The 56,390-nt window shown below is 66.5% G+C and carries 47 protein-coding genes and 4 tRNA genes; 14 read left to right on the forward strand and 37 right to left on the reverse strand.

All coding sequences use genetic code 11. The features are described from left to right. Nucleotides 1-167: 167 nt before the first annotated feature. The 4 genes from PSEWESI4_RS18935 to PSEWESI4_RS18950 all read right to left on the reverse strand — a co-directional run bounded on the left by PSEWESI4_RS18935 (nt 168) and on the right by PSEWESI4_RS18950 (nt 534). Nucleotides 168-243: transfer RNA gene (locus PSEWESI4_RS18935), tRNA-Gly, on the reverse strand. A gap of 15 nt (nt 244-258) precedes the next feature. Further along, nucleotides 259-334, reverse strand: a tRNA-Glu gene (locus tag PSEWESI4_RS18940). A 32-nt stretch (nt 335-366) separates the two neighbouring features. Next, nucleotides 367-442, reverse strand: a tRNA-Gly gene (locus tag PSEWESI4_RS18945). Nucleotides 443-458: 16 nt separating this feature from the next. Then, nucleotides 459-534: transfer RNA gene (locus PSEWESI4_RS18950), tRNA-Glu, on the reverse strand. A 280-nt stretch (nt 535-814) separates the two neighbouring features. Here PSEWESI4_RS18950 and PSEWESI4_RS18955 point away from each other — a divergent pair. The 9 genes from PSEWESI4_RS18955 (at nt 815) to PSEWESI4_RS18995 (ending at nt 11,086) form a co-directional block, all read left to right on the forward strand. After that, nucleotides 815-1,579 (forward strand): hypothetical protein, encoded by a 765-nt coding sequence (locus tag PSEWESI4_RS18955; protein ID WP_187672780.1) that lies wholly within the window; start codon nt 815-817, stop codon nt 1,577-1,579. A 16-nt stretch (nt 1,580-1,595) separates the two neighbouring features. Further along, nucleotides 1,596-2,258 carry a glutathione S-transferase family protein gene (locus PSEWESI4_RS18960; protein WP_187672781.1) on the forward strand — a complete coding sequence of 221 codons (663 nt, stop codon included), beginning with the start codon at nt 1,596-1,598 and terminating at the stop codon, nt 2,256-2,258. 173 nt (nt 2,259-2,431) lie between these two features. Then, nucleotides 2,432-3,409 carry a dipeptidase gene (locus tag PSEWESI4_RS18965; protein WP_187672782.1) on the forward strand — a complete coding sequence of 326 codons (978 nt, stop codon included), beginning with the start codon at nt 2,432-2,434 and terminating at the stop codon, nt 3,407-3,409. 167 nt (nt 3,410-3,576) lie between these two features. Continuing rightward, complete coding sequence (locus PSEWESI4_RS18970) at nt 3,577-4,107, forward strand: DUF5943 domain-containing protein (RefSeq protein WP_187672783.1); 531 nt, start codon at nt 3,577-3,579, stop codon at nt 4,105-4,107. 221 nt (nt 4,108-4,328) lie between these two features. Next, nucleotides 4,329-6,389 (forward strand): dimethylglycine demethylation protein DgcA, encoded by a 2,061-nt coding sequence (gene dgcA, locus PSEWESI4_RS18975; protein ID WP_187672784.1) that lies wholly within the window; start codon nt 4,329-4,331, stop codon nt 6,387-6,389. Between the two features lie 166 nt (nt 6,390-6,555). After that, nucleotides 6,556-8,520, forward strand: a complete 1,965-nt coding sequence (gene dgcB, locus PSEWESI4_RS18980; RefSeq protein ID WP_187672785.1) for a dimethylglycine demethylation protein DgcB — start codon at nt 6,556-6,558, stop codon at nt 8,518-8,520. A 211-nt stretch (nt 8,521-8,731) separates the two neighbouring features. Continuing rightward, the gene (gene etfA, locus PSEWESI4_RS18985) at nt 8,732-9,958 is read left to right on the forward strand and encodes an electron transfer flavoprotein subunit alpha (RefSeq protein ID WP_187672786.1); all 1,227 of its coding nucleotides are present in this window, start codon (nt 8,732-8,734) and stop codon (nt 9,956-9,958) included. A 78-nt stretch (nt 9,959-10,036) separates the two neighbouring features. After that, nucleotides 10,037-10,810: an electron transfer flavoprotein subunit beta gene (etfB, locus tag PSEWESI4_RS18990; protein WP_187672787.1), complete on the forward strand. Its 774-nt coding sequence runs from the start codon at nt 10,037-10,039 to the stop codon at nt 10,808-10,810. Between the two features lie 30 nt (nt 10,811-10,840). Then, nucleotides 10,841-11,086 carry a hypothetical protein gene (locus tag PSEWESI4_RS18995; protein WP_187672788.1) on the forward strand — a complete coding sequence of 82 codons (246 nt, stop codon included), beginning with the start codon at nt 10,841-10,843 and terminating at the stop codon, nt 11,084-11,086. Between the two features lie 391 nt (nt 11,087-11,477). Here the strand turns inward: PSEWESI4_RS18995 and gbcB are convergent, their stop codons facing one another. Beyond that, the gene (gbcB, locus tag PSEWESI4_RS19000) at nt 11,478-12,581 is read right to left on the reverse strand and encodes a glycine-betaine demethylase subunit GbcB (protein ID WP_187672789.1); all 1,104 of its coding nucleotides are present in this window, start codon (nt 12,579-12,581) and stop codon (nt 11,478-11,480) included. Nucleotides 12,582-12,886: 305 nt separating this feature from the next. Here gbcB and gbcA point away from each other — a divergent pair, with 305 nt between their 5' ends. After that, nucleotides 12,887-14,179, forward strand: coding sequence for a glycine-betaine demethylase subunit GbcA (gene gbcA / locus PSEWESI4_RS19005; RefSeq protein WP_187672790.1), 1,293 nt, complete (start codon nt 12,887-12,889; stop codon nt 14,177-14,179). Between the two features lie 100 nt (nt 14,180-14,279). Here the strand turns inward: gbcA and PSEWESI4_RS19010 are convergent, their stop codons facing one another. From PSEWESI4_RS19010 to PSEWESI4_RS19020, 3 genes are all read right to left on the reverse strand, one after another. After that, complete coding sequence (locus PSEWESI4_RS19010; RefSeq protein WP_187672791.1) at nt 14,280-17,426, reverse strand: CusA/CzcA family heavy metal efflux RND transporter; 3,147 nt, start codon at nt 17,424-17,426, stop codon at nt 14,280-14,282. Between the two features lie 22 nt (nt 17,427-17,448). Then, on the reverse strand, nt 17,449-18,651 hold the full coding sequence (locus PSEWESI4_RS19015) for an efflux RND transporter periplasmic adaptor subunit (RefSeq protein WP_187672792.1): 1,203 nt from the start codon (nt 18,649-18,651) through the stop codon (nt 17,449-17,451). Between the two features lie 118 nt (nt 18,652-18,769). After that, the gene (locus PSEWESI4_RS19020; protein WP_187672793.1) at nt 18,770-19,927 is read right to left on the reverse strand and encodes a TolC family protein; all 1,158 of its coding nucleotides are present in this window, start codon (nt 19,925-19,927) and stop codon (nt 18,770-18,772) included. Nucleotides 19,928-20,622: 695 nt separating this feature from the next. On the opposite strand from PSEWESI4_RS19020, the gene PSEWESI4_RS19025 reads away from it, so the two are divergent. Both PSEWESI4_RS19025 and PSEWESI4_RS19030 read left to right on the forward strand, forming a co-directional pair. Next, a complete protein-coding gene (locus PSEWESI4_RS19025; protein WP_187672794.1) occupies nt 20,623-21,297 on the forward strand; it encodes a heavy metal response regulator transcription factor in 675 nt (224 codons plus the stop codon). Then, entirely contained in the window at nt 21,294-22,739 is a 1,446-nt protein-coding gene (locus tag PSEWESI4_RS19030; protein ID WP_187672795.1) for a heavy metal sensor histidine kinase, read from the forward strand. The genes PSEWESI4_RS19025 and PSEWESI4_RS19030 overlap by 4 nt, the downstream gene beginning before the upstream one ends. Here PSEWESI4_RS19030 and PSEWESI4_RS19035 read toward each other — a convergent pair. From PSEWESI4_RS19035 to PSEWESI4_RS19160, 26 genes are all read right to left on the reverse strand, one after another. Continuing rightward, complete coding sequence (locus PSEWESI4_RS19035; protein WP_187672796.1) at nt 22,711-22,992, reverse strand: DUF2790 domain-containing protein; 282 nt, start codon at nt 22,990-22,992, stop codon at nt 22,711-22,713. The genes PSEWESI4_RS19030 and PSEWESI4_RS19035 overlap by 29 nt on opposite strands. A gap of 140 nt (nt 22,993-23,132) precedes the next feature. After that, nucleotides 23,133-24,026, reverse strand: a complete 894-nt coding sequence (locus tag PSEWESI4_RS19040) for a transporter substrate-binding domain-containing protein (protein ID WP_187672797.1) — start codon at nt 24,024-24,026, stop codon at nt 23,133-23,135. Next, nucleotides 24,023-24,784: an amino acid ABC transporter ATP-binding protein gene (locus PSEWESI4_RS19045; RefSeq protein WP_187672798.1), complete on the reverse strand. Its 762-nt coding sequence runs from the start codon at nt 24,782-24,784 to the stop codon at nt 24,023-24,025. Before PSEWESI4_RS19045 ends, PSEWESI4_RS19040 begins: the two co-directional genes overlap by 4 nt. After that, nucleotides 24,781-25,440: an amino acid ABC transporter permease gene (locus PSEWESI4_RS19050; protein ID WP_187672799.1), complete on the reverse strand. Its 660-nt coding sequence runs from the start codon at nt 25,438-25,440 to the stop codon at nt 24,781-24,783. Before PSEWESI4_RS19050 ends, PSEWESI4_RS19045 begins: the two co-directional genes overlap by 4 nt. After that, nucleotides 25,421-26,086 carry an amino acid ABC transporter permease gene (locus PSEWESI4_RS19055; RefSeq protein WP_187672800.1) on the reverse strand — a complete coding sequence of 222 codons (666 nt, stop codon included), beginning with the start codon at nt 26,084-26,086 and terminating at the stop codon, nt 25,421-25,423. The genes PSEWESI4_RS19050 and PSEWESI4_RS19055 overlap by 20 nt, the downstream gene beginning before the upstream one ends. Next, entirely contained in the window at nt 26,083-27,300 is a 1,218-nt protein-coding gene (locus tag PSEWESI4_RS19060) for a threonine synthase (protein WP_187672801.1), read from the reverse strand. The genes PSEWESI4_RS19055 and PSEWESI4_RS19060 overlap by 4 nt, the downstream gene beginning before the upstream one ends. An 89-nt stretch (nt 27,301-27,389) precedes the next feature. Further along, nucleotides 27,390-28,256 (reverse strand): ABC transporter permease, encoded by an 867-nt coding sequence (locus PSEWESI4_RS19065; RefSeq protein WP_187672802.1) that lies wholly within the window; start codon nt 28,254-28,256, stop codon nt 27,390-27,392. Between the two features lie 14 nt (nt 28,257-28,270). Next, a complete protein-coding gene (locus PSEWESI4_RS19070; protein ID WP_187672803.1) occupies nt 28,271-29,128 on the reverse strand; it encodes an ABC transporter ATP-binding protein in 858 nt (285 codons plus the stop codon). Between the two features lie 4 nt (nt 29,129-29,132). After that, nucleotides 29,133-30,179 (reverse strand): ABC transporter substrate-binding protein, encoded by a 1,047-nt coding sequence (locus PSEWESI4_RS19075; RefSeq protein WP_187672804.1) that lies wholly within the window; start codon nt 30,177-30,179, stop codon nt 29,133-29,135. A 41-nt stretch (nt 30,180-30,220) separates the two neighbouring features. Continuing rightward, nucleotides 30,221-31,117, reverse strand: a complete 897-nt coding sequence (locus PSEWESI4_RS19080) for a TauD/TfdA dioxygenase family protein (protein WP_187672805.1) — start codon at nt 31,115-31,117, stop codon at nt 30,221-30,223. A 229-nt stretch (nt 31,118-31,346) separates the two neighbouring features. Further along, entirely contained in the window at nt 31,347-33,197 is a 1,851-nt protein-coding gene (locus tag PSEWESI4_RS19085; protein ID WP_187672806.1) for a family 2A encapsulin nanocompartment cargo protein cysteine desulfurase, read from the reverse strand. Then, entirely contained in the window at nt 33,172-34,104 is a 933-nt protein-coding gene (locus PSEWESI4_RS19090; protein ID WP_187672807.1) for a family 2A encapsulin nanocompartment shell protein, read from the reverse strand. The genes PSEWESI4_RS19085 and PSEWESI4_RS19090 overlap by 26 nt, the downstream gene beginning before the upstream one ends. A 170-nt stretch (nt 34,105-34,274) precedes the next feature. Next, nucleotides 34,275-35,219 carry a serine O-acetyltransferase EpsC gene (gene epsC, locus PSEWESI4_RS19095; protein ID WP_187672808.1) on the reverse strand — a complete coding sequence of 315 codons (945 nt, stop codon included), beginning with the start codon at nt 35,217-35,219 and terminating at the stop codon, nt 34,275-34,277. Between the two features lie 208 nt (nt 35,220-35,427). Next, nucleotides 35,428-35,949 carry a rhodanese-like domain-containing protein gene (locus PSEWESI4_RS19100; protein ID WP_187672809.1) on the reverse strand — a complete coding sequence of 174 codons (522 nt, stop codon included), beginning with the start codon at nt 35,947-35,949 and terminating at the stop codon, nt 35,428-35,430. 421 nt (nt 35,950-36,370) lie between these two features. Then, entirely contained in the window at nt 36,371-36,649 is a 279-nt protein-coding gene (locus tag PSEWESI4_RS19105) for a gamma-butyrobetaine hydroxylase-like domain-containing protein (RefSeq protein WP_187672810.1), read from the reverse strand. Beyond that, complete coding sequence (locus PSEWESI4_RS19110) at nt 36,646-37,614, reverse strand: HEAT repeat domain-containing protein (RefSeq protein WP_187672811.1); 969 nt, start codon at nt 37,612-37,614, stop codon at nt 36,646-36,648. Before PSEWESI4_RS19110 ends, PSEWESI4_RS19105 begins: the two co-directional genes overlap by 4 nt. Continuing rightward, complete coding sequence (locus tag PSEWESI4_RS19115; protein WP_187672812.1) at nt 37,611-38,468, reverse strand: ABC transporter ATP-binding protein; 858 nt, start codon at nt 38,466-38,468, stop codon at nt 37,611-37,613. Before PSEWESI4_RS19115 ends, PSEWESI4_RS19110 begins: the two co-directional genes overlap by 4 nt. After that, nucleotides 38,468-39,253, reverse strand: a complete 786-nt coding sequence (locus tag PSEWESI4_RS19120) for an ABC transporter permease (RefSeq protein WP_187672813.1) — start codon at nt 39,251-39,253, stop codon at nt 38,468-38,470. Before PSEWESI4_RS19120 ends, PSEWESI4_RS19115 begins: the two co-directional genes overlap by 1 nt. A gap of 149 nt (nt 39,254-39,402) precedes the next feature. Continuing rightward, on the reverse strand, nt 39,403-40,809 hold the full coding sequence (locus PSEWESI4_RS19125) for an ABC transporter substrate-binding protein (protein WP_187672814.1): 1,407 nt from the start codon (nt 40,807-40,809) through the stop codon (nt 39,403-39,405). 207 nt (nt 40,810-41,016) lie between these two features. Then, the gene (locus PSEWESI4_RS19130) at nt 41,017-41,262 is read right to left on the reverse strand and encodes a 4Fe-4S dicluster domain-containing protein (protein WP_187672815.1); all 246 of its coding nucleotides are present in this window, start codon (nt 41,260-41,262) and stop codon (nt 41,017-41,019) included. A gap of 63 nt (nt 41,263-41,325) precedes the next feature. Then, a complete protein-coding gene (locus PSEWESI4_RS19135) occupies nt 41,326-43,053 on the reverse strand; it encodes a fumarate reductase/succinate dehydrogenase flavoprotein subunit (RefSeq protein WP_187672816.1) in 1,728 nt (575 codons plus the stop codon). Beyond that, a complete protein-coding gene (locus PSEWESI4_RS19140; protein ID WP_187672817.1) occupies nt 43,050-43,799 on the reverse strand; it encodes a GntR family transcriptional regulator in 750 nt (249 codons plus the stop codon). Before PSEWESI4_RS19140 ends, PSEWESI4_RS19135 begins: the two co-directional genes overlap by 4 nt. A gap of 441 nt (nt 43,800-44,240) precedes the next feature. Continuing rightward, nucleotides 44,241-45,164: an aliphatic sulfonate ABC transporter substrate-binding protein gene (locus PSEWESI4_RS19145; RefSeq protein ID WP_187672818.1), complete on the reverse strand. Its 924-nt coding sequence runs from the start codon at nt 45,162-45,164 to the stop codon at nt 44,241-44,243. A 2-nt stretch (nt 45,165-45,166) separates the two neighbouring features. Beyond that, nucleotides 45,167-46,210 carry an L-glyceraldehyde 3-phosphate reductase gene (mgrA, locus tag PSEWESI4_RS19150; protein WP_187672819.1) on the reverse strand — a complete coding sequence of 348 codons (1,044 nt, stop codon included), beginning with the start codon at nt 46,208-46,210 and terminating at the stop codon, nt 45,167-45,169. 315 nt (nt 46,211-46,525) lie between these two features. Then, the gene (locus PSEWESI4_RS19155) at nt 46,526-47,851 is read right to left on the reverse strand and encodes an LLM class flavin-dependent oxidoreductase (protein WP_187672820.1); all 1,326 of its coding nucleotides are present in this window, start codon (nt 47,849-47,851) and stop codon (nt 46,526-46,528) included. Nucleotides 47,852-48,002: 151 nt separating this feature from the next. Next, on the reverse strand, nt 48,003-50,246 hold the full coding sequence (locus PSEWESI4_RS19160; RefSeq protein WP_187672821.1) for a TonB-dependent receptor: 2,244 nt from the start codon (nt 50,244-50,246) through the stop codon (nt 48,003-48,005). Nucleotides 50,247-50,518: 272 nt separating this feature from the next. Here PSEWESI4_RS19160 and PSEWESI4_RS19165 point away from each other — a divergent pair, with 272 nt between their 5' ends. Together PSEWESI4_RS19165 and PSEWESI4_RS19170 are read left to right on the forward strand one after the other, a co-directional pair. After that, nucleotides 50,519-51,565, forward strand: a complete 1,047-nt coding sequence (locus PSEWESI4_RS19165) for a LacI family DNA-binding transcriptional regulator (protein ID WP_187672822.1) — start codon at nt 50,519-50,521, stop codon at nt 51,563-51,565. A gap of 242 nt (nt 51,566-51,807) precedes the next feature. Then, on the forward strand, nt 51,808-53,142 hold the full coding sequence (locus tag PSEWESI4_RS19170) for a hemolysin family protein (protein ID WP_187672823.1): 1,335 nt from the start codon (nt 51,808-51,810) through the stop codon (nt 53,140-53,142). A 225-nt stretch (nt 53,143-53,367) separates the two neighbouring features. Here the strand turns inward: PSEWESI4_RS19170 and PSEWESI4_RS19175 are convergent, their stop codons facing one another. The 3 genes from PSEWESI4_RS19175 to PSEWESI4_RS19185 form a co-directional block, all read right to left on the reverse strand. Next, complete coding sequence (locus tag PSEWESI4_RS19175; RefSeq protein ID WP_187672824.1) at nt 53,368-54,150, reverse strand: MetQ/NlpA family ABC transporter substrate-binding protein; 783 nt, start codon at nt 54,148-54,150, stop codon at nt 53,368-53,370. Nucleotides 54,151-54,382: 232 nt separating this feature from the next. Continuing rightward, nucleotides 54,383-55,366 carry a Bug family tripartite tricarboxylate transporter substrate binding protein gene (locus PSEWESI4_RS19180; protein ID WP_187672825.1) on the reverse strand — a complete coding sequence of 328 codons (984 nt, stop codon included), beginning with the start codon at nt 55,364-55,366 and terminating at the stop codon, nt 54,383-54,385. Nucleotides 55,367-55,382: 16 nt separating this feature from the next. Beyond that, nucleotides 55,383-56,357 carry a Bug family tripartite tricarboxylate transporter substrate binding protein gene (locus PSEWESI4_RS19185; RefSeq protein WP_187672826.1) on the reverse strand — a complete coding sequence of 325 codons (975 nt, stop codon included), beginning with the start codon at nt 56,355-56,357 and terminating at the stop codon, nt 55,383-55,385. Nucleotides 56,358-56,390: the final 33 nt, after the last annotated feature.

Raw genomic sequence — 56,390 nt, forward strand, 5'->3', positions numbered from 1 at the left:
CGGATCAAGGTGATCAAACGCATGGCCTATGGCTTCCGGGACTCGGACTACTTCTTCCTGAAAATCAAGGCCGCCTTCCCCGGGAAAGCGCGATGAACCGAAAAAAGGGCCTTTCGGCCCTTTTTCAACGACCTGCAGACTTTGGTGGACGTCTGTAGGTCAATATTTGGAGCGGGAAACGAGACTCGAACTCGCGACCCCGACCTTGGCAAGGTCGTGCTCTACCAACTGAGCTATTCCCGCATGTACAGCTTGAAATGGCGTCCCCTAGGGGACTCGAACCCCTGTTACCGCCGTGAAAGGGCGGTGTCCTAGGCCACTAGACGAAGGGGACAAACAATGCTCATCGCATTGCCTGGTAAAACCTGGAGCGGGAAACGAGACTCGAACTCGCGACCCCGACCTTGGCAAGGTCGTGCTCTACCAACTGAGCTATTCCCGCATATACAGCTTGAAACTGGCGTCCCCTAGGGGACTCGAACCCCTGTTACCGCCGTGAAAGGGCGGTGTCCTAGGCCACTAGACGAAGGGGACGCGGCCCGGAGCTTACAACAGCTAAACGCCTTGTTCCGGCTTCCAGGCCTTGCCGTTTGGCTTAGCGCTGAAAGTGGCGCGCATTCTATGGAGCCTTTGACAGGCCGTCAACCCTCAAACAAATATTTTTTAAAATCAAAGGGTTCTGATCGAAAATCGAACTTCCCACGGGCCGCCCCGACCTCCCGCCACGGAGGCGACGAAAGGCCCCGGGCCCTCTAGGAGCATGCGGTTCAAGGCACTACACTCCGGAACACCGACTATTTCGAGAGGTGTCCTGATGTCTCCGCTCGTTATCACCCTGCTGGTCATAGGTGGCATCGCCATCCTTATCGCCATCGGCTATATCAACCATGTGGTCGAGAACCGCAATCTGGAGCGCGCGCGCCTCAAGGCGGAGCTCAGCGACCAGATCCGCCGCTGCGGGAAGCTCTCCGACGCCCTTCCCGGGCAGTTCATGTCGCCGTCCCTGAAGCTCACCCTCGCCCGCCTGCAGTTGCAGGATTGCGAGCGGCTGCTGCCACTGGACAAACAGAACGCGGGGCTCAAGTCGCAGATCGAGGAACTGCGCGGCCAGGTTGCCCGGGGCGAGGCAATCGCCGTGAACAACCCGCCACAGAAGGTCCTCAGCGAAGCCAGGGCCAAGGATATCCGCTACCTGCTCGAAGACCTGCACGGCCAGATCGGCCGGGCCGCCAAGGAAGGCCTGCTGCCGCCCCAGGATGCCAAGCGCTGGGTCCAGGAAATCCGCAAGATGCTGATCACCACCAACATCGAGCTGTTCAACAACCTCGGCCACCTGGCGCTGCAGCAGAATCATCCGGGCCAGGCCCGCCTGGCCTTCGAGCGCGGCGTGCAGTACCTGCGCAAGCTGCCCGACCCAACGCCCTACGAGGCCGAGCTGAAGCGTCTCGAAATGCAGCTCGCCCGCGCCAATGCGCTGGTGCTGGACACCAAGCCGAGCGAAGACGACCCGAGCGAGCTGACCGACGGCCTAAAGTCGCTGGAAGACGACGACTGGAAGAAAAAGCAGATCTACGACTGACAAGGATGATTCCCGCATGAGCCTGGTCGTCTACGGTGTTCCGCTGTCGCCCTTCGTCCGCAAGCTGCGCCTCTGCCTCGCCGAGAAGGGCCTCGAATACCAGCTCGAGATAGTCATGCCCGGCGAGCGCTCGGAGGAATTCCTGGCGCTCAGCCCGCTGGGACGCATCCCCGCGTTTCGCGACGGCGACCTGTGCCTCGCCGACTCCAGCGTCATCTGCCAGTACCTGGAGGACAAGCACCCCGGACTCCCCGCCCTGTACGGCCGGGATGCCAGCCAGCGCGCCAAGGTGCGCTGGCTGGAGAAGTACGCCGACTACGAACTCGCTCCGCTGGCCACCTTCACCGTGTTCCGCAACCGCATCGTCAAGGCGACCCTGGGCCAAGCGTGCGACGAGCCCGCCGTCCAGGCCGCCCTGCAGGACAAGCTGCCGCACCACCTCGACTACCTGGAAAGGACTCTCGGCCAGGCCGAATACTTCGTCGGCGACGACCTGAGCATGGCCGACCTGTCCATCGCCACCCAGTTGATCAACCTGGAGCACGGCGGCGAGCGACTGGATGCCCGGCGCTGGCCGGCACTCGCCGCGCACTACGAGCGGATCAAGGCGCGCGACTCGGTGCAAGCGGTACTACCGGGCGAACTGAAAGTGCTGGCCAGGATGGCCAGCAAGGCCTGATCCCCTCCTCCCCCTCGGCGCGGGCTGCCCAGGCCCGCTCGCTTGCGTCCCGGGCTTGACGCTTTCGGCAATACCCCGGTCGTTTTTGCGCGATAGCGTCACAGGTTCCGACGATATGCTCCCCTCCAAGCGCCGGCAGAAGATTCGGCGCACAGAGCAAAGGGGACTGCCTGATGAGCCCAGCCGAACTCCACGCCGACAGCATCGTCATCGACGGTCTGATCATCGCCAAGTGGAACCGTGAACTCTTCGAGGACATGCGCAAGGGCGGCCTGACCGCCGCCAACTGCACGGTCTCCGTGTGGGAGGGCTTCCAGGCCACGGTGAACAACATCGTCGCCAGCAACAAGCTGATCCGCGACAACGCCGACCTGGTCATCCCGGTGCGCAGCACCGCCGACATCCGCAAGGCCAAGGAACTGGGCAAGACCGGCATCCTCTACGGCTTCCAGAACGCCCACGCGTTCGAGGACCAGATCGGCTACGTCGAGGTGTTCAAGCAGCTCGGCGTGGGCATCGTGCAGATGTGCTACAACACCCAGAACCTGGTCGGCACCGGCTGCTACGAGCGCGACGGCGGGCTCTCCGGCTTCGGCCGCGAGATCGTCGCCGAGATGAACCGCGTCGGCGTGATGTGCGACCTGTCCCACGTCGGCAGCAAGACCAGCGAGGAAGTCATCCTCGAATCGAAGAAGCCGGTCTGCTACTCCCACTGCCTGCCCTCGGGCCTGAAAGAGCACCCGCGCAACAAGTCCGACGAGGAGCTGAAGTTCATCGCCGACCACGGCGGCTTCGTCGGCGTGACCATGTTCGCGCCCTTCCTCGCCAAGGGCATCGACTCGACCATCGACGACTACGCCGAGGCCATCGAGTACGTGATGAACATCGTCGGCGAGGACGCCATCGGCATCGGTACCGACTTCACCCAGGGCCATGGCCAGGACTTCTTCGAGTGGCTGACCCACGACAAGGGTTACGCCCGCCGCCTGACCAACTTCGGCAAGATCGTCAACCCGCTGGGCATCCGCACCGTGGGCGAGTTCCCCAACCTCACCGAGACCCTGCTGGGGCGCGGCATGCCCGAGCGCGTGGTGCGCAAGGTCATGGGCGAGAACTGGGTGAGGGTGCTGGCCGACGTCTGGGGCGAGTAAGTCTCTTCAACACACCCTCTCCCCCAGCCCCTCTCCCATGAATGGGAGAGGGGAGCAGAGCGACCGGCATGCACCTGACATTACGCATGCACGGGCAGCCCCCTCTCCCGCTTGCGGGAGAGGGCTGGGGAGAGGGCAAAACCAACTGAACTCCGGAGCCTGCACACATGGCCAAACACGCCCCCGAACTGCCCATCGAAGTCGACAGCGAAACCGGCGTCTGGACCACCGACGCCCTGCCGATGCTCTACGTGCCACGGCACTTCTTCGTCAACAACCACATCGGCATCGAGGAAGAGCTGGGCGCCGAGCGCTACGCCGAGATCCTCTACAAGGCCGGCTACAAGTCCGCCTGGCACTGGTGCGAGAAGGAAGCCGAATGCCACGGGCTGGTCGGCGTCGAGGTGTTCGAGCACTACATGAAGCGCCTGTCGCAGCGCGGCTGGGGCCTGTTCCAGATCGAGCAGATCGACCTCGACGCCGGCACCGCCCAGGTGCGCCTGAAGCACTCCGCCTTCGTGTACGTGTACGGCAAGGTCAACCGCAAGGTCGACTACATGTTCACCGGCTGGTTCGCCGGCGCCATGGACCAGATCCTCCAGGCCCGCGGCAGCAGCATCCGCACCGTGGCCGAGCAGGTGTACAGCGGCGCCGAGGAAGGCCATGACGATGGGCTGTTCATCGTCAAACCCCTCTGAGGCGACTCTTTTCTGGATCCCCCGCGTGCGCGGGGAAGACGGCTCAAAGCCGGAGCACCCTCCGGGTCATTCCCGCGAACGCGGGACGGTGCTTGCACCGAACGCCCTTCAGGGCGGCCCGAAGGGCGAGCAGCAAACAACAACGTAGGAGCGGGCCATGCCCGCGGATCGCGGCCATGGGCCGCTCCTACGACAAACCGTGATCCCGTGAGGATGCCGCAATGGCCTTCGAAGCAATGTTCCAGCCGATCCAGATCGGCAAGCTGACCATCCGCAACCGCGTGCTCTCCACCGCCCACGCCGAGGTCTACGCCACCGACGGCGGGATGACCACCGAGCGCTACGTGAAGTACTACGAGGAGAAGGCCAAGGGCGGCATCGGCCTGGCCATCTGCGGTGGTTCCTCGGTGGTCGCCATCGACAGCCCGCAGGAGTGGTGGAGTTCGGTGAACCTGTCCACCGACCGCATCATCCCGCACTTCCAGAACCTGGCCGACGCCATGCACAAGCATGGCGCCAAGATCATGATCCAGATTACCCACATGGGCCGCCGCTCGCGCTGGGACGGCTTCAACTGGCCGACGCTGATGTCGCCCTCGGGCATCCGCGAGCCGGTGCACCGCGCCACCTGCAAGACCATCGAGCCGGAAGATATCTGGCGGGTGATCGGCAACTACGCGCAGGCCGCGCGCCGGGCGAAGGAAGGCGGCCTGGACGGCGTCGAGCTGTCCGCCGTGCACCAGCACATGATCGACCAGTTCTGGAGCCCGCGGGTCAACAAGCGCACCGACGAATGGGGCGGCACCTTCGAGGGCCGCATGAAGTTCGGCCTGGAAGTGCTCAAGGCCGTGCGCAAAGAGGTCGGTGACGACTTCTGCGTCGGCATGCGCATCTGCGGCGACGAGTTCCACCCGGACGGCCTGTCCCACGAGGACATGAAGCAGATCGCCAAGTACTACAGCGACACCGGCATGCTCGACTTCATCGGCGTGGTCGGCTCCGGCTGCGACACCCACAACACCCTGGCCAACGTCATCCCCAACATGACCTACCCGCCGGAGCCCTTCCTGCACCTGGCGGCGGGCATCAAGGAAGTGGTCAACGTGCCGGTGCTGCACGCGCAGAACATCAAGGACCCGAACCAGGCCACGCGCATCCTCGAAGGCGGCTACGTGGACATGGTCGGCATGACCCGCGCGCACATCGCCGACCCGCACCTGATCGCCAAGATCAAGATGGGCCAGGTCGACCAGATCAAGCAGTGCGTCGGCGCCAACTACTGCATCGACCGCCAGTACCAGGGCCTGGACGTGCTGTGCATCCAGAACGCCGCCACCAGCCGCGAATACATGGGCGTGCCGCACATCATCGAGAAGACCACCGGCGTGAAGCGCAAGGTCGTCGTCGTCGGTGGCGGCCCGGCCGGGATGGAGGCCGCGCGGGTGGCGGCCGAGCGCGGCCACGACGTGACCCTGTTCGAGAAGAAGGACCAGCTCGGCGGGCAGATCACCACCGCCTCGAAAGCGCCGCAGCGCGACCAGATCGCCGGCATCACCCGCTGGTACCAACTGGAGCTGGCGCGTCTGGGCGTCGACCTGCGCCTGGGCACCGCAGCCGATCCGGACACCATCCTCGACCTGCGCCCGGACATCGTGGTGCTGGCCAACGGCGGCCACCCGTTCCTGGAGCAGAACGAACACTGGGGCGCCGCCGAGGGCCTGGTGGTGAGCAGTTGGGACATCCTCGACGGCACCGTCGCACCGGGCAAGAACGTGCTGGTCTACGACACCATCTGCGAGTTCAGCGGCATGTCGGTGGCCGACTTCCTCGCCGACAAGGGCGCGCTGGTGGAGATCGTCACCGACGACATCAAGCCCGGCGTGGCCATCGGCGGCACCACCTTCCCGACCTACTACCGCAGCATGTACCCCAAGGAAGTGATCATGACCGGCGACCTGATGCTGGAGAAGGTCTACCGCGAGGGCGACAAGCTGGTGGCGGTGCTGGAGAACGAATACACCGGCGCGAAAGAGGAGCGGGTGGTCGACCAGGTGGTGGTGGAGAACGGCGTGCGCCCGGACGAGAGCCTGTACTACGCGCTCAAGCAGGGCTCGCGCAACAAGGGCCAGATCGACGTCGAGGCGCTGTTCGCGATCAAGCCGCAGCCGTGCCTGAGCGAGCCGGGTGAAGGCTACCTGCTGTTCCGCATCGGCGACTGCGTGGCCCAGCGCAACACCCACGCGGCGATCTACGACGCATTGCGGCTGTGCAAAGATTTCTGACGGGCACGGACAGCCCCCTCTCCCATTTATGGGAGAGGGCTGGGGGAGAGGGTAAGCCGGCAACTGCGGAGTTGCCGATCGCCCCTCTCCCTAGCCCTCTCCCCCAAGGGGGAGAGGGGACTGGTTCGGAGTGGCCCATTCGGTCCCGGCAAGGAGACCAACAACAATGCTGAACACCATCCTCCCCATCCTGCTCCTCGCCGCCCTGGCCCTTGCGGCCATCGGCGCGGCCAAACGCTTCTACATGTGGCGCCGCGGCCGTCCCGCGCAGGTCGACTGGCTCGGCGGCCTGCTGGCCATGCCGCGGCGCTACCTGGTGGACCTGCACCACGTGGTCGAGCGCGACAGGTACATGTCCAGGACCCACGTGGCCACCGCCGGCGGCTTCGTCCTGGCGGCGCTGCTGGCCATCGTCGTGCACGGTTTCGGCCTGCACAGCCGGATCCTCGGCTTCGCCCTGCTGGCGGCCACGGCGCTGATGTTCGGCGGCGCGCTGTTCGTCGCCAAGCGCCGCCTCGACCCGCCGTCGCGGCTGTCGAAGGGCCCGTGGATGCGTCTGCCGAAGAGCCTGCTGATGTTCTCGGCGAGCTTCTTCATCGCCACGCTGCCCGTGGCCGGCATCCTGCCCGAAGGGTTCGGCGGCTGGCTCCTGGCGGCCATCCTCGCCATCGGCGTGGCCTGGGGCGTGTCCGAGCTGTTCTTCGGCATGACCTGGGGCGGGCCGATGAAGCACGCCTTCGCCGGCGCCCTGCACCTGGCCTGGCACCGTCGCGCCGAGCGCTTCGGGGGCGGCCGCTCCACCGGCCTCAAGGCCCTTGATCTCAGCGATCCCATGGCCCCGTTGGGCGTGGAAAAACCCACCGACTTCACCTGGAACCAGCTGCTGGGCTTCGACGCCTGCGTGCAGTGCGGCAAGTGCGAGGCCATGTGCCCGGCCTTCGCCGCCGGCCAGCCGCTGAACCCGAAGAAGCTGATCCAGGACATGGTCATCGGCCTGGCCGGCGGCAACGACGCCAAGTTCGCCGGCTCGCCCTATCCCGGAAAGCCCCTGGGCGAGCACAGCGGTGGCCCGCACCTGCCCATAGTCGCGCTGGAAGGCAAGGCCCTGGTGGACGCCGAGACGCTGTGGTCGTGCACCACCTGCCGCGCCTGCGTCGAGGAATGCCCGATGATGATCGAGCACGTCGACGCCATCGTCGACATGCGCCGCCACCTCACCCTGGAAAAGGGCGCCACCCCGAACAAGGGCGCCGAGGTGCTGGAGAACCTGATCGCCACCGACAACCCCGGCGGCTTCGCCCCCGGCGGCCGGCTGAACTGGGCGGCCGACCTGAACCTGCCGCTGATGAGCGAGCAGAAGCAGGCCGACGTGCTGTTCTGGGTCGGCGACGGCGCCTTCGACATGCGCAACCAGCGCACCCTGCGCGCCTTCGTGAAGATCCTCAAGGCGGCGAAAGTGGACTTCGCCGTGCTCGGCCTGGAAGAGCGCGACAGCGGCGACGTGGCCCGCCGCCTGGGCGACGAGGCGACCTTCCAGAGCCTGGCCAAACGCAACATCGCCACCCTGGCGCAGTACCGCTTCAAGCGCATCGTCAGTTGCGACCCGCACAGCTTCCATGTGCTGAAGAACGAGTACGGCGCCCTGGGCGGCAGCTACGAAGTGCTGCACCACACCACCTTCATCGACGAACTGGTGAAGAGCGGCGCGCTGCAACTGGGCCAGAGCAAGGCCGACAGCGTGACCTACCACGACCCCTGTTACCTGGGCCGCTACAACGGCGAGTACGAAGCCCCACGCGCTGTGCTCAAGGCCATCGGCATCGAGGTCAAGGAGATGCAACGCTCCGGCTTCCGCTCGCGCTGCTGCGGCGGTGGCGGGGGCGCGCCGATCACCGACATCCCCGGCAAGCAGCGGATTCCGGACATGCGCATGGCCGACATCAAGGAAACCGGCGCCGAGCTGGTCGCCGTGGGCTGCCCGCAATGCACCGCGATGCTCGAAGGCGTGGTCGCCCCGCGCCCGGAGATCAAGGACATCGCCGAACTGGTTGCCGACGTGCTGATCGACAGCACGGACGCCCCGGCAAAAAAGCCGACGCCGGCCAAGCGTGAAATGGCGGAGGTGCACTGATGAAGCAACGTACCGCTTGCCTCCCCTCTCCCATTCATGGGAGAGGGGCCGGGGGAGAGGGTGTATCCGGCCACACCGGCGCTGCCTGTTTCCCCCTCTCCCCCAAGAGGGCGAGGGAACCATTCGTGCCAACCCGTAGGATGGGTGACAACCCATCGGTTCTTGCTGGGTTGTCCCCCATCCTACGGCGACCCACCGACCGGAGGTGCCCATGAGCGACATCATCCGCCGCGATCCACGCGCCGAGTGGATCGCCCGCAACCGCCTGCACCCGCTGCATGCCGCCATGCGGCAACAGGGCCAGACGAGCTGGATGGGCCCCAACGGCCTGATCCGCAAGACCCCCCACGGAATCGGCTTCATCGGCCCCAATGGCCTCAAGCGCATCGACCGCAGCGGCGCCCAGCAAGGCACCGGCGGCAAGCGCAGCAGCGCCAGCGAAGTGGTGCAGTTGCCGCTGCAGGTCATCGAGCAGCCGGCCTTCTACATCGCCGTGGTGCCGGACATGGTCGGCGGCCGCCTCTCCAGCCACGACCGCGACCTGCTGGGCCTGGCCCGCAAGCTCGCCGGCGAGGGCGGCGCGGTGCTGGCCATCGTCTTCGGCGAACACAAGGAAAGCGCCTTCGACACCGCCGGCGTCGACCGCCTGTTGCAGGTCGAGGGCGACGAATACGAAGGCTACGCCCCGGAACAACGGGGGCTGGCGTTGCGCGCCGTGGACGGCCAGTTCGTGCCGCGCCACTGGCTGCTGCCCGACAGCCGCACCGGTGGCGGCGAACTGGGCCGGCGCCTAGCCGCCAGTCTCGGCGAACGCCCGGCCACCCGCGTCTGGCAGGCCGAGGGCGAGCGCTGCATCGGCCGCGCCGGCGCCGGCCAGCAGGACCTGCAGCGGCCGCTGGCGCGCCTGATCCTGGCCGCCGCCGAGTGCGCCGAGCCGGTCAGCGAGACGCGCCACGAGGCCCGCCCGGTCGCCCTGGAAGGCGGTGTGGCGCGCAACCTGCCGCGCATCGAGGACCTCGGCCCGGTGGCCGTGGACCCGGCGCAGATTCCCATGGCCGAGGCCGAATTCATCCTCTCCGGCGGCAACGGCGTGCGCGACTGGGACCTGTTCCACCGCGCCGCTGCGGCCCTGGGCGCCACCGAAGGCGCTTCGCGGGTGGCGGTGGACGACGGCCACATGCCGCGCAACCGCCAGGTCGGCGCTACCGGCACCTGGGTCACCGCGCGGGTCTACCTGGCGGTGGGTATCTCCGGCGCCATCCAGCACCTGCAGGGCATTGGCGCCTGCGACAAGGTGGTGGCGGTGAACATGGACCCCGGCTGCGACATGATCAAACGCGCCGACCTTTCGGTGATCGGCGATTCCACGGCGATTCTGCAGGCACTGATCCGCCTGGCCGAGGAGTACCGCCAGGGAGGAGCGCGGGATGCGGCTTGAAAGCAGCGGCAAGCTTCAAGCTGCAGGCTTCAAGCAAGAGCGCAGCACGGTGCTGGTCCTTATCCATAGGTACGAACAATGACCGACCTGAATATCGTCACCCTGGTCTCCATCGGCGCCCACCCCGCCTCCGGCCGCGCCCGCCGCGCCGAGCAGGATGCCCGCGCCGTCGAGCTGGGCCTGCGCCTGGCCGGCAAGCGCCTGCAGGTGCTGCACGCCGGCAACCCGCAGGAAGAGGCGCTGCGCAGCTATCTGGGCATGGGCCTGGACGAGCTGGCGGTGCTGGAACAACCAGCCGGCGCCGACGCCTTGCCGGCGCTGGTCGACTACCTCGGCGGCGCCGGCGCGCAACTGGTGCTCACCGGCAGCCAGGCCGAGACAGGCGAAGGCTCCGGCATGCTGCCGTTCCTGCTCGCCGAACGCCTGGGCTGGCCGCTGGTGGTGGGCCTGGCCGAGGTGGAGAAGGTCGAGGGCGGCAGCGCCCAGGTACTGCAAGCCCTGCCGCGCGGCCAGCGGCGCCGGCTGAAGGTGCGCCTGCCCTTCGTCGCCAGCGTCGACAACGCCGCCCCGGTGGCGCGCCAGAGCGCCTTCGGCCCGGCCCGACGCGGCCAGATCGAGGCTCACGAAGTGGAGCTGGTGGAAGACGCCCTGCTCGCCGAAAGCACCTTGCAACCGGCGCGGCCGCGCCCCAAGCGTCTCAAGGTGATCAAGGCCAAGACCGGCGCCGAACGGATGAAAGCCGCGACTGCCAAGGCCTCCGGCGGTACCGGCCAGGTGCTCAAGGACCTGGCGCCGGAAGCCGGCGCCGAAGCCATTTTCAAGCTGCTGCTGGATGAAGGCGTGGTGCGCTGAGACGCACGCCAAAGACCGAGGAGACGGACCATGATGCATGCCGACCTGATCGACCAGGAAGACTTCCGCGAACGCCTGGTGGCGCTGGGCTTCAGCATTCCTCCGGGAGCTGGCGCCGAGCAGGCCTGCACCCATGCGCTGAGCGGCCTCAGCCCGGAACGGGCGACCGCCCTGCGCCGGCTGGTGGAGGAACTGCTGGGCGGCAGCGCTACCCTGCTGCCGGCTGTGCGCGAGGCGATTTCTCGTACGTTGCTGCCGGCGTTGGCGCCGCGCTGAGTTTTTCGCGCAAAAGGAAATGCCGCTCACTGGGTGGTGGGCGGTTTTGGTCTTTCTCTAATGTTTTTCACGGCTCGGGAAGGGCTCTCGTTCTGGCTAAGCCTTTCTGAATAGCTCAACTCCGCCCCTCACCCCCGCCCTCTCCCGGAGGGAGAGGGAGTTAGACCGTGGCGTCGGCTGGCGCAGCGCATTCCCACGACTCACGGGCAGCCCCCTCTCCCCTCGGGAGAGGGTTGGGGTGAGGGGCGGAATATCCGTCTCGCACAACCTTTCCCCCTCCTCCTTTCCAAATCGCCCACGCTACCCACCATCGACTCCAGCACGAAAAAAGGGCCCCCGGCCGACCAACATCAGGCCAGCCCAACGGCCCTCCACCATCGATCACCTCCCATCAGTAATCGATGACCACATCCCCCTTCGGCACGCTGCAGCACGACAGGATGTACCCCTCGGCGATGTCCTCGTCGGTGATCCCGCCGTTGTGCTCCATCTCGACCTCCCCCGCCGTCTTCATGACCTTGCAGGTGCCGCAGATGCCCATGCCGCAGGCCTTGGGGATGTGCAGGCCGAGCTTGGCGGCGGCGGCGTGCACGGTTTCGCCGGGGGCGACGCGGACGCTCTTGCCGGTACCGGTGAAGTCCACCTGGCACAGGTCTTCGCTCATCAGCCCCTCCTCCGCCTGGGCGGCTTCGGCGGCGTGTTCGCGGACCTCTTCGCGGATTTCCGGCGGCGTCGGGCCGAAGGCTTCCTCGTGGTAGTGGCTCATGTCGAAGCCGTTGGCCTCGAGCAGCCGCTTGACCGCGCTCATGTAGGGCGTCGGGCCGCAGCAGAAGATCTCCCGGTCCATGAAGTCCGGGGCGATCAGCTCCAGCATCGCCTGGTTCAGGTAGCCGCGATAGCCGGACCAGGTCTCGCCGATCTCGTAGCGCTCGCAGACCAGGTGCAGCTTGAAGTTGGTGATGCGCGACGCCATGTGGCGCAGCTCGCGGTGGTAGATGATGTCCTTCGGCGTGCGCGCGCTGTGCACGAAGATCATGTCGACGCTGCCATTGGTGTCGAAGAACCAGCGCGCCATGGACATCACCGGGGTGATGCCGACGCCGCCGGAGAGGAACAGCACCTTTTCCGCCGGGAAGTCGATGGCGTTGAAGTTGCCCACCGGCCCGTGCACCGGGATCACATCGCCTTCCTTGAGGTTGTCGTGCAGCCAGTTGGAGACCTTGCCGCCCGGCACCCGCTTGATGGTGATGGAGAAGCTGTAGGGCACCGAGGGCGAGCTGGAGATGGTGTAGGAACGCATGATCGGCTGGCCGTCGATCTCCAGCTCCAGGGTGACGAATTGCCCGGGCTTGAAGAAGAACACCATCGGCTGGTCGGCCATGAAACAGAAGGTGCGCACGTCCCAGGTTTCCTGGATGGCCTTGACGCAGCGCACCAGGTGGCGGCCATTGCTCCAGGTCTGGGTGGTCACTGGATTGAGGAAGTTGTTCGTCATGGACAGAGCTCCGCGCACAGCCGGATATCGGCCTGTTGCGAGCGATTTTGCGCAAGCCCCCCGCCCGCCGTTTACCTGCCTGCGACATCCACATGCTTATCGCGCCCCACCGACGAACGTGCAGCCGCAGCGTCGGAAACGGATGCCCGCGCGTCGCCCATGGACAAGGTCGCCGCCAGCACCGCCTCCACACTCGCCCCTAGAGCGAACCGCCCGCAGAGGACGGGTCACGCCGCCTTGCGTCACAACCGAAACAGCCACTGTTGCGGCGTTCGCCCGGGCGAGCCGCCATTGAGGAGTTACCGATGGATGTCATCAACGATACGAGTCTGGGCGACCCGCTGGAGCCGGCACGCAAGGCCACTGCCGACATGCTCCGCACGCGTGACCACAGCTTCTCCCTGCCCCAGCCGTTCTACAACGACGAACGGCTGTTCCAGATCGACATGCAGGAGATCTTCCACAAGGAATGGCTGATCGCCGGCATGACCTGCGAGATCCCGGCCAAGGGCAACTACCTGACCCTGCAGATCGGCGCCAATCCGGTGATCGTCATCCGCGGCGCCGAAGGGCAGATCCACGCCTTCCACAACGTCTGCCGCCACCGTGGCTCGCGCCTGTGCGTCAGCGAAAAGGGCAAGGTCGCCAAGCTGGTCTGCCCCTACCACCAGTGGACCTACGAGCTGGACGGCCGCCTGCTGTTCGCCGGCACCGAGATGGGCGCCGACTTCGACATGAAGCAGTACGGCCTCAAGCCCGTGCAGGTGAAGAGCGCCGGCGGCTACATCTTCATCTCCCTGGCGGAGAACCCGCCGCCCATCGACGACTTCCTGCGTACGCTCGAGCACTACATGGAGCCGTACGACATGGAGAACGCCAAGGTGGCGGTGCAGACCACCATCAGGGAAGCCGCCAACTGGAAGCTGGTGCTCGAGAACAACCGCGAGTGCTACCACTGCAACGGCTCGCACCCGGAGCTGCTGAAGACCCTGCTGGAATGGGACGACGTCACCGACCCGCGCGCCAGCCAGGCGTTCAAGGACCAGGTGGCGGCCTGCACCAAGGCCTGGGACGAGGAGAAGATCCCCTATGCCCACGCCAGCTTCGGCCTGCGCAACCGCATCGTGCGCATGCCGCTGCTCGACGGCACCGTGTCCATGACCATGGACGGCAAGCAAGGCAGCAAGAAGCTGATGGGGCGGATCAAGAACCCCGACCTGGGCTCGATGCGCATCCTCCACCTGCCCCACTCCTGGAACCACTGCATGGGCGACCACCTGATCGTCTTCACCGTGTGGCCGATCAGCGCCCAGGAAACCATGGTCACCACCAAGTGGCTGGTGCACAAGGACGCGGTGGAAGGCGTCGACTACGACGTCGCCCGCCTGCGCGAGGTCTGGGACGCCACCAACGACCAGGACCGCCGCCTCGCCGAAGAGAACCAGCGCGGCATCAACTCCACCGCCTACCAGCCCGGCCCTTACTCGAAGACCTACGAGTTCGGCGTGATCAACTTCCTCGACTGGTACAGCGAGCGGATGCTCGACAACCTCGGCGACACCCCGGTCACCCACCTGCGCCAGGTCGGCGCCGAGTAACCAATCACACTGAGGTCCCGCAAGGGCCTGCTCCTTGCCCCCGCCAGGATATCGGCCCTGGCGGGGGATTTTTTTGCCTGCCGACTCGGAGACCGCCCGGTCAGCCCCTCTCCGCGACCTCGTCCTCGCGCCGGTACGCCCAGCGGTACAGCGCCGGCAGCACCAGCAGCGTCAGCGCGGTGGAGGACAGGATGCCGCCGATCACCACCGTGGCCAGCGGCCGCTGCACTTCGGCGCCGGTGCCGGTGGCGAGCGCCATGGGCACGAAGCCGAGGGACGCCACCAGCGCGGTCATCAGCACCGGGCGCAGGCGAGTCAGCGCGCCTTCGCGGATCGCCGCGTCGAGGCCCAGCCCTTCCTCGCGCAGGTTGCGGATGAAGGAAAGCATCACCAGGCCATTGAGCACCGCCACCCCGGACAGGGCGATGAAGCCGACGCCGGCGGAGATCGACAGCGGAATGTCGCGCAGCCACAGCGCCAGCACCCCGCCGGTCAGGGCGAAGGGAATGCCGGTGAACACCAGCAGGCCGTCGCGGACGTTGTTGAACATCATGAACAGCAGCACGAAGACCAGCAGCAGCGCCACCGGCACCACGATCCGCAGGCGTTCGGCCGCCGATTTCAACTGCTCGAACTGGCCGCCCCAGGTGGTCCAGTAACCGGCCGGAATGCTCACCTCACGGGCGATCCGCTCACCGGCATCCTCGACGAAGGAACCGATGTCGCGTCCGCGCACGTTGGCGCTGACCACCACCAGGCGCTTGCCGTTCTCGCGGCTGATCTGGTTCGGCCCCGACACCAGGCGCAGGCTGGCGACCTCGGAGAGGCTGATGAAACCGATCCCGGAGTCGCCGCTCAGTGCCGGCACCGGGATCGGCAAGCGGCCCAGGCCCTCGATGTCGGTACGCAGGCGTTCGGGCAGGCGCACCACCATGTCGAAGCGGCGGTCGCCCTCGAACAGGGTGCCGGCCTGGCGACCGCCGATGGCTACCGCGACGGTATCCTGCACGTCGCCGACGTTGAGCCCGTAGCGCGCCGCCTTGTCGCGGTCGATGTCGACGGTCAGCACCGGCAGGCCGCTGGTCTGCTCCACCTTCACCTCCGAGGCGCCATCGACCTTCTGCAAGGTCTCGGCGATTTCCCCGGCGGTCTTGTTGAGTACCTCCATGTCGTCGCCGAACACCTTCACCGCCACGTCGCTGCGCACCCCGGAAATCAGCTCGTTGAAGCGCAACTGGATCGGCTGCGACATCTCGTAGTTGCTGCCCGGTACGCTGGCGGCCGCGGCCTGGATCGCCTCCACCAGCTCCGCGCGGGACTTGCCCGGATCGGGCCACTGCGCCTTGGGCTTGAGCATCACGTAGCTGTCGGAGATGTTCGGCGGCATCGGGTCCGAGGCGATTTCCGACGTGCCGGTGCGCGCGAACACCCGCTCGACCTCCGGCACCTTGGCGAGGATCGCCCGCTCCAGGCTACGCTGCATCTCCACCGACTGCGTCAGGCTGGTGCCCGGCACGCGCAACGCCTGGAGGGCGAAGTCGCCTTCGCTCAGGCTCGGCACGAATTCGCTGCCCATGCGGCTGGCCAGCAGGCCGGAGAGCACCACCAGCAGCGCGGCCACGGCGAACGCCAGCGGACGGCGCGCCATCACCCAGTCCAGCACCGGCCCGTAGCCGCGCCGGGCGGCGCGCATCAGCAGGTTCTCCTCCTCCTTCACCTTGCCGGTCACGAACAGCGCGATGGCGGCGGGCACGAAGGTCACCGAGAGGATCATCGCGCCAAGCAGCGCGAGCACCACGGTGAAGGCCATCGGGTGGAACATTTTCCCCTCGACGCCGGTGAGCGCGAAGATCGGCAGGTACACCACCATGATGATCAACTGGCCGTAGACCAGCGCGCGGCGGGCCTCCCTGGACGCGGCGAACACCTCGTGCAGGCGCTCGCTGCGGGTCAGCATGCGGCCATGGTGCTGCTGCGCATGGGCCAGGCGGCGGATGGCGTTCTCGACGATCACCACCGCGCCGTCGACGATGATCCCGAAGTCCAGCGCGCCGAGGCTCATCAGGTTGGCGCTGATGCGGTTGCCGGCCATGCCGGTGAAGGTGAACAGCATCGCCAGCGGGATGACCAGCGCGGTGATCAGCGCCGCGCGGATGTTGCCGAGGAACAGGAAGAGCACGGCGATCACCAGGATCGCCCCCTCGATGAGGTTCTTCTTCACCGTGGCGATGGCCTTGTCGACCAGTTGCGTGCGGTCGTACACCGGCACGGCACGCACGCCTTCCGGCAAGGTGCGGTTGATCTCCTCCAGCCGTTCCGCCACGGCCAGGGAGACGTCGCGGCTGTTCTCGCCGATCAGCATGAACACCGTGCCAAGCACCACTTCGTTGCCGTTCTCGGTGGCCGCGCCGGTACGCAGTTCGCGGCCGATGCCCACCTCGGCCACCTGGCCCATGCGGATCGGCGTGCCGTCGACGTTGGTGACGACGATGTTGGCGATGTCCTCGATGTCCTTCACCTGGCCCGGCGCGCGGACCAGCAGTTGCTCGCCGTTGCGCTCGATGTAGCCGGCACCGACGTTGGCGTTGTTGCGCTCCAGCGCGGTGACCAGGTCGCCCAGGGTCAGCCGGTAGGCGGCCAGGCGCTTCGGGTCGGGCGCCACCTGGAACTGCCGGGCGAAGCCGCCGATGGTGTTGATCTCGGCCACGCCGGGCACGTTGCGCAACTGCGGCTTGATGATCCAGTCCTGGATCACCCGCAGGTCGGTCGGCGTGTAGGCCGTGCCGTCTTCCTTGCGCGCGTCCTCGGCAGCCTCCACCGTCCACAGGAAGATTTCCCCGAGCCCGGTGGAGATCGGCCCCATGATCGCCTCGGCGCCTTCCGGCAACTGCTCGCGCGCCTGTTGCAGGCGCTCGTTGACCAGTTGCCGGGCGAAGTACAGGTCGGTGCCGTCGGCGAAGATCACCGTGACCTGCGACAGGCCCGAGCGCGAGATCGAGCGCGTCTGTTGCAGGCCCGGCAGACCGGCCATGGCGGTCTCGATGGGATAGGTGATGCGCTGCTCGGTTTCCAGCGGCGAGAAGCCGGCGGCGGCGGTGTTGATCTGCACCTGCACGTTGGTGATGTCAGGCACCGCGTCGATGGGCAGTTTCTGGTAGCTGGCGACGCCCAGCGCGGCCATCCCGAGGACGGCGAGCAGCACCAGGTAACGCTGTTCTATGGCGAAGCGGATGATGCGTTCGAACATGGCAAGGCACTCGCGAGAGGAATCAGTGGGCGTGTTCGGCCGAGGCCTTGCCCAGTTCGGACTTGAGGACGAAGCTGCCGCCGGCCGCGACCACCGTGCCGCTGGCCAGCCCCTGCAGCACTTCGACGTAGCCGTTGCCACGCGCGCCGAGCTGCACCGGGCGGACCTCGAAACCCTCCTTCACGCGGACGAAAACGCTGGGGCGCTCCTCGATCTCCTGGATCGCCCGCTCCGGGACCGCGACCGCCACCGTGCGCGACTCGACGCTGAGCCGGACGTTCACGAACAGGCCGGGTCGCCAGACGCCATCGGGGTTGTCCAGGGCCACGCGGGCGGGCGCCATGCGGGTCTGCGCGCCGAGCAGGCTGCCGACGTAGGCGACGCGGCCCGCGACCCGCATGCCGAGATCGGCCGCCTCGACCTCGACCGGCGTGCCGACCCGGGCGCGCGCCAGGTCGCCGGGCGGCACGCTGAAGGTCGCCCAGACCCGCGACAGGTCGGACAGGGTGAAGGCGTTGCTCGCCTCGCCGACCACCTCGCCCGGTACCAGGTGCTTCTCCACCACCACGCCGTCGAAAGGCGCGCGCAGCTCGTAGCGATTGCCACCCCCGGCAGCGGAGGCGCCGCTGATCGCGCTGACTTTCTGGCGGGCGTTGGCCAGGGCGATCTCCGCCTCCTCCAGGTCCTGGCGGGCCTGCAGGTAGTCCTGCTCGGCGGACACCTTTTCCTGCCACAACTGGCGCTCGCGGTTGAAGGTGGAGCGCGCCAGCTCCAGCCGTCGCTGGGCGGCGGCCAGTTCGCTGCGCTGCTCGGACACCTGCTGGCTGGCGATCACCGCCAGCAGCTCGCCCTGCTTCACCGCCTGGCCGAGCTCCACCCGCACCGATTCGACCACGCCGCTGACGCGCGGCACCATGTGCGCGGTGCGGTCCTCGTCGAAGCCGATCTCGCCGGGCAGCGCGATCGTCGTGTCCAGCGAACGGGGGCCGGCCTCGACCAGCTCGATGCCGGCCGCCTTCACCTGCTCGTCGCTCAGTTCGAGCCTGCCCTCCTCCTCTTCCTCCGCCTCGGAGGCGCCATGGGAATGCTCGGCGTCGTCATGGCCGGCCGGGTCGTCGTGGCTGGACGGTACTTGCAGCTTGCCGCCCGGTAGGAGCAAGGCGACCAGCCCCAGCACGAGCGCCAGAACCACCGCGGCGGTGATGCTTTTCTGCTTCCTGTTCATGATCACTCCGGAAAGAAGGCGCGCACGGTCACGGCCGTGGCGCCGAAGCTCTGTTCATCGGGAACGACGCGTCTCGCGTCATGGGTAGGTCGGCCCCGCCACCCGGCGCGGGCACGCGTTATCGGGACAGGTCGCCGTAGATGCTCTCGAGGCGCCCCCAGGCATCGCTGACCAGTGCCTGGGCCTGCAGGTACTGCACGCGCATGGCGATCAGGGTGCGCTGGGCATCGAGCACTTCGATGAAGCCGAACTTGCCCATCTCGAAACCACGGGTGGCGCGTTCCACCGCCCGCTGCGCGGACGGCAGGATGCTCTGGCGGAAGGCCTCGACTTCCCGCTGCGCCGTGCGCCACTGATCCAGGACCTGCAGGGTTTCCTGGCGCAGGCGCAGTTCGGCGGCGTTGCGCAGGTCGCGGGCCTGCTCGGCGCGGCGCGCCTCGGCAAGGATGTTGCCCTGGTTGCGGTCGAACAGCGGGATCGGCATGGACAGGCCGACGACGTTGACCCGCTCGCGATCCTCGTGGCTGTACTGGCTGCCCAGGGTCACGTCGAGGTCCGGAATGCGCTGGGTCTTCGCCAGCCCCAGGGCGGCTTCGCGCTGGTCGACCTGCACGCGCGCCAGGCGCAGTTCGGGGCTGTCCTCCAGGCGCGCCAGCAGACGCTCGGGCGTCGGCACCGGCGGCGGTTCCCGCTCCGTGCTCACCTGCTCGAAGGCTGGCCGTGCGCTACCCATCAGCAGCGCCAGGCGCTGGTAGGCGCTGGCCCGCTCCATCCGCGCGCGGTCCAGCTCCAGGCTCGTTTCGGCCAACTGGACCTGCGCGCGATCCGCCTCCACCGGCGCCAGCTTGCCCGCCCCGACCCGCTGCTCCGCCACCGCCAGCCCACGTCGGGCCAGCTCCACGGAACGCTCCGCCAGCTCTACCCGCTCCTGCGCACGGAGGGCCGCGTGGAAGGCGCCGATGACTTCGCCGCGCAGGGCATTGCGCTTGATCTCCAGCTCCAGCGTCGCGGCATCCATGCCGCGCTCGGCCAGGTCGATACGCGCGCCACGCTTGCCGCCCAGCTCGATAGGCTGGGTGATGCCCAGGGTGGTGGTGCGGCTGTCGGCACGGGTGTCCTCGACCTCCCACGACAGGCTCGGATTGGGCAGCAGACCGGCCTGCCGGCGCTCGCCCTCGGCGATGCCGAGAGCACGCTCGACGGCGAGCAGCTCGGGATTGCCGGCGAAGGCCGCGCTCAAGGCTTCGTCGATGGCTAGCGACGCTCCCTGCGCCATTGCCGACCGACCGGAAAACAGATCGAGACAGAGCGACAGGCCGAGCGCCAGCGAAAGGCCCCGCCGGCCCGCCCCGAAAAAGACACCAAGACTCCGGTGCAAGGCATACACCTCCGGGATATTCAGGAAGATGGAAAGAGCCTGAAAGTCGATATCTCAGGCAACTATCGGAATACTCATCGGCCGCTCCAGAGAGCTTCCCGTTGCGGGTGCCGAATATAGTTAGCGACCTCTATCCACAAGGTGACCGGATAATTACAAAACTGTCATCCCGGAACATTGTTGAAACTTGCCAGACAATATCCACTCCATTGATAACAGCCGCATCAGGAAACCGCCGGAAACAACGCCAGCGGATAGCTCCGCGTACGCGAGAACGACGACCTTCTCATCGACTCACTGGACACAACCTTTTTGTAAATCAGACACATAACAGCACCTTTCCGATAGCAACGAAATTTTCAGAGTTTTCCTAGATACATCCACATATTCCCTGAAGCATCGTCCGCCACCCGCAAATAAAGACACATGCCACGACCTGAAGGACAGCCCTACCAAACACGAAAAAGCGATTGACCCTGTAGCGACTACAGACATTAGGCTGCCCGCCAACCCCCACTGCTCCGGAAACTAAAAAGCCCAACTACCGGGAACGCTGGAAGCACTCAAATCAATAAAATCCAAGGCAAGCAGATATGCGCATACTTGTTGTTGAAGACGAACCCAAGACCGCCGAATACCTCCAGCAAGGGCTCGGGGAAAGCGGATTCATGGTCGATCACGCCGCCAACGGTATCGATGGCCTCCACCTGGCCTGGCAGAGCACCTATGAGCTGATCATCCTGGACGTGAACCTGCCGGGCATGGATGGCTGGGAGGTGCTGCAGAATCTTCGCAAGCGCTGCGAAGCGCGGGTCATGATGCTCAGCGCACGGGGCCGCCTCGCCGACCGGGTGAAGGGCCTCGACCTGGGCGCGGACGACTACCTGGTCAAGCCGTTCGAATTCCCGGAACTGCTCGCGCGGGTCCGCTCGCTGCTGCGCCGCAGCGAACGAATCCAGGTGGTGGATACGCTGCGGGTGGCCGACCTCGAACTCGACCCGGCGCGGCACCGGGCGTTCCGGGGGACGCAGCGGATCAACCTGACCACCAAGGAATTCGCCCTGCTCCACCTGCTGATGAGCCGCAGCGGCGAGGTGCTGTCGCGCACACAGATCATTTCCCTGGTGTGGGACATGAACTTCGACTGCGACACCAACGTGGTGGAAGTGACCATCCGCAGGCTGCGCGCCAAGATCGACGAGCCGTTCGAGCACAAGCTGATCCACACCCTGCGCGGCGTGGGCTATGTCCTCGAGAACCGCGCATGAGGCCGGGCAGCCTGTCCCTGCGCCTGGGACTGTCGGTGGGAGCGCTCTGCGTCGCCTTGCTGGCATTGCTCGCCCTGCTGGCCCATGCCGCGCTCGGCATCGAGCTCGACACCCGGGCGCGCAAGGGGCTGGAGGAAAAGCTGCAACAGGTCCGCCACGTCCTGGTGACGGACATGGGTTCGAGCACGGAGTCACTGCGTGCCCACATCCTCCGGGACCTGGTGACCAGTCATGGCGACCTGCGCCTGAACGTCCTGCAAGCCCAGGCCGGCGCCGCTCCGCTGCTGGATATCGAATCGGCGGGGCTGTCGGCCACGCTCGACGACATGCCTGTCGACGAGGACGTCCGCTTCCGGGAATGGACCGACACGGCGGGCACACCGCTGCTGACGCTCGCGACCCTCGTCGAGCAGGCATCCGGCGAACGACTGCGCGTCTACCTGACGCTGGATCGCTCCGATGACCATGCCCTGCGCGAATCCTTCCTCGACTCGACGCTGATCAGCCTGCCCTTCCTGCTGCTGCTCATCGGCCTCGGCACCTGGTGGATCGTGCAGCACGGGCTTTTGCCGCTGAATCGTTTCCGCAAGGTTGCTTCGCGGGTCTCGACCGACGACCTCAGCCACCGGATTCCCGTCGAGAAGCTGCCACGGGAACTGGGCGAGGCGGCCAGCGCCATCAACTTCATGCTGAGCCGTCTGGACAGCGGTGTGCAGCAGCTCGCCCAGTTCTCCGACGACCTGGCCCACGAACTGCGCGCGCCGATCAGCAACCTCATGGGCAAGGCCCAGGTCACCCTGTCGCGCGAACGACCGGCGGAAGAGTACAAGGAAGTGCTCATCGCCAGCGTCGAAGAACTCGAACGGATGGCGCGGATGGTCACGGACATGCTGTTCCTCGCCCAGGTCAGCCACCCCCAGGCGCTGATCCCGTTCGAACGACTGGCGATCGACCGGGAAGTCTGGCGGGTGGCCGAACTGTTCGTCACCGCCGCCGAGGAAAAGCGGGTCGGCATCGACATCCAGGGCAGAGGCCGGGTGCTCGGCGACCAGTTGATGGTCCAGCGGGCGATCTCCAACCTGCTGTCCAACGCCATTCGCCATGCCTCGCCGGACAGCGACATCTCGATCCGGATAGAGAATGTCGACGGGAACATCGTCCTCAGCGTGGAAAACCTCGGCCCCGGCATTCCGAAGCAGCACCTGCCGCACCTGTTCGAACGCTTCTACCGGGTGGACAGAAGCCGCTCGCGCACCGAGGGTGGCAGCGGGCTCGGCCTGGCCATCGTCCAGTCGATCATGAGCCTGCACCTGGGCAAGGTGGAGGTCGACAGCCAGCCCGGCGCCCGCACGGTCTTCCGCCTGGTCTTCCCTGGCCCGGAGGAAGCCGCTGCCAACCGGGAGCGCGGTGGGGTCAGCGCCACCGCCCGCGCGTGCAGTTGAGGCCGCCGGAACGGTATTCCAGCACCCGCACCTCGCCCTGGGAGTCCAGGTACTTCATGCGCATCGGCCCCACCTCGCAACGGCCGCCCCGGGGCGAGAATTCCAGCACCTTGGCGATATCCAGCTTCATGCCGTAGCGATACTGCTGGACCTGGTCGCCATCCAGCTCGGCCAGGGACGCAACGCCCTTGGCCATCGCCAGCGGCGATGCGGCCAGCAGCATGGCCAGGGCAAGGATTCCTGAACGCTTCATTTCAACCACCTCGTCTGTAGGTTTCTCCTCGCCCGCACTTTAAGAAGGAGGTCCTAACAGCACGCTGATGGTCGAATGACGATTCTGTCACCCCAACGGGGGACATGGAGGCCACAGGAGCGGCCTCCATTCACGCTGGATCAACCGCGCCAGTCGCCACCCTCGACGATCACCGCGTTCGGGTCGGTATCGTCGGCCAGTTCCTTGCGGACGTACTGGTCGTACAGCTTGAGCAGGAATTTCTCCTCGCCCAGCTTGGCCAGTTCGGTATTGACCCAGTCGCGCAACTCGATGTTGCCCTTCTTCACCGCCGGGGCGATGGGTGCCTCATCACCGAGCTTGTCGGCCAGCACGCGATAGCCGGGGTTCTGCTTGGCCCAACTGAAAAGCACCAGGTTGTCCTGGGCGTAGGCGTCGCCACGACCATTGGCCAGGGCTTGCAGGGACTCGGAGTTCTTCTCGAACTTGAGCAGCTTCCAGTCCGGACGGTTCTGGGTCAGCCAGATGTCGGCGGTAGTGCCGGTGGTGACGATCACGGTCTTGCCAGCCAGATCATCGAGCTTCTCGATACCGCTGTCCTCCCGCACGATGGCCTGCACGGCGACGCGCAGGTTGGGGTTGGTGAAGTCCACGGCCTCGGCTCGCTCCGGGGTGACGGTCATGTTGGCGAGGATCAGGTCGACCTTGTCGCTCTGCAGGAACGGAATGCGGCTGGCCGGCTCGACCACCACGAATTCGACCTTGCCTTCGTCGCCCAGCAGATCCTTGGCGAAGCGCTTGGCGATGTCGGTGTCGAAGCCGACGTAGTTGCCGCCCTCGTCCACGTAGCCGAACGGCGGCTTGTCGCTGAACACGCCGACGATCAGCTTGTCGCGAGCCTTGATCCTGTCCAGGTAGCTTGCGCTGGGCGCCGCCTCGGCCGCCGGAGTCGGCTTGACCTCGTTCGCGGCCTGTTTCGGCGCTTCGGAATTGCCGCACCCGACCAGCAGGCCGGCGGCGAGCAAGGGGAACATCAGGGCAGATCTGAGTTTCATGGTGATTTCCTTTTAGGCATGTTTTCCACGTAGGAGAACTTCTCCAGAAACTGCTGCGCACGTGCGGTTTGCGGCTTGCTGAAAAAAGTTTCGGGGTCGTTCTGTTCGGCGATCACACCGCCGTCCATGAACAGGATTCGGTCGGCCACCGCACGGGCGAAGGCCATTTCGTGGGTGACGATGAGCATGGTCATGCCGGCTTCGGCGAGGCCGAGGATGACCTCCAGCACTTCCTTGACCATTTCCGGGTCGAGGGCCGCGGTGACTTCGTCGAACAGCATCACCTCGGGGTTCATGCACAGCGCACGGACGATGGCAATGCGCTGCTGCTGGCCACCGGAAAGCTCGCGCGGATAGGCGTCGCGCTTGTCCGCCAGGCCGACCCGTTCGAGCAGCGCCTCGGCCTGGACCAGTGCTTCGCCGAAAGCGCGCTTCTGCACCTTGAGCGGGCCGAGCAGGATGTTCTCCAGCACGGTCTTGTGCGGGAACAGGTGGTAGCTCTGGAACACCATGCCGACGCGCTGGCGTACCTCGCGCCAGTCGGTCTTGCCGTTCAGTTCGCGACCGGCGAAGCGCAGGCTGCCGCCCTGCCCCGTCTCCAGGCCGTTGAGGCAGCGCAGCAGGGTGCTCTTGCCACAGCCGCTCGGGCCGAGGATCACCACCACCTCGCCGCGCTCGACGCGCAGGTCCACCGCCTTGAGTACCGGTGTGTCGCCGAAGCGCTTGCTGAATGAGGAGAGTTCGATCAGTGCCGTCATGCGTGACTCCAGCGCCTTTCCAGCACACGTGACGCGGCGGACAGCGGATAACAGAGCAGGAAGAAGAAAATGAACAGGAAGCCGTAGACCAGCACCGATTCGTAGGTGCGCTCGATGATCTGTTGGCCGACCTTGATCACATCCACCACGCCGATCAGCACTGCCAGCGAACTGGTCTTGATGATCCGCGTGTAGACGTTGATGGTCGGCGGCGTGATGCGCTTGAGCGCCTGGGGAAGCAATACCTGGCCGTACAGTCGCGGCGCGTTCAGGCCGATGGCCAGGCCGGCTTCGCGCTGGCCACGGGGCAGCGATTGCAGGCCGCCGCGCACCACCTCGCCGACCTCGCTGGCGCCCCAGAGCGAGAGCACCAGCACCGCGCACCAGAAGCTCGGCACACTGACGCCGGCGAAGATCGGCAGGCCGAAGAAGAACAGGTACAGCCAGACCAGCACCGGGATGGCTCGGAACAGCTCCAGGTAGACCCGCAGCGGCACTTCCAGCCAGCGGCTGCCGAGGTTGCGCAGCACGCCGTAGAGGAGGCCTCCGAGGGTGGCGAAGAGGATCGACGACGCCGAGATGCTCAGCGTCTCCCAGGCACCGCGCGCCAGTTGCGGCGCCGACACCCAGAGCAGTTCAAGACCCGAACTGGCCATGTTGCAGCCTCCGTTCCAGTCTCGCCAGGAGCAGCGACAACGGCAGGAAGATCAGCACGCAGAGCGCCGTCATTACCGCCAGCATTTCGTAGGTCTTGTAGTACAGGGCGATATAGCTCTTGGTCGTGTAGAGGATCTCCGGCACCGCCACCGCCGAAACCACCGTGGTCTCCTTGAGCAGGAAGATGAAGTTGGCGAACAGCGCCGGCAGGCTGAGGATGCCCGCTTGCGGCAGGATCACGTGGCGTAGCAGTTGCCAGCGCGACAGCCCGATGGACAGCCCCGACTCGACCTGCGCCCTGGGCACCGCCTCCACCCCGGCGCGCAGCACCTCGGTGAGGTAGGCGCCGCCCAGGAAGGTCATGGCGATGATCGCCGAGGCGAAACCGGAGATGCGGATACCGATGCTGGGCAGCGCGAAGTAGATGAAGAACAACTGGATCAGCAGCGGCGTGTTGCGTGCCACTTCGACGTAGACCTTCACCAACGGGTGCAACAGCGGCACCCGCAGCACCAGGATCGCCGAGTTGACCAGGGCCACCAGCAACGAAGTGCCGACGGCGATGGCGCCGACCTGCAGGGTCACCCCGACGGCCTTGAGGAAGGCCGGCAGGGTGGACAGTACGAAGTTCCAGTCGAAGCTCATCGCGGCAGCCTGTCGCCCGGTTGCAACAGCGGCACGTCCACCTCGACCGTATCCGGATACTTGATGCCGGCGCCGGTATTGAGGATCACCACCCGCTCTCCCGGCCTGATCCAGCCGCCCTCGCGCAGCTTGCGAGCGGCGGCGTAGAGGGCCGCCCCCTCGGGGCAGACGAAGGCGCCTTCCAGCTCGGCGACCTTGCGTTGCTCGGCCAGCAGCTCGGCGTCGTCCACGGCGATGGCGTATCCCTCGCTCTCGTACAGCGCTTCGAGCACCAGGAAGTCGCCGAGGGCCTTGGGCACGTTGATACCGAAGGCGACTGTCTGCGAATCGGCCCAGAACTCCGAGGCCGCCGCCCTCGCCTCCCAGGCCCTGACGATCGGCGCGCAGCCGCTGGCCTGCACGGCCACCAGGCGCGGCAGCGGCTGGTCGGCGGGAATCCAGCCCAGCTCGCGCAGTTCCTTGAAGGCCTTGTGGATACCGATCAGGCCTACCCCGCCACCGGTGGGATAGAGGATCACCTCGGGCAGCCGCCAGCCGAACTGCTCGGCCAACTCCAGGCCCATGGTCTTCTTGCCTTCGATACGGTACGGCTCCTTGAGCGTCGAGGCGTCGTACAAGCCGCCTTCGGCCACCGCCTGGGCCACCTGCTTGCCGGCATCGGAGATGAGGCCGTTGACCAGATACAGATGGGCACCGGAGATCGCCGTTTCATTGCGGGTGATCAACGGCGCGTCCTCGGGCATCACCACGGTGGCCTCGATGCCGGCGCGCGCGGCATACAGCGACCAGGCGGCGCCAGCGTTGCCATTGGTGGGCATGGCCAGGGCGCGCACGCCCAGTTCCTTGGCCCTGGATACGCCGACCGCCGCGCCACGGGCCTTGAACGAGCCGGTGGGGATGATGCCTTCGTCCTTCAGCCAGAGATCGTCGACGCCCAGCTCGCGGCCGATGCGTGGCGTGCGCAGCAGCGGCGTGAAGCCTTCGCCCAGGCTGACCACGTTGTTCGGATCGAGCACCGGCAACAGTTCGTGATAGCGCCACAGGCTGGCTTCGCGACCGACCAGGTCGGCGGGCCTCCAGTCCCCTTTCAGGGCGTCCAGATCGTAGGCCACCAGCAGCGGCGAGCCGACGGCGCTGAGCTGCTGGATCTGGCCGGCGTCGTAGTGTTCGTGGGTTTTCGGGCAGTACAGATGGGACAGGTAGCTATGGGGCATGACAGGTAACCAAGGTTGAAAGATTCGTAGGAGCCAGCTTGCTGGCGATTCGGCGGCAAGGATCGCCAGCAAGCTGGCTCCTACAGGGACTAGCGCTGCATCCCCCAGCGCTTGACCGTGACCCGCTCCAGGGTGGCGAACACCAGGTTCTCCACCAGCAGGCCGATCAGGATCACCGCGGCCAGGCCGGCGAACACCTTGTCGGTGTACAGCTCGTTGCGGTTCTGGAAGATGTACCAGCCCAGGCCGCCCTTGCCGCTGGAGGCGCCGAACACCAGCTCGGCGGCGATCAACGTGCGCCAGGCGAAGGCCCAGCCGATCTTCAGGCCGGCCAGGATCGACGGCAGTGCCGCCGGGATCAGGATGAACAGCACGAAGCGCAGGCCCTTGAGGCCGTAGTTGCGTCCGGCCATGCGCTGGGTCTCGGAAACCCCGAGGAAACCGGCATAGGTGTTGAGCGCCAGGGCCCAGAGCACCGAATGCACCAGCACGAAGATCAGGCTGTTCTCGCCCAGGCCGAACCACAGCAGAGCCAGGGGTAGCAGCGCGATGGCCGGCAGCGGGTTGAACATCGCCGTCAGGGTCGACAGCAGGTCGCGGCCGAACTGGGTGGACACCGCCAGGGTGGTCAGCAGGAACGCCAGCAGGATGCCGACCAGGTAGCCCTTGACCAGCACTGCCAGGGAGATCGCCACCTTGTCCAGCAGTTCGCCGCTGGACAGCCCCTCGACGAAGGCGCGGGCGGTCTGCAGGAAGCTCGGCAGCAGCAGGTCGTTGGCCTGGTAGCGGGCGACCAGTTCCCAGGCCAGGGCCAGCAACAGCAGGATCAGCGACTTGCGCAGCCAGCCTTGCTGCCAGAGGCGCTGGAACAGCGGTAGCTCGCGCTCCAGTGGCAGGTTGTCCAGTGGCGCGAGGACGACTTCGTATTCCTCGCGGCGAACGCTCGAAGCACTCATGGGGAAATCTCGGCTCAATAGGCGATACGAATGTCCTGGAAATCCAGGTCGAGGGTGGACGGCGCACTGCCGGGCTCGTCGAACAGCAAGCGGTGGATGCGCTGGGCGGTCTGCTGGAAGGCCACGCCACCGAGGCTGTGCAGGTCGAACTGGTGGCTGTTGATCTCTGCCCGCACCCGTCCCGGATGCGGCGACAGCAACAGGATGCGGTTGCCGACGATCAGTGCCTCCTCGATGGAGTGGGTGACGAACAACAGGGTGAAGCGCACCTCGTCCCAGAGCTGCAGCAACTCCTCCTGCATCTTGCGCCGGGTCAGCGCGTCCAGCGCGGCGAAGGGCTCGTCCATCAGCAGGATCTTCGGCTGCATGGCCAGCGCCCGGGCAATCGCCACCCGCGCCTTCATGCCGCCGGACAGGGTGTGCGGGTAGGCGTCCGCGAAAGCCGCCAGGCCGACCTTGTCGAGGTAGTGCAGCGCCCTCTCCTCCGCTTCCCTGCGCTTGAGGGTGCGCGAGGCCAGCAGCGGGAACATGACGTTCTGCCTGACCGTCTTCCACGGCGGCAACTGGTCGAACTCCTGGAACACCACGATGCGATCCGGGCCCGGTTCCCTGACCTGCACCCCGTCGAGGCGGATAACGCCATCGCGCGGGGCGATGAAGCCGGCGACCGCCTTGAGCAGGGTGGACTTGCCGCAGCCGGAAGGACCGAGCAGGACGAAGCGGTCGGCCTGGTCGACCTCGAAGCTCACCTCGTGGGTAGCACGCACCACGCGCTGCGGGGTGCGGTATTCCAGGCTGACCGACTCCACCTGCAGCACCGGCCGCAGGTGGCTGGACGTGCTGGCCGTGTGGCCTTGCAACGGGGCATTCATCGCATCAGCTTCCTTGCAGCGGGTGTTCTTCATCCTGGAAGAAGTAGTCCTGCCAGGAAGCCGGTTTGTTCTTGATCGCGCCGACGCGATGCAGGAAGTCGGCCAGCGGGTAGGTGTTGGTCGGCGTCACGCTGAACTGGATCTGTTCGCTGCCGATGACCTTCAGCAACTCCTCGCGGCTGATCTTGGCGCCGGTGACACGGATATAGGTGTCGGCGGCCGCGCCCTTGTCGTTCTGGGCGAACTCGGCGGCCTCGGCCAGCGCCGCGACGAAGGCCTTGTAGGTCTTCGGGTTCTCCGTGCGGAACTTCTCGGTGGAATACAGCACGGTGGGCGAGTTCGGGCCCAGCAGCTCGTAGGTATCGAGCACCACGTGCACGTCGGGGTTCTCCAGGGCCTGGTTCTGGAACGGCGGGTTGGAGAAGTGCCCGGTCAGCTCGGTGCCGCCCGACTTCAGCGCGGCGGTGGCGTCCGGGTGTGGCAGTGCCACGGTGTACTTGTCGAGGCGGTCGAACTCCTTGTCGCCCCACTGCTTGGCGGCGGCGTACTGGAGGAAGCGCGACTGCACTGAAACGCCGACCGCCGGCACCGCGATACGGTCCTTCTCGGTGAAGTCGGCGATGGTCTTGACCTTGGGATTGTTGCTCACCAGGTAGTACGGGAAGTTACCCAGGGAAGCCACGCCCTTGACGTTCTGCCGGCCATGGGTGCGGTCCCAGACGGTCAGCAGCGGGCCGATGCCGGCGCCGGCGATATCGATGGAGCCGGCCAGCAGCGCGTCGTTCACCGCCGCACCGCCGGACAACTGGTTCCACTCGACCTGGATGTCGAGCCCGTCGACCTTGCCGTGCTTCTCGATCAGTTGCTGGTCGCGCACCACGTTGAGCAGCAGATAGACGATGCCGAACTGCTCGGCGATGCGGATCTGCCCTTCGGCCCGGGCCACGCTCGGCGCGGCCAGGCCGCCGACCAGCAGGCTGACGCTCAGGCCGATGCCGCCGGCCAGGCGGGCGAACTTGGGAATGAAGGGAAAGCGGTTACCTAGAGACATAGCGAGCTCCATGCGGATTCTTGTACGGATGACGGTCAGGGTCAGAACGGGGCATCGCCCTGGATGGTGGTGCGGTACAGCTTGCGGCGCAGATGACCGGGACAGCCTGCGGCGAGGTGGATCAGCGAGCGGTTGTCCCAGAACACCAGGTCGTGCTCCTGCCACCGGTGGCGGTAGATGAACTCGGGGCGCACGCTGTGGGCGAACAGTTCGGCGAGCAACTGGCGGCTCTCGTCCTCCGGCAGTCCCTCGATGCGGGTAGTGAAACCCTCGCTGACGAACAGGCCCTTGCGCCCGGTTTCCGGATGAGTGCGCACCACCGGATGCACCACCTCCTTGACCTCGGCGAGCTGTTGCTCGGTCAGTTTCGGTCGCCAGTCGCCCTCGAACCTGGGCTTGGCGTAGGTGGCGGTATAGGAATGCACCGCGCGACGGCCTTCCACCGCCTTGCGCAATGCTTCGGGCAGGGTCTCCCAGGCCAGGTGCTGGTTGGCGAACAGGGTATCGCCGCCCTCCTCCGGCAGTTCCTGGGCGTGCAGCATGGAGCCCAGGCTGGGCAGTTCCTTGTAGGACAGGTCCGAGTGCCAGAACTTGCCGGCGTCGCCCAGGCCGACCGGCTGGCCGTTCTCGATGATGTTGGAAACGATGAGGATTTCCGGGTGCCCGGCGAGCAGGAACTGCTTGAGCACGTGGATCTGCAATATGCCGAAGCAGCGGCTGAAAGCGATCTGCTGTTCGGGCGTGATGCGCTGGTCACGGAACACCAGCACGTGGTGATCCAGATGAGCCCGGTGGATGCGGGCGAAGTCCGCGTCGCCCAGTGGCCGGCTCAGGTCCAGGCCAAGGACTTCGGCGCCCAGGGCACCGCTGAAAGGCAGGATATCGAAGCGCTGCGGCTCGGCCGCAGGGGCGGAAACAGTCAGGGAAGCCGCTGACATGATCAATCTCCACGCATACTGCACGCTTGTGGCGCGCGTCAGTCAGGAACGGCCGGTGGTTTCCGCGCTCGTTCATTCGTGCGGCGCGCCGATTGATCGGCAGGTACGCATGAATCTAACTTTATAGGTATAAGAAAATAAATTTAAATACCATTTACGAATAAATATATGGCCATTCCCGCACCTCGGCCAAACGTCGGGGCCAGCCGGTCCGGCCCCGACGTCCGCCTCAGTGATGCCGGCCCTTGGCGTGCGCCAGGCGCCGCACCGTGGCCACCAGCAGATCGACCTCCTCGCAAGTGTTGTAGAACGCCAATGATGGCCGCACCGTGGCCTCCAGGCCGAAGCGGCGCAGGATCGGCTGCGCGCAATGGTGCCCGGAACGCACGGCGATGCCCTCGCGGTTCAGCGCCGCGCCGACCTCCTCGGTGCGATAGCCGTCGAGCACGAAGGACAGCACGCCGGCCTTGTGCGCAGCGGTGCCGATCAGCCGCAGGCCGGGAATCGCCTGCAGGCCGCGCGTGGCATAGACCAGCAGGTCATGCTCGTAGGCGGCGATGCGCTCCAGTCCAAGACGCTCGACGTAATCCAGCGCCGCCCCCAGCCCCACCGCGTCGGCGATGTTGCCGGTGCCGGCCTCGAAGCGCGCCGGCGCCGGCTGGTAGAGCGTCTTCTCGAAGGTCACGTCGGCGATCATGTTGCCGCCGCCCTGCCAGGGCGGTAGCTGGTCGAGCAGCTCCTTCTTGCCGTACAGCACGCCGATACCGGTCGGCCCGAAGATCTTGTGCCCGGAGAACACCAGGAAATCGGCATCCAGAGCCTGCACGTTGGTGCGCAGGTGCGGCACCGACTGCGCGCCATCCACCAGCACCCGCGCGCCGACACCACGGGCCAGGGCGATGATCTCGCTCACCGGGGTGATGGTGCCCAGCGCGTTGGAGACCTGGGCGATGGACACCAGCCTGGTGCGCGAACAGAGCAGCCGCGCGTACTCCTCGAGAATGATCTGCCCGCTGTCGTCCACCGGGATGACCCGGATCTTCGCGCCGACCTCGGCCGCCAGTTGCTGCCAGGGCACGATGTTGGCGTGATGCTCCAGGTGGGAAACGATGATCTCGTCGCCCTCGCCGATGAACTGGCGGCCGAAGGTGTTGGCCACCAGGTTGATGGCCTCGGTCGCCCCGCGCACGAAGACGATCTCGTCCGCCGAACGCGCGCCGAGGAAGCGCGCCACCTTGCCGCGCGCGCCCTCGTAGGCGTCGGTCGCCCGCGCCGCCAGTTCATGCGCGGCGCGATGGATGTTGGAGTTCTCGTGCTCGTAGAAGTAGCTGATGCGCTCGATCACCGCTTTCGGCTTGTGGGTCGTCGCGGCGTTGTCCAGCCATACCAGCGGCTTGCCGTTGACCCGTTCCTGGAGGATCGGGAAGTCGCGGCGCACCGCCTGCACGTCGAAAGCGCCCTGGGACTGCGGCTGGCCGGCCGGCTCCCGCGCCTTCTCCAGATGTGGCGCACCGGCCTGGTCGAGGAAGTAGAACTGCCCCCCGGCCGGTCCCGGTTGCGGCCGTGCCGGTTCGGCGGCAGGCTCCGGCTTGCTCAGCACCGACTGCAGCAGTTGCGCCAGCTCGTCGCTGCCCGGCAGCCCGTAGGACTGCGCGTCGACCCGGTTCTCCAGCGGCGGCGCGGCGGCCTCGGCCCTGGCCGGCTCGCGCTGGTAGGCACTGCTTTCGCCGGCGAAGTAGTACGGCGAGGCGGGAGCGCCGGGACTCGGCGAGCCAACGATACTGGCCCCCGGGTACACCTGCGGGATCGCCGCGGTATAGGCCTCGGGCGAGCCGAGATCCAGGCCATCGGCCGTGCCGGCTGGCGGCACGGCCTCCAGCGGCAGCTCGTGCTCCGGCGCGACCGTCGTCGTGGCGGCCTGCTCGGCCGCGTTCGGCAGCGAAGCGGACGCCCCCCCGCCGCCGCCCGGCAGGCTGGCGAAGAACTCGTTGGCCAACTGCGCCAGGGTCGCCACGTCCGGCAGCCCGGCCGGCACGTCCGCGCCGGCCTGGGGGTTACTTGTAAGTGTCCGGATAGTCATGGTACTTGCCGACCTCCACGTCATCGAGCACTGCCAGGGCATCCTCGGTCAGCACTGCCAGCGAGCAGTACAGCGAGATCAGGTAGGAGGCGATGGCGTTACGGTTGATGCCCATGAAGCGCACCGAGAGCCCCGGACTCTGCTCGCCGGCCAGCCCGGGCTGGTACAGGCCGACTACCCCCTGGCGCTTGTCGCCGACGCGCAGCAGGAGAATCTTGGTCTTGCCGTTCTCGTCGAAGGGAATCTTGTCCGAAGGCACCAGCGGCAGGCCGCGCCAGGTGATGAACTGCGAACCGAACAGGCTGACGGTGGGTGGCGGCACGCCGCGGCGGGTGCACTCACGGCCGAAGGCGGCGATGGCCAGCGGGTGGGCGAGGAAGAAGGCCGGCTCCTTCCAGACCTTGGCGATCAGTTCGTCGAGGTCGTCCGGGGTCGGCGCGCCGGTCAGGGTCGAGATGCGCTGGGTCGGGTCGACGCTGGCCAGCAGCCCGTACTCGGGGTTGTTGATCAGCTCGCTTTCCTGGCGTTCCTTGATGGTCTCGATGGTCAGGCGCAACTGCTCGCGGATCTGGTCGTGCGGGCTGCTGTACAGGTCGGAAACCCGGGTATGCACGTCGAGGATGGTGGTCACCGCGTTGAGGAAGTACTCGCGCGGCGCTTCCTCGTAGTCGACGAAGGTCTGCGGCAGCAGCGACTCGTCGCGCTGGGTACAGGCGACCTGCACGTTGAGCGGGTCCTTCACCTTGTTGAGGCGGAAGATACCGGCCTCCACCGGCTGCCATTGCAGCAGGTGGGTGAGCCAGCGCGGGGTGATGGTGGAAAGTTGCGGAACCGTTTTAGTCGCATTCGCCAACTGGCGGGCGGCGCTGTCGCCTAGGGCCAGGCGTACATCCTGATGATCAGCCATGAATCACTCCACAAGATTGAGGTGTCAGGTCACCGACAATGCTCGCGGTCCGCTTCTGGCCCAGGATCGCCCCTACCCCATGCTCGTGCATGGGAACAGCCCTGCGCCACTCGACAGAACGCGAGCTCTGCCTGTGTTCCATGAGCAGGGCCGTAAGGTTTATCTCGCGATTACCCCACGTTGCCTGGCTGGTGTTGCAACGTTGCCTGGCTGACGTTACTGCCCGGAGGCACACTACGGGTCAGCCAGACGTTTCCACCGATGGTGGAACCCTTGCCGATGGTGATGCGCCCGAGGATGGTCGCCCCAGCGTAGATCACCACATCGTCTTCGACGATCGGGTGACGAGGCTGGCCCTTGTGCAACTGGCCGGTCTCGTCGGCGGTGAAGCGTTTCGCCCCCAGGGTCACGGCCTGGTAGATGCGGACCTGATCACCGATGATCGCCGTTTCACCGATCACCACGCCTGTACCGTGATCGATGAAGAAACTCTTGCCGATCCGCGCGCCGGGGTGGATGTCGATCCCGGTGGTCGAGTGGGCCAGTTCCGAGATGATCCTCGCCACCAGCGGCAGGCCGGCGTTGTACAGGTGATGCGCCAGGCGGTGATGGATCACCGCGACGATCCCCGGGTAACACAACAGCACTTCGTCGACGCTGCGCGCCGCCGGATCACCATGGAACGCCGCCAGCACATCGGTATCGAGCAACTGGCGAAGCTGCGGCAAGGCGTGGGCGAAGTCCTGGACGATCTGCACCGCCTTCTCGTGAACGTCCGCCTCGACCTCCCCCCGCTGCCGAGCCGTGTAGCGCAACTCCAGGCGCGCCTGGATCAGCAGGGCGTTCAGCGCCGCATCCAGGGTATGCCCGACGAAGAAATCCTCGCTCTCCTCACGCAAGTCGTTCGGCCCCAGGCGCATGGGAAACAACGCGCTGGACAGCCGCTCGACGATGTCCTCGATGGAGCTGCGCGAGGGCAGCTCACGTCCCCCCAGCTCGCGAAGCCGTCCCGTCCGGCTCCGCCATTCGCTTCGTGCCGAACGCAGCTCCTCGACTATCCGACCCAGTTTCCAATTCACGGGGCTGCTCTCGGCCTGCCTGTTCACATCGTTCATCTGATTCCAACCCGGCTTTGCCTCGCGCCCCACGACACCACCTCCTTCGGGAACGAGGCGCGCGGAGAAGGACACGGAAGTTTGGGGATAGCACCAAACGCGGCCGGCTTCAGTTATTTCAGACTAATCTAGCCAGCTTGCCTTTGGTTATATCTATTGCTTTTAGTGCCCCTGCACACGATAGGGGCAAGTTATATGGACAAGGAAATCAATCTTGAACCCAGGGCAGGCCCCAATGCCGCCAGCCGCCGCTCTCGCCGCGCTGCTGCTGGGCATCGAGATCGCCTTCAAAGCCTTCCAGGACATTGAACACCTGGCTGAAACCGGCGGCGGTGGCAGCCTCGGCGGCGGCGGCGGACCGCTTGCCGCTGCGGCACAATAGCACCAGCACCGCATCGCGGCCGCCCTTGTTCTCCAGCTCGCGGAGGAAGCGCGGGTTCTTGATCAGCGCCGGGCCGGTCTGCCAGGCCACGTGCTGGCTGTCCGGCACCCGGCCGACGAACTTCAGCTCCTCGGCGGTGCGCACGTCCACCAGCGTCACCGCACCGGCCTGGAGCAGCGCCCAGGCTTCCGGCGGATAGAGGCTGCCGGCGTAAGGGGTGCCGCTCTCGACGCCGCGGGCCCGGCCGCGAGCGAGCAGCGTCTCGGGATCGGTCGCCAGGACAGCGGGAAGATCGGAGGGACGGAGGGTGTCTTCGACGCCAGACGAAGCGGGGGCGGCAGCAGGCATTGTGTGTCCTCTAGTTGGCTAGTCGGTTGGGATCCGGTCGGGCCTGGCAGGTGATCCGCCGGGCCACGTTGAGGGCTACTCTATGCCTGCCTCATATACCTAAAAAATAATTTGTTCTTTTATTTACAAAACTTTCAGGAATATGAGATTGCGTGCCCCCGGATTGCATCCGGGCTACGGACCTCCTACATGAAAAGCCGATAAAAGCGTTGAAGGCCGGACGAAAAAACAGCCCGCTCTTGTAGGGTGCGCCGTGCGCACCGTTTACCCCGGCGCGAGCAGAGTGCTTCGCCGGAAACAAGAGGTGTTGGCCCCGGATCGGTGCGCACGGCGCTCCCTACGTTGGACTCCCGCGTGCGTGGGAGTGACGGGGGATAGCCGAACCATCATCCCCGCGAACGCGGGGACCCAGAAACAGCCCCTACGCAAGCTCGCGCAGATAACCCCAGGGGTAGATACCGCGCTCGTGGCCATCGTCGAACGACAGTTGCACGCCATAGCCCTGCGGGACCATCTCCCTCAGCCGAACACCCTCGCCCACCACATCGATATGCCCCCGTAACCGTGCGGCGCGGCACTGCGCGCAAGGGCAGGCGGCACGCAGGCGGGCGTGGCTGAGTTGCTGGCGGGCACCGTCCGGCCACTCGATGCGCAACTCGCCGGCTGCGCGGACGTTGCGCAGGGCGCTCGGCGCATTCATCGCGCGATGCCCTGTACCTGGGCGATGGCGATGCGCACGGCCTTGCGCACCTCCGGGTCGCCATCCTGCTCCGCTGCCTGCAATGCCGGCAGCGCGTCCGGGTCGGCCAGTTCGCCGAGGGCCAGGGCGGCTTCCTTGCGCAGGTTGCTGATGGCATGGCCGAGCAGTTCCACCAGCGCCGGCAGCGCGGCGGCGAAGCGCAGCCTGCCGAGAGCGCGGGCGGCGCGCAGGCGTACCTGCCAGTAGTTGTCGGCCAGCGCCTCGACCAGCACCGGGCCGGCCTCGGCCAGGCCCAGCTTGCCGAGGGTGGTGGCGGCTTCCTCGCGCACCTGCCATTCGCGGTCGCGCAGGGCCGCCCGCAGCGCCGGCAACACGGCGGTGTCGCTGGCCAGGCCGAGCGCGCCGGTGGCGGCGCGGCGCACTTCGGTGTCCGGGTCGTCACTGGCCAGGCGGGCCAGGGCCGGCAAGGCGTCGAGTTGCCGGAGCCAGCCGAGAATGCCCACCGCTTCGCGGCGCACGAAGGCATCCGTATCATCCAGCGCCCGCCGGGCAAGCGGTGCGGCGTCCGCCAGGCGCAGCTCGCGCAGGGCACGCAGCGCGCTGGCGCGGACGAAGGCATCGGGATGTTCGGCCCAGGGCAGGATCACCCCGCCCGCCTCGGCGCTCTTCAGCTCGCTGAGGCTCTGCGCGGCGGCACCACGCACGCTCTCGTCGGCATCGGCCAGGGCGGCGCACAGGGCGCTCACCACTTCGGGTTCCTCCCAGGCCTCCAGCAGGCGCGCGGCCTCGCCGCGTACTTCCGGCGCCGGGTCGCTGCGCAAGGCTCGCACCAGCCAGGGCAAGCCGTCGGGGTCTTCCAGGTCGGCCAGCTCGATCAGGGCGATACGCCGCACGCCGGCATCGGGGTCGTCGAGGCGCGATTGCAGGTCGAGGATGTCCGGGTTGTCGCAAGTCAGGTCGGTCATAGGGCGATTCGCAAGGGCGGGTGGTCGGTGGTGGGCAGGCCGAGCGGGGTCAGGCGCGGCAGTTCGCGGCCTTCCTCGTGGCGCAGCAGTTCCAGGCAATGGCGCTTGAGGCGGACGAACTCGGGACGGGTCAGCAACTCGGCGTGGCGCGGACGCGGGAAGTCCAGGCGCAGGTCCTCGATGAAGCGGCCGGGACGCGGGCTCATCACCAGGATGCGGTCGGCGAGGAACAGCGCCTCGTCGATGTCGTGGGTGACGAACACCACGGTGGTGCGGATGCGCGCCCAGATGTCCAGCAGCAGCTCCTGCATGCGCGCGCGGGTCTGCGCGTCGAGGGCGCCGAACGGCTCGTCCATCAGCAACAGGCGCGGCCGGTTGATCAGTACACGAGCGATCTCGGCACGTTGCTGCATGCCGCCGGAAAGCTGGTCGGGCCAGCGTCCGGCGAAGTCGCGCAGGCCGACCAGCCCCAGGAACTCGTCGGCCTGGCGGCGCCGCTCGGCCTTGCCCAGGCCCTGCATCTTCAGGCCGAAGGCGACGTTGTCGAGCACGCTGCGCCAGGGCAGCAGGGTGTGATGCTGGAACACCATGCCGCGCTCCGGCGACGGGCCGTCCACCGCCCGGCCATCGACCCGCAGGCTGCCGGCGCTGGGCTTCAGGTGGCCGGCCAGGGCGCCGAGCAGGGTCGACTTGCCGCAGCCGGAGGGGCCGAGGATGCACACGAACTCGCCCGGCTCGATGGCGAAGCTGAGCTGCTGCACGGCCTCGAAGGCGTGCTCGCCCTCCCCCAGGCGGATGGACAGCCGCTCGATGTCGATGCGGCCGGGCTCGACGCTTCTTTCATAGACGCTCATCAGGCTTTCCCCTTGACGCGATACCAGGGCGTGACCAGGCCACCGAGGTGCCTGACCAGCCCGCTGCTGCCCATGCCGAGCAGGCCGATCAGCAGCATGCCGACGACGATGTCCGGGTAGTTCTGCAAGGTGTAGGACTCCCAGGTGTAGTAGCCGATGCCGAACTGCCCGGAGATCATCTCGGCGGTGACCAGGCAGAACCAGGAGGTGCCCATGCCGATGGCCAGCCCGGTGACGATGCTCGGCGCGGCGCCGGGCAGCACCACTTCGCGGAGGATCGCCAGGCGCCCGGCGCCCAGGCTGCGCGCCGAGGCGACCAGGCGGCGGTCGACGCCCTCCACGCCGTGGATGGTGTTGAGCAGGACCGGGAACAGCGCGCCGGTGAAGGTGATGAAGATCATCGACAGCTCCGACGAGGGGAACATCAGGATGGCCAGCGGAATCCAGGCCACCGCTGGGATCGGCCGCAACACTTCGAGCGGCGGCAGCAGGCTGTCCTCGGCCCATTTCGAGCGGCCGATGGCCAGGCCCAGCAGCACGCCGACCAGGGCGGCGGCGAGGTAGCCGGCGAATACCCGGCCGAGGCTGCTGCCGAGGTGCGGCAACAGCTTGCTGGATTGCAGCAACTGCCAGGCGGCCTCCAGCACCGCGCCGGGCGTCGGCACGTAGGTGAAGGTGAACAGGCCGAAGTCCAGGCGCAGGCTGGCCGCCAGTTGCCAGAACAGCAGGCAGGCGAGCAGCGAGGCGAGGCGCAGGGGCCAGTGGTGTAGTGCGAAGTGGTTCATGAGGCTCTCCAAACCGTAGCCCTCTCCCCCGGCCCCTCTCCCGTAAACGGGAGAGGGGTGACTCGCGCCGGATACGCCGTGCACGGACGGCTCCCTCTCCTATTTATGGAGGCACGCCTAGTGGAGAGGGTTGGGGAGAGGGAAAACCGTCAGCGACTAGCCACCAGCGTCTGGTTGGCACTGACGAAATCCAGCGCCGTTCCACCATTGCGCTGGGCATAGGCCTCGGCCTGCTCCTTGAGCAGGAAGGCGCTCAGTTCGCCCTTGTCATTGCGCACGAACCACGCCTGGTTGGCCAGCAGCTTGATGCCGCTGTCGGCGGCCTGGGCGTAGATGGCGCGGATGTCCTTGCCCTCCTCTTCCAACTGGGCCAGGGCACTCAAGGCCGCCTCGGGCGAGGCGTAGTGGCGCACCTTGTCCTCGCCGCGCACCCAGATCTGCGCCAGGCGCTTGAAGTCGGTGATCGGCTGGCCGGACGCGGCATCGTTGGCTTGCAGCGGCAGTTGCGCATAGTTGGCCAGCGCCTGGTCGTAGTCCTGCCCGGACTGCTGGAAGGCGGCGCGGATGTACTGGTCGTCGATGAACTGGTCGACGTCCAGGCCACGGTCGGTCTTCTTCAGCAGCTTGAGGGTGTCGATGGAGGTGGCCACTGCCTGGCGGTACTCGGGTTTCCAGGTGTGGTCGCGGGTTTGCAGGCCGAGCGGGCCATGGAACAGGTAGTTCACCTCGGCCTCGATGCCGGCGACCTTCTCGATCAGTTCGCTGTACTTCTCGGGCTCGGCGGCGAACAGGCGGTCGGCCTCGATGCTGGCGCGCAGGTAGGCGGTGACGATCTCCGGGTATTTCTTCGCATAGGCGGCATCGACCAGGGCGCCGTGGAAGGTCGGCGCGTTGGCCTGGGAGCCGTCGTAGATCTTGCGGGCGAAGCCACGGTTGGGGAACAGCTCGGCGAACGGCACGAAGTCGGCATGCGCTTCGATGCGGTTGCTGCGCAGCGCGGAGCCGGCGATTTCCGGCGCCTGGGCGATGATCCGCACGTCTTTCTCCGGGTCCCAGCCTTGCGCCGCGATGGCGCGCAGCAGCATGCCGTGGGCGGTGGAGGCGAACGGCACGGAAATGGTCTTGCCCTTGAGCTGTTCCAGCGACTGCACCGGGGAAGACGCCGGCACCACGATGCCGTTGCCGCTGCCCCGGGTGCTGCCCGACAGCACGGTGATGAACAGGCTCTGCTTGCCGGCGTCGCGGAAGGCCACGCCGTTGAACGAGCCGGGGAAGTCGGCCATGGCGCCGAAGTCCAGCTTACCGGCGACCATTTCGTTGGTCAGCGGCGCGCCGCTGGTGAAGTTCTTCCACTCGACCTTGTACTGGGCATCCTTGTACTTGCCGTCCTTCGGCAGGTACTTGTCGAGCAGGCCCAGCTCGCGGATCAGCAGGCCGCCGGTGGCGCAGTTGATGGTGGTGTCCTGGGTGCCGATGGCGATGCGGATGGTCTCGGCCTGGGCATGGATGGAGCCGATGGCCAGCGCGAGGCCGGCAAGTGTCGTGCGCAAGTGCATGGGTATTTCCCCTCGAATCATGAGTATTGGAATCGTCTCCGCCACGCGGTCCGGGTGGTGGGAAACGAGGGGTCTTTCATCAGGCGTCCGGTGGTTGGCCGGATGGCGGTCTTGCTTCTTCGACACCCTCTGTAGCCCGGATGAAATCCGGGAGCATGGGTGCAAGTATTCCCCGGATTGCATCCGGGCTACGGTTGCGATGGAGGCTCAACGCAGCAGGTAGGGAATCTCCACCTTCACCGCGCCGGTCGGGCAGTCCTTTTCGCAGGGCATGCAGTACCAGCATTCGTCGAAGGCCATGTAGGCCTTCTGGGTCGCCGGGTTGATCGCCAGCAGGTCCATCGGGCAGACCTCGACGCACACGGTGCAGCCCTTGTGGGCGATGCACTTGTCCTCGTCGACGGTCACCGGCGCGCTGCTGCGGAAGAAGATTTCCTGGGGCTGGTAGGCCATGTCACGGTTCCTCATGTTTTTTATTGGGTTCCCGCGAACGCGGGAACCCAGAAACGTATCCGCTTACGCCGCCGCCTCGGTCTTCACCCGCAACCGCTCGTAGGCCTGCTGCTCCTCGGCGTCGAGGGCGATCAGGTAGGGCTCGACAGGCTTCTTGAAGCTGGTCATCGCACCGTGCTCGTCTTTCTTCAGATGGCAATGGACGAACCATTCCGCATCGTTGCGCTCAGGGTAATCGACGCGGTGGTGATACAGCCCCCAGCGGCTCTCGGCGCGGAACAGCGAGGCGCGCGCGGCCATCTCGGCGCAGTCGCGGATCACGCTGACTTCCAGGGCGCGCATCAGCTCGTGGGGGTTGTTGGCCTTGAGCTGGTCGAGGTCGCGCTGGATCTCGGCGAAGCGGGCCAGGCCGATCTCCATCTTCCTGGTCACCTTGGGCGGCTGCAGGTAGTCGTTGACCATCCGCCGCAGCTTGTACTCGACCTGCGCCGGCGGCAGGCCGTGCTCGCGCAGCAGCGGTGCCTGGACGCGCGCCTTCTCGCGCTCCACCTGCCCCTCATCCAGCGGCGTGAAGTCGCGCCCGGCGATGTAGTCCGCCGCGTTGTGCCCGGCGAACCAGCCATAGGTGAAGGCGCCGAGCATGTAGTTGTGCGGCACGGCGGCCATGTCGCCCGCAGCGTAAAGCCCACGCACCGAGGTCTCGGCACGCTCGTTGACCCACACCCCCGAGGCGCTGTGCCCGGAGCAGAAGCCGATCTCGGAGATGTGCATCTCGACCATCTGGCTGCGGTAGTCGGTGCCGCGCCCGGCGTGGAACTGGCCACGGCTGGGCCGCTCGTTGCTGTGGAGGATTTCCTCGATGGTCTGGATCGTTTCCTCGGCCAGGTGGTCGAGCTTGAGGAACACCGGGCCGTTGCCGCTCTCCAGTTCCTGGTGGAACTCCCACATCATCTGCCCGGACCAGTAGTCGCACTCGATGAAGCGCTCACCCTTGTTGTTGGCGGTGTAGCCGCCCAGCGGGCCGGTGACGTAGGCGCAGGCCGGGCCGTTGTAGTCCTTGATCAGCGGGTTGATCTGGAAGCACTCCAGGTTCGCCAGCTCCGCCCCGGCGTGATAGGCCATGGCGTAGCCGTCACCGGCATTGGTGGGGTTCTCGTAGGTGCCCATCAGGTAGCCGGAAGACGGCAGGCCGAGGCGCCCGGCCGCGCCGCAGGCGAGGATCACCGCCTTGGCGCGGATCACATGGAAGTCCGCCGTGCGGCAGTCGAAACCCATCACGCCGTTGACCGCGCCCTCGGCGTCGGTCAGCAGGCGCGTGGCGATCACCCGGTTGGTGATCTCCACCCGCGCGCGCTTGAGCTGGCGATAGAGCACCTTCTTGATATCGTGGCCCTCGGGCATCGGCAGCACGTAGGCGCCCATGTGGTGGACCTTCTTCACCGCGTAGTCGCCGGTCTCGTCCTTCTCGAACTTCACGCCCCAGCGGTCCAGTTGCTCGATGGTCTCGAAGCTGTGGGTCGCGTAGGCGTAGACCGCCGCCTGGTTGACGATGCCGTCGTTGGCGATGGTGATTTCCTTGGTGTATTGCTCGGGCGTGGCGTGGCCGGGGATCACCGCGTTGTTGAGGCCGTCCATGCCCATGCTGATCGCCCCGCTGCGCTTGACGTTGGCCTTATCCAGCAGCAGCACGCGCAGCTCACGGTTCTTCTCCTTGGCCTTGATCGCCGCCATCGGCCCGGCCGTGCCGCCGCCGATCACCACGAGGTCGTATTCGCGTTCGAGGGTGTTCATGCCCGGGCTCCTTTCTGCCGGTCGATGCGCAGGCGGTACTGGAAGGCGTCGCCCCGGTAGTAGAGGTATTCGAAATCCAGCGGCGTGCCGTCGGCGCCGTGGGTCAGGCGTTCGATACGCATGATCGGCGCGCCCTCCTCGACTTCCAGCGCGCGGGTCAGGTCGTCGTCGGCGAGCACCGCGTCGATGGCCAGGTCGGCATGGCCGAGGGCAATGCCGCAGTCGTTCTCGATGATCAGGAAGATGTCACGGGCCACCAGGTCGGCCTTCTCCAGCCTCTCGCCGATGGCGCGCGGCACGTAGGTGACCTCCAGCGACACCGGCTCGCGGTTGACCAGGCGCACGCGCTTGATCTCGGTGACCGGCGCGCCCTCCTCCAGTTGCAGCCGCTCGGCGACCCGCGCCGTGGCCGCCAGGTGTTTCAGGCTGCACAGGCGGTTGATTACCTCGTAGCCCATCTGCGACATGGACTCGGCCAGGCCCTGCAAGGTGCTGACGTTCTGGAACGCCTTGGGCTTGGCGACGAAGGTGCCCTTGCCGTGGATCTTGAAGATCAGCCCTTCCTTTTGCAGGTCGCCGAGCGCCTGGCGCACGGTGATGCGGCTGACGTCGTACTTGCGGCCGAGCTCGGCCTCCGAGGGCATGCGGCTGTGCGGTGGATAGGTGCCGTCGAGGATGCGCGTGCGCAGCAGCTCCTTGAGCTGGCTGTACAGCGGCACGGGGGAAAGCGGGAGCAATTGCGCCATGATCGGGTCTCGAATGCCTACTTGTTATAACAAGTTGTGGCGAGACAATACCGAGCATAAGCCACGAACTGGAAATACTTTTATCGAATAAGTTTATGGCGGGCAGAGGTCGGCGGCACCGACTGTAGGAGCGAGGGGAACGCCTAGTTCTCTGCTCGCGAATATCGGCGTCTCAAAAGCTTCGCGAGTAGAGCTCGCTCCTGCAAAACTCCCTTAGGTTCTGTACGAAAAGTGCCTGTGCTCGGTGATGCTGCGTTAAAAAGAGACTCGGAAGCCGCTTGCGGCTAACGCCCTTCAGGGCGGCCCCGAAGGGGCGAGCGAAGCGAGTCATGCTCATTTACAGCCGTAAACTCGATCGCGAGCCCGGTCCGTTCCTCACCTCTTTTTGTCGGGGCCGCCTAGGTTTGCCTGACCTTCGCTCGGCGACTTTTCGTACAGAGCCTAGGGACGCCAGACCGCGCTGGATACATCGACCCGCCTGGGCAGCAGGCGGTTCTCGTAGAACAGGTCGGCGGTACGCTGCTGGGCGGCGACGATGGCGTCGTCGATCGGCAGCACCGGCGATGGCGGGCGGCGGCTGAAGCTGCGTTCGATCACCGCTTCCGGCAGCCCCATGAATTTCGCCAGCAAGCGGATACTGGCGGCCCTCTCGCTGCGGGTCAGTTCCTCGGCGCGGCTCAGTTCGGCGAGCAGGTCGTGGATGAACTGCGGGTCGGCCTCGGCATAGCCGCGTGCCGCCAGGTGGACCGGCCCGCTCAGGCCCAGCCCCTCGCCATTGACCAGCAGGCGCGCCCTGCCCTCCAGCTCGACGGCGGAATAGAACGGGTCCCAGATACCCCAGGCGTCGACGCTGCCGCTTTCGAAGGCGGCGCGGGCATCGGCCGGCGGCAGGTACACCGGCTGGATGTCACGGAAACCCAACCCTTCGCGGGCCAGTGCACGGAGCAGCAGGTTGTGCGCGCTGGAGCCCTTCTGCAGGGCGACGCGCTTGTCTTTCAGCTCGACGACGCTGCGGATCGGGCTGTCCGCCGGCACCAGGATCACCTCGGCCTGCGGCTTGGGCGGCTCGGCGCCGATGTACAGGAGATCGGCGCCGGCGGCCTGGGCGAACAGCGGCGGGATGTCGCCCGTGGAGGCGATGTCCAGGCTGCCGATGTTCAGCGCTTCGAGCATCTGCGGACCGGCCGGGAATTCGATCCACTGCACCTTCGTCTGCGGGAAGCGCTGTTCGAGCAGGCGGTGCTCCTTGGCCAGCACCAGCGCCGCCGAACCTTTCTGGTAGCCGATGCGCAGGCCGGCCGGATCGGCCAGCGCGCCGAAGCTCAACAACGCCAGCACGGCGGCGCCCAAACGGAATCGCTGCATGTTCACTCCTGCCAGTCGGTCGAAGGTTTTTCCCAGAGGTTGATGCCGCCTTCCACCGCGTGGCGGTCGATCTCGGCCAGTTCCTCGGCCGTGAAGGCCAGGTTGTCCAGGGCGGCGATGTTCTCGACCAGTTGCTCGGGCCGGCTGGCGCCGACCAGCGCGGAGGTCACCCGTGGATCGCGCAGGGTCCAGGCCAGCGCCAGTTGCGCCAGGCTCTGGCCACGGCGCAGGGCGATCTCGTTCAGCGCGTGGACGCGCAGGAGATTGGCCTCGGAGAGGTGTTCCGGGCGTAACGAAGCACCACCCGGGCGGTTGACCCGCGCGTCCTCGGGAATGCCGTTCAGGTACTTGCTGGTGAGCAGCCCCTGGGCCAGCGGCGTGAAGGCGATCACCCCGGCACCAAGTTCGTCGGTGGCGGCCAGCAGGTCCTTTTCCACCCAGCGGTTGAACAGGTTGTAGGCCGGCTGGTGGATCAGCAGCGGCACCTTGTGCTCGGCCAGCAACGCAGCGATCTCGCGGGTCTTGCCCGCCGAATAGGAAGAGATGCCGACGTACAGCGCCTTGCCCTGGCGGACGATGTCGGCCAGCGCACCGGCGGTTTCCTCCAGAGGCGTGAGCGGGTCGAAGCGGTGCGAGTAGAAGATGTCCACGTAGTCGAGCCCGAGCCGTTGCAGGCTCTGGTCGAGGCTCGACAGCAGATATTTGCGCGAACTGCCGCCCTGCCCGTATGGTCCCGGCCACATGTCCCAGCCGGCCTTGGTGGAGACGATCAACTCGTCGCGGTGCTGGCGGAGATCCGCGCGCAGCAGGCGGCCGAAGTTGATTTCGGCGCTGCCGTAGGGCGGGCCGTAGTTGTTGGCTAGGTCGAAGTGGGTGATGCCGTGATCGAAGGCGGTACGCAGCAGCGCGCGCTGGGTGTCGATGGGCGTGGCGTCGCCGAAGTTGTGCCACAGGCCGAGGGACAGGGCCGGCAGCACCAGGCCGCTGCGGCCGACGCGGCGATAGGGGATGCGCTCGTAGCGGTTGGGGGCGGCGGTGTAGGTCATGGGTGGGTCCTTGGTGGGAATGTGGGTTTGGTGTTGGTTTTGGGTGATGTGTGGTGCGGCAGGCCGCTACCCTCTCCCCCGGCCCCTCTCCCATGAATGGGAGAGGGGAGCTATCACGGTGCTGCGGTTCAGCTCGGTGCTCACAGGCAGCTCGGACAAGCTCCCTCTCCCGTTTACGGGAGAGGGCGGGGGGAGAGGGCCATTCGTCATCACCCGAAAAATGGACTCCTCCACCATTGCCCCCGTAACCCGGATGCAATCCGGGGAAAGCCCACGACCCCGCCTCCCGGATTGCATCCGGGCTACCAGTGGTAGTCATGCGAAGAACTCATTCCCCGGCCGCTTCAACCCCAGGTGCTCGCGCAACGTGCGCCCCTGGTACTCGGTGCGGAACAATCCGCGTCGCTGCAACTCGGGCACCACCTGCGTGGCGAAATCCTCCAGCCCGCCAGGCAGGTGCGGCACCAGCACGTTGAAGCCATCCGCCGCGCGCTGCTCGAACCAGGCTTGCAGTTCGTCGGCGACCTGCTTCGGCGTGCCGATCAGGCTGTAGTGCCCTCGCCCGCCGGCGATGCGCCGGCCGAGCTGGGCCAGGGTCAGGCTCTCGTTACCGGCCAGCTCGGTGAGCAGCTTCTGGCGGCTCTGCTGGCCGTTCTCGGTCAGCGGCAGGTCGGGCAGCGGGCCGTCCTGCGGGTAGCCGGACAGGTCGAAGTTGCCGAGCATTCGGCCGAGCAAGGCGATGCCCACTTCCGGTTCGACCAACTCCTGGAACTGCTCGAACTTCTCGCGCGCCTCGCCTTCGCTCTGGCCGACCACGACGAACACGCCGGGCATGATCCGCAGGTCGTCCTCGTCGCGCCCGAAGGCCGCCAGGCGGCCCTTGAGGTCGGCATAGAAGGCTTGCGCACTGGCCAGCGAAGTCTGCGCGGTGAACACCACTTCGGCGGTTTCCGCCGCCAGCTCGCGACCGGTCTCCGAGGAGCCGGCCTGCACGACCACCGGGCGACCTTGCGGCGAACACGCCACATTGAGCGGACCGCGCACCTTGAAGTGGTCGCCCACGTGGTCGAGCACGTGCAGCCGGGCCGGGTCGTAGAACTGGCCGGAAGCCTTGTCGCGGACGAAGGCATCGTCGGCCCAACTGTCCCACAGGCCCCGCACCACCCGATGGAACTCGCGGGCGCGGGCATAGCGCTCGGCGTGCGGGATGTGCGCGTCACGGCCGAAGTTGAAGGCTTCGGCGGCCGCATCGGAGGTCACCAGGTTCCAGCCGGCGCGACCGCCGGAGAGGTGGTCCAGCGAGGCGAACTTGCGCGCCACGTGATAGGGCTCGTTGTAGCTGGTGGTGACCGTGCTGATCAGGCCGATGCGTTCGGTCACCGCGCTCAGCGCCGAGAGCAGCGTGAGCGGCTCGAAGTACACCGAACGCGAGGTCTGGCTGGCGATGGCGTCGGTGGGAGCGGCCACGCTGTCGGCGACGAACAAGGCGTCGAACCTGGCCGCCTCGGCGAGCTGGGCGACGCGCTTGTACGCCGGGAAGTCCAGCGGATCGGCCGGCACGTCCGGGTGGCGCCAGGCGGCGATATGGTGCCCGCCGGCCATCAGGAAGGCGCCAAGGCTGAGTTGACGGAATTGGGTCATGGCTGGGTTACCTGAAGATTCATGATGCCTCCCGGCCGCTCTGCGTCGGCTCGGGCAGGTCCTGCACGCAGCTTTACGTAGGGCGCCGTGCCCACCGAAAGGCCGACGCCGTCGATCTCGCGATGCGCGCAGCGCACCCCACGGAAGTCGATCAAAAGTCCTTGCGCACCTGGATGCCGAAGTAGCGCTGGTCATCGCGCGGCACGGCGCGGTAGATGTGGCTGCCGCCGGAAGCCAGCGCCTGGGCGTAGGACTTGTCGGCGAGGTTCTTGCCGAGCAGCGCCACGCGCCAGCCCTGGTTGTAGTCGGCCAGGGCGATGCTGGCGTTCCAGATGCCGTAGGCGCCCTGGACGGTGTTCGGGTTCTGGTCGAGGCTGAACTGCACTTCGTCCTGCCAACTGAAGTCGGTGGCCAGTTCGAGGTCCAGGCCGCCCTCCAGCGGAATCACGTAGTCGGCGCGCACGTAGCTCTTCCAGTCCGGAGTGAACGGCAGCCGGCCGCCGTCGATGTTGCAGTTGGCCGCGGCGCCAGGCGGGCAGTTGAAGTGGTCGACGCGCGCCTTGGTGTAGGCCAGCGCTCCGGACAGCTTGAGCGCGCGTGTCGCCTGCAGGCTCCAGTCCAGCTCGACGCCCTGGGTCTTCACGCTGCCGGCGTTGATCAGGCGGGTCACCACCTGGTTGGCCACGGTGTCGAAGAAGTTCGCCTGGTAGTTGTCGTAGTCCGTATGGAACACCGCCAGGTTGGCGACCAGGCGATTGTCCCAGGCGCTGCTCTTCAGGCCGATCTCGTAGGAGTCGGAAGTTTCCGGCTTGAGCGCATCGGTATCGCGCGGCTGCATGTTGAAGAATACGTTGTAGGCCGGCCCCTTGTAGCCGCGCGAGTAGGTGGCGTAGCCGGTCAGGTTGTCGCTGAAGTCGTACTGCACGCCGGTGCGGCCGCTCCAGCCATCCTCGTCTACCGAGCCGGAACTGGCGGTCGACGGCTGGATGCCAGTGACCGGCGTCGCCGAGGTGGAGACACGGCGGTGGTCGTATTCCAGGTCGTCGTAGGTCCAGCGCAGGCCGAAGATGACGCGGAAATCCTCGGTGAAGTTGAAGGTGTTCTCGCCGAACAGTGCGAAGCTGTCGTTGGTGACGCTGTAGTCGGCGCGGCCGTGATCGAGCGCGCCGGCGTTGGTCGACCAGCGCTGGTAGGTCTCGTCGGACTTGCCATGCATGTAGAAGGCGCCGATCACGTACTCGTTGAACTCGCCCTTCGGCGAGGCCAGGCGGAATTCCTGGGAATACTGGTTGTAGTCCACCTCGCCCTTGTCGTGGGAGCCCACCAGCGGCAGCTTGGCCAGGCGGTCGCCGTCCTGGTACTGAGTGTTGTCCCAGCCTCGCCAGGCGGTGATGGAGGTCAGGGTGAAATCGCCGAGCTTCCAGTCGGCCTGTCCGGACAGCCCGGTATTGCGGTCTTCGACGTGGGTCCGGTAATCGGTGTTGATGTCGCGGTTGTGCTCGCTCGGCACCACAGGGCGCAGCGCTCCGGCGAAGGCCGGGTTGGCGGCCGAGACGATCACCCCGCTGGGCGCGTCGTCGTCCCCGGTGGCGTAGTCGCCGATCAGGGTGAAGCGGAAGTCATCGTTCGGCTCGAACTCCAGCTTGCCGCGCACACCCTTGCGGTTGTAGCCGTTCACCTCGTGGCCGTTGTGGACGTTGTCCACGTTACCGTCGTACTGGCCCCATAGGGCGCTCAGCGAACCTTTCAGCGTGTCGCTCAGGCGCCCGCCGATACCGAAGCGCAGGCGGTTCTCGTTGCCGCCACCGAAGTGCGAGTAGTCGACGTAGCCACTGGTTTCCTCCGGCGCCTCCTTGCTGACGACGTTGAGCACGCCGGCCGAGGCGTTCTTGCCGAACAGGGTGCCCTGCGGTCCGCGCAGCACCTCGATGCGCTGTACGTCGAGCAGGTCGAGGGTCGACTGGCCGGGACGGCCGAGCACCACGCCGTCGATCACCGTCGCGACCGTCGGCTCGACGCCCGGCGAGGTGGAGATGGTGCCGACACCGCGGACGAACAGCGAGGTGTCCTTGTTCGAGGCGCCAGTGCGGAAGTTCAGGGTCGGCACCTGCTGGACGATGCTCGCCACGTTGTTGCGATTGTCGCGCTCCAGTTGCTCGCCATCGACCACCGAGACCGCCACCGGCACTTCCTGCAGCGACGCCTCGCGGCGGGTGGCGGTGACAGTCACGGCGCCCAGGGTCGTCACGGCGGCGTTGCCGCCCTGCTCTTCCTGCGTCGGTTGCGCGGCGCTGGCGGCGCTCCCCAGCGTCGCCAGCAGGATGCCGATGGCCAGCGGGCTGAGACACCCGCCGGAGTGTGTGGTCGGAGCGATCTTCGCTGCGATGTCGTTCATGTTGCTCTGCCCTTGCGTGAGACCGGATTACGCCTGTTCGTGCAGGCTCCTGTGGGAGGGCTGTCGGTGATCCGGTCTCGCTCGTGCGAGTGGCAGACGAAAGTGGACAGCTCGTTTGTTAGCGCTAACATCGCCAGTATCCGAGCCGATCGATTAGAGCGTAAAATACTAAAAAATTATATTTATATTCCTTTAATGAATTTTCACGTCACTTTCTGTTAGCGCTAACATCCGAGACCCCTGCGCCACCACAATCTGCAAGGATTCCCCGCTTGAGCCACAGCAAGGACACTCCCCGCAAACGTCGCGGCGCCGGACGCGTCACCCTCAGCACCGTGGCCAGGCAGGCCGGCGTCTCGGCGATCAGCGTGTCGCGCTACTTCAACCAGCCGGAGCAAGTCTCGCCGGAGTTGCGCGAGCGCATCCAGGCGGCGGTCGCCGAACTGGGCTACGTCCCCAACCTGGTGGCCGGCGGGCTGGCCTCGGCGCGCGGGCGGATCGTCGGCATGGTCATCCCGAACATCTCCGGGCCGATCTTCGCCGCCACCATCCAGGGCTTCAGCGACACCCTCGCCCGCCACGGCTACCAGTTGCTGCTGGCCTCCAGCTACTTCTCCGACGAGCAGGAAGAAAGCGCGGTGCGCGCCTTCCTCGGCTGGTCCCCGGCCGCCCTGGTGGTGACCAGCCACTTCCACAGCGCGGCCACCGAGAAACTGCTCACCGGGGCCGACGTGCCGGTGGTGGAGATCTGGGATTACCGGCCGGAGCGCGAGCCGCTGCAGGTGGGCTTCCTGCATTACGAGGTGGGCGTCACTGCCGCACGCTACCTGCTCGACAAGGGCTACCAGCGCATCGCCTTCGTGCAGAACAGCGCCGCTGGCGACCTCAGCGCCCTGGAGCGCCGCGACGGCTACGCCGACACCCTGCGCGCCGCCGGCCGCGAGCCATGGGTGTTCGTACCCAGCGCCGACCGCGCGCCCTTCGAGGCCGGCAAGCAGGCCATGGAAGCACTGATGAAACGCGACCCACGGCCGGATGCCATCGTCTTCGCCAACGACAACCTGGCCGCCGGCGGCCTGCTCGCCGGGCAACGCGCCGGCCTGCGCATCCCCGAGGACTGCGCGGTGGTCGGCTTCGGTGACTACCCGTTCGCGGAAATGCTGCTGCCCAGCCTGACCACCATCAAGCCGCCGGCCCTGGAAATCGGCGAACTGGCCGCGCGGCGCATCCTCGAAACCCTCGGCGTGCTGCCGGCGGGCGGCGAACCGCAGCGTCTCAACCTGCTCGACTGCCGGCTGATCGAGCGCGAAAGCGCCTGAACGCAATCGCTACCGAATCTTGCACGGCTGTTGATAAGGCGCCGGACGAGGTCTGTAATTTCGCGATATGAACACTCCTTCCGAGTCATGCGCCGAACGGCCAGGCAGCAGCAACACCGACGATGCTGGCGACACCGCCTTGCCCGTCCACTGGCGACACAGCTCCCCTCCACCTCCGCCAGGCACGCATCCAGCGCGCGCCATGGCGGGACCGTTGCCGTAAACCACAGCCAGGTTCCTCCATGGAAATCTTCGTCCTGATCGCCCTCATCCTGCTCAACGGTGTCTTCGCCATGTCCGAGATCGCCCTGGTCACAGCGCGCCGTGGCCGCCTGCTGCGCCTCGCCGAGGATGGCGACGGCTCGGCGGGGATCGCCGTCAAGCTGGGTGAGGACCCGACCCGCTTCCTGTCGACAGTGCAGATCGGCATCACCTCCATCGGCATCCTCAGCGGCATCTTCGGCGAAGCGGCGCTCGCCGGGCCGCTCTCCGACTGGCTGCAGGACCTCGGCGTGGCGCAGCGGGCCAGCGAAATAGGCGCCACCGTGCTGGTGGTGGCGGTGATCACCTACGTGTCGATCGTGGTTGGCGAGTTGGTGCCCAAGCGCATCGGCCAGCTCAACCCGGAAGCCATCGCCCGGCTGGTTGCGCGGCCGATGAACATGCTGGCGGTGGCCTCGCGGCCGTTCGTGCACCTGCTCTCGGCGTCCACCACGCTGCTGCTGGGGCTGCTGGGCCAGCGCGACGCACGGGGGCCGAGCGTCACCGAGGAAGAGATCCAGGCGATGCTCGCCGAAGGTTCGGAGGCCGGCATCATCGAGAAGAGCGAGCAGGAAATGGTGCGCAACGTGTTCCGCCTGGACGAGCGGCCGATCTCCTCGCTGCTGGTGCCGCGCTCGGAGATCGTCTGGCTGGACGTGGAGCATCCGCTGGAGGAAAGCCTGGCGCTGATCGGCCAGTCGCAGCACTCGCGCTTCCCGGTCTGCCGTGGCGGCCTGGACGACATCCTCGGCATCGTCAGCACCAAGCAGTTGCTGGAACAGGCCCTGCGCGGCGAGCCGATGAGCCTGGACACGGGCCTGCAACCCCCGATGTACGTACCCGAAACCCTCACCGGCATGGAGCTGCTGGAACAGTTCCGCGCCGCCAACCCGCACATGGTGCTGGTGGTCGACGAATACGGCGACATCCAGGGCCTGGTGACCCTGCACGACCTGGTCGAGTCGCTGACCGGCGAATTCCAGCACAGCGATATCGAGGAAGGCTGGGCGGTGCGGCGCGAGGATGGCTCCTGGCTGCTGGACGGCCTGATCCCGCTGCTGGAGATGAAGGATCGCCTGGGCCTGAAGTCGGTGCCGGAGGAAGAGCGCGGTCGCTACCACACCCTGTCCGGCATGGTGATGTGCCTGCTCGGCCGCCTGCCCGGCACCGGCGACGTCGTCGAATGGCAGGGCTGGCGCTTCGAAGTGGTCGACCTCGACGGCAAGCGCATCGACAAGGTACTCGCCTCCCCTACGCCGGACCCGGCCGATACGCAGCCCGTCGATACACAGCCCGAGCGCCTGGATGGCGAGTGAACGACTGGGTGGAATGACGAGGGCTCAGGCCACGCGCTCGCTATCCTCCGTCGTCCCCGTGAACGCGGGGAACCAAAAAACAAAAAAGAACGCCGGCGAACATTCGCCGGCGTAAAAGAGGCAAGGACGGAGATCACGTCCTTACCGCCGTGGACAGTTTTTCCTCTGTCGTTCCCGCGCCGCGGGAACCCAATAATCATGCCTCCCAGACACGGGCCGGCGGCTTTAGAAAGCCGGCACCACCGCGCCGGAATAACGCTTCTCGATGAACGCCTTGACCTCCGGGCTGGTCAGCGCGGCGGAAAGCTTCTTCAGCGCCTCGCTGTCCTGGTTGTCCGGGCGCGCCACCAGGTAGTTGACGTAGGGCGAGTCGCGGCCTTCGATCAGCAGCGCATCCTTGCTCGGGTTGAGCTTGGCTTCCAGGGCATAGTTGGTGTTGATCAGCGCCAGGTCGACCTGGTGCAGCACGCGCGGCAGGATCGCCGCTTCCAGTTCGCGGAACTTGAAGTTGTGCGGGTTCTCGGCGATGTCGCGAGGGCTGGCCTGGGCGTTGCTCGGGTCCTTCAGCTTGAGCAGCCCGGCCTTCTGCAACAGGAGCAGGGCGCGACCGCTGTTGCTGCCCTCGTTGGGGATGGCGATGGTGGCGCCGTCCGGCAGTTCGGAGAGGGACTTGTACTTGCTGGAATAGCCGCCGAAGGGCTCGACATGCACGCCCTTGACGATCACCAGTTCGGTGCCGCGCTGGGCGTTGAAGGTGTCCAGGTAGGGCTTGGTCTGGAAGTAGTTGGCATCCAGGTTCTTCTGGCTGACCTGCAGGTTGGGCTGCACATAGTCGGTGAAGACCTTCACCTCCAGGTCGATCCCCTCCTTGGCCAGTTGCGGCTTGATCAGCTCGAGAATCTCGGCGTGCGGCACCGGTGTGGCGGCTACGCTCAGCTTCTCGCCGGCATGGCTCAAGGTGGCGGCAAGGGTCGTCGCCAGGATGGTCAACAGCAAGCTTTTCTTCATCGGTATTGTTCTCGCTTCGTGAGCCCGGGCTGGATCTTCAGCCCTGGGCGGGTCTGGACATACCCGAACCGGATAGGCGGGTTGGCGCTGACGATAGGACCTTCTCTTATTCCAATAAAATACTGTTTTATTATTTTGATATTCCATATTTAAAGATCAGCACTCCCCTCCCTGAAACACCGAAGCCCCTGGATTTCCAGAAACCCAGGGGCTTCGTGTTCGGCGGGCCGGATTACTCGATACGCGCGCCGGACGCCTTGGCCACCTCACCCCAGCGAGCCCGGTCGTTGCGGATGATTTCGGCGAATGCCTCGGGCGTGGTGTATTCGACGGTGATGCCGTTCTGCTCGAAGCGCTCTGCGGTCAAGGGCGAACGGGCGATCTTGCCGATCTCGCCATTCAGCCGCTCGACGATGGCCTCCGGCGTCTTCGCCGGCAGCACGATGCCGAACCAGCCGGAAGTCTCCAAGCCGGGCAGTCCAGCCTCGGCGGCGGTCGGCACGTCCGGCAGCAGTGGCGAGCGCTGCGCGCTGGTCAGCGCCAGGCCCCTCACCTTCCCGGCACTGATCTGCGGCGCGAGGATGGTCAGGGTGTCCACCGAGACGTCCACCTCGCCGCCGAGCAACGCGGTGATCGCCGGGGCGCTGCCCTTGTAGGGCACGTGCAGCAGGTCGACGCCGGCCAGGCTCTTGAACAGCTCACCGGTCAGGTGACAGAGCGTGCCGTTGCCGCAGGACGAATAGCTGATCGCGCCCGGACGGGCCTTCGAATCGGCGATCAACTCCTGCAGGCTGGTCGCCTTCAGGTTGCCATTGACCGCGATGACGTTGGGGATCGAAGCCACCACGGAAACCGGCACGAAGGACTTCTCCGGATCGAAGCGCAGGCCCTCGGCCAGGTTGGGCAGGATGGCGAGCTGTCCGGCGGTGGCCAGCGACAGGGTGTAGCCGTCCGGCGCGGCCTTGGCAGCGGCTTCGGCGGCGATGGCGGTGCCCGCGCCCGGCTTGTTGTCGACCACCACCGGCTGGCCGAGGGTGCCGGAGAGTTGCTCGGCGTAGTAGCGGCCGATGGTGTCGGCCCCGCCGCCCGGCGGGAAAGGAATGATCAGGGTCAGCGGCTTGCTGGGCCAGTCGGCGGACCAGGCCGCACCAGAGACCAGCATCAGTGCGCCGAACGCCAGCCGGCGGGTCAGTTCGCGAAAGGAAAAACTCGGCATGTCGGGCTCCTGGGGCTCAATCGAAGGTGATGTGGGATTTCGCGACGACCTCGCCGTACTTGGCGGAGTCGCTGCGGATCTGCTCGGCGAACGCCTCGGGCGTGGACGGCCAGGCCACCAGGCCCTGGGTCGCGAGCTTTTCCTTCACTGCCGACGAGGCGGCGGCCCTGGCGATCTCGGCATTGAGGCGCTGGATGATCGGTGCGGGCGTGGCGGCGGGCACGTTCAGGCCGAACCAGGAAGTGACCTCGAAGTCCGGGTAACCGGACTCGGCCACGGTCGGCACATCCGGCAGCAGCGGCGAGCGCTCGTGGGAGGCGATGGCCAGGCCACGCAGCTTGCCGCCCTGGATCTGCGGCGCGAGGATGGTCAGGGTGTCCACCGCCAGGTCGACGTTGCCGCCAAGCACCGCGCTCACGGCGGGGGCGCTGCCCTTGAACGGCACGTGCAGCAGGTCGGTGCCGCTGGTCAGGCGGAAATACTCGCCAGCCAGGTGGATGATGGTGCCGCTACCGCTGGAGGAATAGGACAGCTCGCCCGGCTTGGATTTGGCCAGCGCCACCAGTTCGGGCAGGTTCTTCGCCGGCACCTTGTCACTGGCGGCGATCACCACCCCGGTGTAGGCCAGCAGCGAGACCGGAGCGAAGCTCTTGACCGGATCGAACTTGAGGTTCTTGACGATGTGCGGCAGCACCGTGAGTTGCCCGGTGGGTACCAGCGACAGGGTGTAGCCATCGGCCGGGCTATTAGCCACGAACTCCGCGGCGATTGCGGTACCGGCACCCGGACGGTTGTCCACCAGCACGGTCTGGCCCAGCGATTCACCCAGCGCATCGGCATAGATACGCGCCACGGTGTCGGCCGCCCCGCCCGGCGGATAGGGAACGACGATCTTCAATGGCTGGCTCGGCCATTCGGCGGCACCGACGACCAGCGAGGCGGAAAGTGTTGCCAGGCCCAGCAGGCGCCTGATGAAAGATTTCGGGGACATGGTTGGCTTCCTTCTTTGTTCACGAGGGCAGAG

Source organism: Zestomonas carbonaria (assembly GCF_904061905.1).
Taxonomy (GTDB): domain Bacteria; phylum Pseudomonadota; class Gammaproteobacteria; order Pseudomonadales; family Pseudomonadaceae; genus Aquipseudomonas; species Aquipseudomonas carbonaria.

Excerpts from the sequence above, each read along its gene's own strand:
- PSEWESI4_RS18955 (WP_187672780.1), top strand. The coding sequence starts at position 815 with ATGTCTCCGCTCGTTATCACCCTGCTGGTCATAGGTGGCATCGCCATC.
- PSEWESI4_RS18960 (WP_187672781.1), top strand. The coding sequence starts at position 1,596 with ATGAGCCTGGTCGTCTACGGTGTTCCGCTGTCGCCCTTCGTCCGCAAG.
- PSEWESI4_RS18965 (WP_187672782.1), top strand. The coding sequence starts at position 2,432 with ATGAGCCCAGCCGAACTCCACGCCGACAGCATCGTCATCGACGGTCTG.
- PSEWESI4_RS18970 (WP_187672783.1), top strand. The coding sequence starts at position 3,577 with ATGGCCAAACACGCCCCCGAACTGCCCATCGAAGTCGACAGCGAAACC.
- dgcA (WP_187672784.1), top strand. The coding sequence starts at position 4,329 with ATGGCCTTCGAAGCAATGTTCCAGCCGATCCAGATCGGCAAGCTGACC.
- dgcB (WP_187672785.1), top strand. The coding sequence starts at position 6,556 with ATGCTGAACACCATCCTCCCCATCCTGCTCCTCGCCGCCCTGGCCCTT.
- etfA (WP_187672786.1), top strand. The coding sequence starts at position 8,732 with ATGAGCGACATCATCCGCCGCGATCCACGCGCCGAGTGGATCGCCCGC.
- etfB (WP_187672787.1), top strand. The coding sequence starts at position 10,037 with ATGACCGACCTGAATATCGTCACCCTGGTCTCCATCGGCGCCCACCCC.
- PSEWESI4_RS18995 (WP_187672788.1), top strand. The coding sequence starts at position 10,841 with ATGATGCATGCCGACCTGATCGACCAGGAAGACTTCCGCGAACGCCTG.
- gbcB (WP_187672789.1), bottom strand. The coding sequence starts at position 12,581 with ATGACGAACAACTTCCTCAATCCAGTGACCACCCAGACCTGGAGCAAT.
- gbcA (WP_187672790.1), top strand. The coding sequence starts at position 12,887 with ATGGATGTCATCAACGATACGAGTCTGGGCGACCCGCTGGAGCCGGCA.
- PSEWESI4_RS19010 (WP_187672791.1), bottom strand. The coding sequence starts at position 17,426 with ATGTTCGAACGCATCATCCGCTTCGCCATAGAACAGCGTTACCTGGTG.
- PSEWESI4_RS19015 (WP_187672792.1), bottom strand. The coding sequence starts at position 18,651 with ATGAACAGGAAGCAGAAAAGCATCACCGCCGCGGTGGTTCTGGCGCTC.
- PSEWESI4_RS19020 (WP_187672793.1), bottom strand. The coding sequence starts at position 19,927 with ATGGCGCAGGGAGCGTCGCTAGCCATCGACGAAGCCTTGAGCGCGGCC.
- PSEWESI4_RS19025 (WP_187672794.1), top strand. The coding sequence starts at position 20,623 with ATGCGCATACTTGTTGTTGAAGACGAACCCAAGACCGCCGAATACCTC.
- PSEWESI4_RS19030 (WP_187672795.1), top strand. The coding sequence starts at position 21,294 with ATGAGGCCGGGCAGCCTGTCCCTGCGCCTGGGACTGTCGGTGGGAGCG.
- PSEWESI4_RS19035 (WP_187672796.1), bottom strand. The coding sequence starts at position 22,992 with ATGAAGCGTTCAGGAATCCTTGCCCTGGCCATGCTGCTGGCCGCATCG.
- PSEWESI4_RS19040 (WP_187672797.1), bottom strand. The coding sequence starts at position 24,026 with ATGAAACTCAGATCTGCCCTGATGTTCCCCTTGCTCGCCGCCGGCCTG.
- PSEWESI4_RS19045 (WP_187672798.1), bottom strand. The coding sequence starts at position 24,784 with ATGACGGCACTGATCGAACTCTCCTCATTCAGCAAGCGCTTCGGCGAC.
- PSEWESI4_RS19050 (WP_187672799.1), bottom strand. The coding sequence starts at position 25,440 with ATGGCCAGTTCGGGTCTTGAACTGCTCTGGGTGTCGGCGCCGCAACTG.
- PSEWESI4_RS19055 (WP_187672800.1), bottom strand. The coding sequence starts at position 26,086 with ATGAGCTTCGACTGGAACTTCGTACTGTCCACCCTGCCGGCCTTCCTC.
- PSEWESI4_RS19060 (WP_187672801.1), bottom strand. The coding sequence starts at position 27,300 with ATGCCCCATAGCTACCTGTCCCATCTGTACTGCCCGAAAACCCACGAA.
- PSEWESI4_RS19065 (WP_187672802.1), bottom strand. The coding sequence starts at position 28,256 with ATGAGTGCTTCGAGCGTTCGCCGCGAGGAATACGAAGTCGTCCTCGCG.
- PSEWESI4_RS19070 (WP_187672803.1), bottom strand. The coding sequence starts at position 29,128 with ATGAATGCCCCGTTGCAAGGCCACACGGCCAGCACGTCCAGCCACCTG.
- PSEWESI4_RS19075 (WP_187672804.1), bottom strand. The coding sequence starts at position 30,179 with ATGTCTCTAGGTAACCGCTTTCCCTTCATTCCCAAGTTCGCCCGCCTG.
- PSEWESI4_RS19080 (WP_187672805.1), bottom strand. The coding sequence starts at position 31,117 with ATGTCAGCGGCTTCCCTGACTGTTTCCGCCCCTGCGGCCGAGCCGCAG.
- PSEWESI4_RS19085 (WP_187672806.1), bottom strand. The coding sequence starts at position 33,197 with ATGACTATCCGGACACTTACAAGTAACCCCCAGGCCGGCGCGGACGTG.
- PSEWESI4_RS19090 (WP_187672807.1), bottom strand. The coding sequence starts at position 34,104 with ATGGCTGATCATCAGGATGTACGCCTGGCCCTAGGCGACAGCGCCGCC.
- epsC (WP_187672808.1), bottom strand. The coding sequence starts at position 35,219 with ATGAACGATGTGAACAGGCAGGCCGAGAGCAGCCCCGTGAATTGGAAA.
- PSEWESI4_RS19100 (WP_187672809.1), bottom strand. The coding sequence starts at position 35,949 with ATGCCTGCTGCCGCCCCCGCTTCGTCTGGCGTCGAAGACACCCTCCGT.
- PSEWESI4_RS19105 (WP_187672810.1), bottom strand. The coding sequence starts at position 36,649 with ATGAATGCGCCGAGCGCCCTGCGCAACGTCCGCGCAGCCGGCGAGTTG.
- PSEWESI4_RS19110 (WP_187672811.1), bottom strand. The coding sequence starts at position 37,614 with ATGACCGACCTGACTTGCGACAACCCGGACATCCTCGACCTGCAATCG.
- PSEWESI4_RS19115 (WP_187672812.1), bottom strand. The coding sequence starts at position 38,468 with ATGAGCGTCTATGAAAGAAGCGTCGAGCCCGGCCGCATCGACATCGAG.
- PSEWESI4_RS19120 (WP_187672813.1), bottom strand. The coding sequence starts at position 39,253 with ATGAACCACTTCGCACTACACCACTGGCCCCTGCGCCTCGCCTCGCTG.
- PSEWESI4_RS19125 (WP_187672814.1), bottom strand. The coding sequence starts at position 40,809 with ATGCACTTGCGCACGACACTTGCCGGCCTCGCGCTGGCCATCGGCTCC.
- PSEWESI4_RS19130 (WP_187672815.1), bottom strand. The coding sequence starts at position 41,262 with ATGGCCTACCAGCCCCAGGAAATCTTCTTCCGCAGCAGCGCGCCGGTG.
- PSEWESI4_RS19135 (WP_187672816.1), bottom strand. The coding sequence starts at position 43,053 with ATGAACACCCTCGAACGCGAATACGACCTCGTGGTGATCGGCGGCGGC.
- PSEWESI4_RS19140 (WP_187672817.1), bottom strand. The coding sequence starts at position 43,799 with ATGGCGCAATTGCTCCCGCTTTCCCCCGTGCCGCTGTACAGCCAGCTC.
- PSEWESI4_RS19145 (WP_187672818.1), bottom strand. The coding sequence starts at position 45,164 with ATGCAGCGATTCCGTTTGGGCGCCGCCGTGCTGGCGTTGTTGAGCTTC.
- mgrA (WP_187672819.1), bottom strand. The coding sequence starts at position 46,210 with ATGACCTACACCGCCGCCCCCAACCGCTACGAGCGCATCCCCTATCGC.
- PSEWESI4_RS19155 (WP_187672820.1), bottom strand. The coding sequence starts at position 47,851 with ATGACCCAATTCCGTCAACTCAGCCTTGGCGCCTTCCTGATGGCCGGC.
- PSEWESI4_RS19160 (WP_187672821.1), bottom strand. The coding sequence starts at position 50,246 with ATGAACGACATCGCAGCGAAGATCGCTCCGACCACACACTCCGGCGGG.
- PSEWESI4_RS19170 (WP_187672823.1), top strand. The coding sequence starts at position 51,808 with ATGGAAATCTTCGTCCTGATCGCCCTCATCCTGCTCAACGGTGTCTTC.
- PSEWESI4_RS19175 (WP_187672824.1), bottom strand. The coding sequence starts at position 54,150 with ATGAAGAAAAGCTTGCTGTTGACCATCCTGGCGACGACCCTTGCCGCC.
- PSEWESI4_RS19180 (WP_187672825.1), bottom strand. The coding sequence starts at position 55,366 with ATGCCGAGTTTTTCCTTTCGCGAACTGACCCGCCGGCTGGCGTTCGGC.
- PSEWESI4_RS19185 (WP_187672826.1), bottom strand. The coding sequence starts at position 56,357 with ATGTCCCCGAAATCTTTCATCAGGCGCCTGCTGGGCCTGGCAACACTT.